This is a genomic window from uncultured Algibacter sp., assembly GCF_947490405.1.
Classification (GTDB): Bacteria; Bacteroidota; Bacteroidia; order Flavobacteriales; family Flavobacteriaceae; genus Algibacter_B.
Genome location: NZ_CANLGU010000004.1, coordinates 173,015 through 230,685, shown reverse-complemented (window position 1 = coordinate 230,685; position 57,671 = coordinate 173,015). Strand labels below are relative to the sequence as shown.

Here is a 57,671-nt window from a genome sequence, read left to right as displayed (position 1 = left end):
CCATACCAACAGCAATACCTGATGCACCATTAACCAAAAGCCCAGGTATACGCGTAGGTAAAACAGTAGGCTCCTTTAGCGTATCATCAAAATTCAATTTATGATCTACAGTTTCCTTTTCGATATCTGCCAACATGTCCTCAGAAATCTTTCGCATACGCGCTTCTGTATAACGCATTGCTGCAGGACTATCTCCATCAATAGAACCAAAATTTCCTTGTCCATCAACAAGCATATATCGCAAACTCCATTCTTGAGCCATACGAACCATTGCATCATAAACCGAAGTATCACCATGAGGGTGATATTTACCTAAAACTTCTCCAACTATTCTTGCGGATTTTTTATGTGCTGAATTTGCTCTAACACCCAGTTCATGCATACCATAAAGCACGCGCCTATGAACTGGTTTTAAACCATCTCTTACATCTGGTAAAGCACGTGACACAATGACTGACATTGAATAATCAATGTAGGCCGATTTCATCTCATCCTCAATATTAATAGGGATCAATTTTTCTCCTTCTGCCATAAATAATTTAATTTAGTTTTATGTGATTTTCAAAACATGCTAATATAAGAATTTAGACAGTCATAGTAAGACTACCAACTTTCCTTTTTCATGTTATTTATTAACAATTTTAACGACTTATTTAGTTAATAAGTATGATATCAAAAATTTTGATTTTATAAAGTTTTTTTTGTCAATTAGCATTTTACAGACAATTTAAGGTATAGTTTTTGTCTTACGTAAAATGTTTTAGTATTTTTAATGCAGAAAGGACAAAATAATATGGATGATAATTTTTCACCAAGAGTAAAAGATGTTATTGCTTACAGCAAAGAAGAAGCCTTGCGTTTGGGCCATGATTTTATTGGCACTGAACACCTAATGCTTGGACTCTTACGAGACGGAAATGGGAAAGCAATAAATATATTAAACGCTTTAGATATAGATTTAAACCACTTAAGACGAAAAGTTGAAATACTTAGTCCTGCGAACCCAAATATCTCTATAGCGTCTAATCAAAAAAAGAACTTACACCTAACTAGGCAAGCTGAACGTGCTTTAAAAACTACTTTTTTAGAAGCTAAACTTTTTCAAAGCACTTCCATTAACACAGCGCATTTATTATTGTGTATTTTGAGAAATGAAAACGACCCAACTACTAAGCTTTTAAATAAATTAAAAGTTGACTATGACAATGTTAAAGAACAATTTAAACTTATGATTACAAACGACAACGATTACATAGAGCCCAAATCTGAATTTCAAGATGACGAGAACATACCAGAAGAAGAATCTTCAAAAGGTGATATTTTTAACTCCCCAACCGGAAAGTCCAACAAGAAGTCCAAAACTCCTGTTTTAGATAATTTTGGACGTGATTTAACAGCTTTAGCCGAAGAAGGTAAGCTTGACCCTGTTGTAGGGCGAGAAAAGGAAATTCAGCGTGTTTCTCAGGTTTTAAGTAGAAGAAAGAAAAACAACCCTCTTTTAATTGGAGAACCTGGTGTTGGTAAATCTGCCATTGCTGAAGGTTTAGCACTTAGAATTGTTAAACGAAAAGTCTCTCGTATTTTATTCAATAAACGCGTAGTTACTCTAGACTTAGCCAGTTTAGTTGCTGGTACGAAATACCGCGGACAATTTGAAGAACGTATGAAAGCTGTTATGAACGAGCTTGAAAAGAACGACGATGTTATCTTATTCATTGATGAGATACATACCATTGTAGGTGCTGGCGGAGCTACAGGAAGTTTAGATGCTTCAAATATGTTCAAACCTGCCTTAGCCAGAGGGGAAATTCAATGCATAGGTGCTACAACTTTGGATGAGTACAGACAATATATAGAAAAAGATGGCGCCTTAGAACGTCGTTTTCAAAAAGTAATTGTTGAACCTACCACGGTTGAAGAAACTATAGAAATCCTTAATAACATAAAAGGTAAATACGAAGATCATCATAATGTTGACTATACTCCAGGAGCTATTGAAGCTTGTGTGAAGTTAACTAACAGATATATGACTGAACGATTTCTGCCCGATAAAGCTATTGATGCTTTAGATGAAGCTGGATCACGCGTTCACATAACTAACATTGACGTCCCTAAACAAGTTATTGAGCTTGAAAAGCAACTAGAGGCCATTAAAGAATCTAAAAATGCTGTTGTTAGAAAGCAAAAATATGAAGAGGCTGCTAAACTTAGAGATGATGAAAAGCGTCTTGAAAAAGAATTAGCTGTAGCCCAAGAAAAATGGGAAGAGGAAACAAAACAACACCGCGAAATTGTTACAGAAGATAATGTTGCTGATGTTGTTTCAATGATGACAGGTGTTCCTGTAAATAGAATTGCTCAGACTGAAATCAATAAATTGGCTGAATTACCAAACCTTATTAAAGGAAAAGTTATTGGTCAAGACGATGCTGTGGCAAAAGTAGTTAAAGCCATTCAGCGTAATCGTGCAGGACTTAAAGACCCCAACAAACCTATTGGTTCCTTCATATTTTTAGGTCAAACAGGAGTTGGTAAAACGCAGTTAGCCAAGGTTTTATCTAGAGAGTTATTTGATAGCGAAGATTCACTTGTTAGAATTGATATGAGTGAGTATATGGAAAAGTTTGCTATATCGCGTTTAATTGGTGCGCCTCCTGGGTATGTAGGTTACGAAGAAGGCGGACAATTAACTGAAAAGGTTAGAAGAAAACCTTATGCTGTTATTTTATTAGATGAAATTGAGAAAGCGCATCCTGATGTGTTTAATATGCTACTTCAAGTTTTGGATGATGGATATTTAACTGATAGTTTAGGTAGAAAGATTGATTTTAGAAACACTATCATTATCATGACATCTAATATTGGTGCACGCAAACTTAAAGATTTTGGTACAGGAATTGGTTTTGGAACCGCTTCTCAAAAAGCACAAGAAGATGCCAATGCTAGAAGTGTTATTGAAAATGCATTAAAAAAATCATTTGCTCCAGAATTTTTAAATAGAATAGACGATGTTATTGTATTTAATGCACTTGAAAAAGAAGACATCAATAAAATTATTGATATTGAACTTGAAAAGCTTTTAAAAAGAATAAAAGGACTAGGTTACAACCTAACACTAACTGATAGTGCTAAAGACTTTATTGCTGAAAAAGGTTTTGATAAGCAGTATGGTGCTAGACCACTAAAAAGAGCTATACAAAAATATGTTGAAGATGCTCTAGCTGAAGAGATTGTTGCTTCCAACCTTCAAGATGGTGACAATATAAAAATAGATTTAGACAAAAAAACAGAAGAGTTAAGTATTACCATTGATAAAGCTGAAAAGCCCACGGAGTCTTAATAATACTGAATTAAATAACTATTAAAATCCTGCTTTAAGAATAAAGTGGGATTTTTTTTTGAAAAACTGTAACAAATAGAACACCCACCTATCTATAATGTAAAGATATTTTTGTGACGCTAACCAAACTAAACACAGAACAGCTTGTAAATCTTTGTAAATCCCAAAACCAATCAGCGCAATTGGAAATTTACAATAGATATTATAAAACCATGTACAATGTTTCATTACGTATTGTAAAAAACAGCTATGAAGCTGAAGATATTATGCAAGATTCGTTTTTAACGGCATTTACAAAATTAAACAACTTAAAAAACGCATCTACTTTTGGTCCATGGCTAAAGCGTATAGTAGTAAACAATAGTATATATCAGTACAAAAAAAACATAAAGACCAAAGAAACATCAATTGATGACATCCTCTTTAAAGTTGAAGATAGTTCACAAGGAATCAACAGCAATTATGAATTTACAAACTTAAAAGCACAACAAGTTATAAGCACTATGGAAAAACTAAAAGACAACTATAGAATCGCATTAACTCTCAATTTAATTGAAGGCTATGATTATGAGGAAATTAGTGAGATTATGAAGATTACTAATGCCAATTGCAGAACAACCATATCCAGAGCCAAGGAAAGTTTAAGACAAAAACTACAATTAATTATCTCTTAAAAAATTGATTATGAGCAAAGACAATATAGATAGTTTATTCAAAAATCTTGAAAACGATTTTGATATTGAAAACCCAGATTTTGGGCATGAATCACGTTTTTTACAAAAACTTAATACTCAAAAATCAATTACTAATCATCGAAGCAAAAATATTTGGAAACCATTTTTAGGTATTGCTGCATCAATTGCTTTATTAGTGTCCCTTTTTGTTTTTTCACCTAAAGAAGATACCAAAATTAATCTAGCAGATATCTCGCCAGAAATGGCGAAAACCGAAACGCTATTTATGACTTCTCTTAAAAAGGAATTAGAAAATCTGAATAGTGAAGATATGCCAGAATATCAAGAAATAATTGTTGATGCCTTGTTTCAAATTAAAATTTTAGAAGAAGATTATAATCAATTAATATTAGGCTTAAAAGAACAACCAAATAACCAATTAGTTCTAGACGCTATGATTCTAAACTTTCAAAGCAGAATTAATGTAATACAAGATACCAAAGAAAAAATAGAAGTATTAAAAAAATCTAATAATCAAATAACAATCATTTAAATTTTAAACATCATGAAAAAAACAATTACTCTAACACTTATGTCATTAATGCTAGTAGGCACTACTTATGCACAATTATGGGGAAACAAAAAAGTAAAAGGAAACGGAAACGTTATTAAAGAAACCAGAACAACTGGTGATTATGATGGTATTAAATGTGCTGGCTCTATGGATTTTATTCTTGAAGCTGGCGAGGAAGGAAAACTAACTTTAGAGGGAGATTCCAATCTCTTAGAATACGTTATTACCGAAGTTAAGGGCGATCAGTTAATTGTTAAGACTAAAAAAGGTATTAGTATGAGTTATAAGAACAATACCATTAAAGTTTTTATCCCTTTTAAAGATATAAGTTTAGTATCCCTAGCTGGTTCTGGTGATTTATACAATAAAGATATTATTAAATCAGACGACTTAAGTGTTTCTCTAGCAGGCTCAGGAGATGTTAAACTTGAAGTTGAAACTGATTTTGTAAAAGGTGCTATTGCTGGATCGGGCGATTTAACATTAGAAGGGAAAACAAATACCTTAGAAGCAAGAGTTGCTGGATCAGGAGACTTTCATGGATTTGATTTACAATCCGATGATACAGATGTGGCTGTCGCAGGCTCTGGAGACGCGAAAGTGGTAAGCAATAAAACTTTAAAAGCGAGAGTTGCCGGGTCAGGAGATATTGTTTACAGAGGCAACCCTGAAGTTGATAAAAAGATAGCTGGTTCTGGTGACATTTCTAAGAACTAAAATAATCAATCAAATATTTACGACAATAAAAAAAAGCCATTTCTAAGGAAATGGCTTTTTTTTATTTACACTATATGATTTTATCTCTTGAATTGTTTTTATTTAATATACCATCATTAGAATCAAAAGTAAGTAACATCAAAACTACCCTCAGTAATCTCATAAGATTCATCTGGACTTAAAAAAGATTTTGCTGTGAACTCAAAAGTACCAACTATCCTTCTATTTGCTTTATCATGCAGCGTAATAACAACCTTTCCCGAATCAGAAGAAAAGCTTTCACTAAAAGACTTACTATATAATCCGCTAGGTATTCCAAATGTAGAAAGTTCATACTCTCCTGGAGTAACATTTGGATCCAAATTTAAACCAAGAACTCGCGAACTACCTATTGTAGCACTAATACCTAAATTTGAAATACCACCAGCACTTACCGATATAGCATTAATTTTTTCTTCTACAAATTCTACACCATCTACTTTTGCGAAAAATGAATTTTCACCTGACCCTGATGAAACTGCTGCGAAAGATACTTTTTCAAAAACTCCATTTGTGAATTCTTTAATTCCTAAATCTGGATTATGACCAGTAAAGAAAAAAGTTCCAGAAATTGTTTCACCTTCATTATCAATTTCTGTAATTGTAATCTGCCCTTGGCTATCTAAAAAGTTTGTAGCCCCTATCCAAGTGTCTCCAGATCCATCTTTTGAATTGGTATTGTATGCTGCTCCATTCACTTCAATACCATCAGAAATACCAATATTATAAGTTCCCACAGTACTTGCAAATACAGTTAACGTAATTAACTCTTGGTTATCTCCTTTTAAACCTGATATGTTAATTATACCATCAGATACTGAAGCTGTAACAACATCTGCAACATAAGTTTGAGAATCAAAATCTACTTGAAAAACCCCTGAAACATCATCATCACCTTCTGCAATTTCTCCTTCTGGAATTTCGCCCTCAAAAGGCTCAATATTACATGAGGTTATAAATAATAAAGCGAAAAAAATCGTAAAGAGGTAACGGAATTTAATAGTAGTTTTCATTTGTTTGTTGTAAAGTTGAACAAACATAAGAATTCAATTTATTAAACTGTCATTTCTTACTTCAAAATGAAGATTTTTTAGATAAACGAAACTTAAACGTCTTGCGAGTCATTTTTAGGCACTCTTATCAATAAAAGAATTCCAGCTAAAAAGAATACGAACAGAAATAAAATAGCGTATCGCATAGATTTATATTCAGAAACAACTGCGAAAATAAGCATACCAATTACAATACCTATCTTTTCTGCTACATCATAAAAGCTAAAATACGATGTAGTATCATCAGTCTCAGGCAAAAACTTTGAATATGTTGAACGACCTAAAGATTGAACACCTCCCATAACTAACCCTACTAATCCTGCAGCAATGTAAAACTCTTGTGGAGTTATCATAAAATAGGCATACACACAAAGACACATCCATATTGCATTAATAGTAATAAGAGTTTTTATATTGCCATATTTAGAAGCTGATCTAGACGTTAAAATCGCACCAACAATTGCAACTAATTGAATCACTAGAATACTAACAATAAGACCTATTGTTTTTTCATTATCAGATACCCATTCAATCTCTTTTTCTCCAAAATATACAGCCATTAACATAATGGTTTGCACAGCCATACTAAATACAAAAAAAGCATATAAATAGCGCTTTAACCTCAAGTTTTGCTTTAATTGTTTCCATACTAATTTTAATTCACGAAAACCATTAAGCACAATATCATTTGTAACTTTATGTCCAGAGGAAACACCTTTAGGCAATATATAAAATGTGTATTGACTAAATAAAGCCCACCAAATACCAACTGTAATGAAAGAGTAACGCATCATTTCAATTTTATCAGCATTATCTTCTTGACTCATTACCATAACTAGATTAAGTATCAATAAAAGAACACTACCTATATAACCCATGGAAAACCCTTTTGCACTAATACTATCTTGCTGCTCTTCAAATGCAATATCTGGCAAATAAGAGTTATAAAAAACTAAGCTTCCCCAATATCCAATTAACCCCATAAAATAAAACAAAAGACTTAAATGAACAAAACTTAAGTTAAACCAATATAATCCTATACAACCAGCAGAACCAACATAGCAAAAGAATTTCATAAAATTCTTTTTATTACCAATATAATCTGCTACTCCAGAGAGAATTGGTGATAAAATAGCAACAACTAAAAATGTGAATGCAGTTACAATGGTAATTAAAGTTTCTTGCTTCATTGTAAAACCAAAAGCAGAAACTAAATCTTCTTTAGAATCGAATAATGAAGAATAAAAGAGAGGAAATATAGAAGACGCAATAGTTAATGTATAAACCGAGTTAGCCCAATCGTAAAATGCCCAAGCGTTTAAAAGTTTTTTACTTCCTTTTTCCAATACTGCCATAATAAAAAAGCTGCCCGTTTATGAGCAGCTTCTAAAGTAATCAAATATTTTATATATGTAAACTATTGTCTAAATGTAGTTACCCCAAATTTTTGAGCTTCTGCCCTAGCTTTTGGCGCCCACTTTGTTAAGTTAGCAATTCTTGTATCGTTAGCTGGGTGTGTACTCATAAACTCTGGTGGGGCTTGTCCTCCACTATTTGCTTTCATACGCTTCCATAATTCTGCAGCTTCATTAGGATTATAACCAGCTATAGCCATTAAATAAATACCTATTTGATCAGACTCTGTTTCATGACTTCTGCTAAAAGGCAACATAACACCTAATTGAGAACCTATACCGTAATATTGATTAAAAGCATTTCTAGATTGCTCATCTTTTATCGCAATATTTCCTGCCACAGCTCCAAATTGTTGTAACATACCTGCACTCATTCTTTGTTGTCCGTGGTTTGCTAGAGCATGAGCTACCTCGTGCCCCATAATTGCTGCTACACCTGCCTCATTTTTAGCAATTGGTAATATACCTGTATAAAACACAATTTTTCCACCTGGCATACACCAAGCATTTACCGTTTTATCATCAACTAGATTATATTCCCATTTATAATCTTTTAAATATCCTTGATGCCCATTAGAATTCAGCCAACGTTCTGCAGCTACAGCAATTTTTTGACCAACACGAGTGATCATTTCTGCATCTTTAGTGCCAGTAACAACCTTGTTTTCATTTAAAAACTGACTATATTGAGCAAAGGCTGTTGGAAACAATTGAGAGTTAGGAACTAATGCCATTGTCTTTTTTCCTGTAAATGGATTGGTAGCACATGCCACAACAATTACAGCAATAGCTAACAAAATGAATGTCTTTTTAATTTTCATCGTTATTATATTTAACTAATTTAGTAGAAATACAAAAATTGTATTTTTAATTGTGACACCTAATTCACCCATTAGTCACATCTATCCAAAAATATAAAAATATCTAATACTTTAAATAACTTAATGACTATTAAATTTATCTTAGATGAATTATTGTTAAGTTTGGTAAACACAAACGACTTAAATACAATAAAAAACGACTTAGCTATGCATAAATTATTGATTGTTATCACTCTAGTATTTTTTGTTAATTGTAATTCTTTAGCTCAAAAAAAATCTGAAGAAAAAAAAGTAACTTACAAAGTTGAAAAGACAGAAGCTGAATGGAAAACCCAATTATCTCCTAAAGAATTTTATGTATTAAGACAAGCAGGTACCGAACGTGCTTTTACTAGCCCATTGAATAAAAATTATGAAGCTGGTTTGTATTTATGCAAGGGTTGTGATACTCCTCTTTTTAAAAGTAAACATAAATTTGATTCTGGTACTGGTTGGCCTAGTTTTGATAGAGAAATTAAAGGTAATGTAGCGTTTTCTACAGATTATGATTTAGGATATGCCAGAACCGAAGAGCATTGTGCTACTTGTGGCGGGCACCTTGGACATGTTTTTAATGATGGCCCAAGAGAAACAACAGGCAAACGTCATTGTATAAATGGTGTTTCTTTGAAGTTTATAAAAAATGAATAATACTAAATTTGTTTTATGGAGAGTTATTTAAATGGTGTGATTAAACAATTTGAATATTACAAAAGCCTAGGTGATAAAACTTTTAAACAGCTTACTTTAGATGAGATTCAGTGGCAGAGTAATGAAGATTCTAACAGCGTTTCTATTATAATAAAGCACATGGTGGGTAACATGCTAAGTAGATGGACGAATTTTCTAACTGAGGATGGTGAAAAAGAATGGCGCAATAGAGATGATGAGTTTATAGACAGTTTTAATTCTAAGGAGGAACTTGTTGCTGCCTGGGAAAACGGCTGGCACTGTTTATTTAAAGCTATTAAACCATTAAAAACAGAAGATTTAGAACGCATTATTTATATACGACATGGTGGGCATACAGTTACCGAAGCTATTAATAGACAATTAGCTCATTACGCCTACCATATTGGACAGATTGTGTTTTTAGGAAAGCTTTTAAAAGGAGAAAAATGGATGTCTTTATCTATTCCGAAAGGGGATTCTATCAATTATAATAAAGATAAGTTTAATAAAGAAAAAGGTAAACGCCATTTTACGGATGACTTATAAAATAAGTCGCAGTATTCAGTAGGTGTTTGCAGTTGTTACTTACTAAATTTTAGCATCCTTTATATTTTGTATGTTTACTGATTGAAACTGAACAAATGGTTGAGTTTACAATCTAGCAAGTATACCCGCGAGAAGGATTGAACGGCATGTTTGAAATCCCCGACGAAGGAGGGATTGAGTAGTGAAAGCCTGTTTGCCATTTTTCTTGGCAACTCGCCCAAATAATTTAATGTTTTAATTTGTTTTTAAACGGACGGATAATTAAGCGTGCTTCTCTATCAAAACGGATATAATTATACACCCAGTTAACGAATACCACCATGCGGTTTCTGAAACCGATTAGGAAAAATAAATGCACAAACATCCAGACGTACCAAGCAAAAATGCCTTGAAACTTCCATTTTTCCAAGTCTACTACAGCTTTATTTCTGCCTATGGTTGCCATGGCTCCTTTATCTTTATAAGCAAAAGGTTTCATAGGTTTACTTTCTAAAAGTTCCAGAATATTATCGCCTAATTGATCGCCCTGTTGTATGGCTGGTTGCGCCATCATAGGGTGGCCGTAAGGAAACGCTTCTGATGCCATACAAGCAATATCACCTATTGCAAAAATATGCTCGTAACCTTTTACTTGATTAAATTCGTTAACCAATAATCGATTGCCTCGAGTTACAAAATCTTCTGCATCTAACCCCTTTATGGTTGCTCCTTTTACGCCAGCTGCCCATACTACGGTGGCGGTTTCAAAGGTTAAATCAGTATTAGTAGTTACCGTTTTACCATCATAATTGGTTACCCTAACATTTTTCCAGATGTTAACTCCTAATTTTTCTAGAAAGTCTTCGGCCTTTGCAGAGGCTTTTTCACTCATTCCCTTAAGAATACAATCACTGGATTGAATAATATGAATTTGGGCTAAGCGCGTATCTAAATCTGGATAGTCCTTTGGAAGAATACCTTTTTTAATTTCTGCCAATGCACCTGCAAGCTCCACTCCTGTTGGACCTCCTCCAACAATCACAAAATTCATTAAGGCATTACGCTCGTTTAAATCTGAAGTTAATAAGGCCTCTTCAAAATTTTCAAGAATTAAACTTCTAAGGTTTAAAGATTGTGGTATGGTTTTCATAGCCATACTATATTTTTCTACTTCTGTGTTTCCAAAAAAGTTGGTTGTTGAGCCTGATGCCACAACCAAATAGTCAAACTTTAAATTACCTATATTAGTTTTTATCTTGTTTTTGTTTGCATCAATCTCCTCAACATCTGCTAACCTAAAATAAAAATTAGGGAAATCTTTTAAAATTTTCCTGATTGGGTAAGCAATAGAATCTGGTTCTAAACCACCTGTTGACACTTGATATAATAAGGGTTGAAAAGTATGGTAGTTATTCTTATCCAAAAGTACAACCTGTACTTCTTGTTTTGATAATTTTTTTGCTAAAGCAACGCCTGCAAAACCACCTCCAATTATTACAATTCGGGGAAAACTCGTCCTAGGTATGTTCATAAATAAATACTTGCGTTGCAAAGGTACTATAAAGATGTAAAATTATAAGATCTAAATTCTTTATTCAAATTCGATTTTGTAAATTCGCAGCTTAAACTTTAACAAATGAGTAAATACGATATTATTGTTCTTGGAAGTGGTCCTGGTGGTTATGTAACGGCTATTAGAGCATCACAATTAGGTTTTAAAACCGCTATTGTTGAAAAAGAAAATCTTGGTGGCGTATGCTTGAATTGGGGTTGTATTCCAACAAAAGCATTATTAAAATCTGCTCAAGTTTTTGAATATCTGAAACATGCAGAGGATTATGGTTTAAAAGTGAAAGATGCTGATCATGATTTTGATGCTGTAGTTAATCGTAGCCGTGGTGTTGCAGATGGTATGAGTAAAGGTGTTCAATTTTTGATGAAAAAGAATAAAATTGACGTTATTGAAGGTTATGGAAAGATTAAACCTGGAAAAAAAGTTGACGTTGATGGCACTGAATATAGCGCAGACAATATTATTATTGCTACAGGAGCACGTTCTCGTGAATTACCTAGCTTACCACAAGATGGTGAAAAAGTAATTGGCTACAGACAAGCCATGACTTTAAAGAAACAACCAAAGAAAATGATTGTAGTTGGTTCTGGTGCTATTGGTGTGGAGTTTGCGTATTTCTACAACTCTATGGGTACTGAAGTTACTATTGTTGAATATTTACCTGGTATTGTTCCCGTTGAAGATGAAGAAGTTTCTAAACAATTAGAACGTTCTTTTAAGAAGTCTGGGATTAATATTATGACTTCAGCAGAAGTGACTTCTGTTGACACCTCTGGAAAAGGCGTAAAAGCTACAGTAAAAACTAAAAAAGGCGAAGAAGTTCTTGAAGCTGATGTTATTTTAAGTGCAGTTGGCATCAAAACAAATATTGAAAATATTGGTTTAGAAGATGTTGGTATTGTTGTAGATCGAGATAAAATAATTGTAAATGATTTTTACCAAACTAATCTACCAGGATATTATGCTATTGGAGATGTTACTCCTGGTCAAGCTTTAGCGCATGTCGCTTCCGCAGAAGGTATTTTATGTGTAGAAAAATTAGCAGGTCATGATGTAGAGCCTATTGATTATGGAAACATTCCAGGGTGTACGTATTGTTCTCCTGAAATCGCATCTGTTGGTTTAACAGAAAAACAAGCAAAAGATAAAGGATTAGATATAAAAGTTGGAAAATTCCCTTTCTCTGCATCTGGTAAGGCTAGTGCTGGCGGAAATAAAGAAGGTTTTGTAAAAGTTATTTTTGATGCTAAATACGGTGAATGGTTGGGTTGCCACATGATTGGTGCTGGCGTAACTGATATGATTGCTGAAGCTGTTTTAGGTAGAAAACTTGAAACTACTGGTCATGAAGTATTAAAAGCAATACACCCACACCCAACTATGAGTGAAGCGGTTATGGAAGCAGTTGCTGATGCTTATGATGAGGTGATACATTTGTAGACGTTGGATGTTAGACGTTAAGAAATATAAAAAAAATGCGATTCAATTATGAATCGCATTTTTTTATAAATTATTTCTAGTTAGTACTTATATTACTTTCTTTTTGATACTATATATAGCTTATTCTATAAAAAACTTTGAATAGCAAGTTCATAACTTTGAAGTCCAAAACCTAGAATGACACCTTTAGCGTTTGGAGATATAAAAGACTGATGTCTAAACTCTTCCCTACCAAATGTATTTGAAATATGCACCTCAATAACTGGGGTTTCAATAGCTTTAATAGCATCGCCAATACCTACAGAAGTATGTGTGTAAGCGGCAGCATTTAATACAATACCATCATAACTAAAACCTACCTCTTGTAGTTTATCGATTAACTCACCTTCAATATTAGATTGAAAATAATCGATTGCAACTTTAGGGTATTTTCCTTTTACCTCTTCCAGAAACTCAGTAAAAGTTAAGCTCCCATATATATTAGGCTCTCGCTTACCTAACAAGTTTAGATTTGGTCCGTTTATTATGATTAGTTTTTTCATGCTATAAAAATACAAAAGTTGTTGTATAAAAAAAGCCGAAGTATATTATACTTCGGCTTTGTAATATATGCTTATTGTTTAAAATCTAAAACCTAACCCTATTTGTAAAAAGTTAAACTTTGTTTTAATATCACTAGCGTTAATCCCAGGATCTTCGCCACCATCAGTAAAAATCACTGCATCATCTTCTAGTCTATTATTCAATCCTAATGAATATCTTACGGATGCAAAAACTTTTTCAGTAATATCGTAACTCAATCCAGCAGATAAACCAACACCCATTTTTTTAACCCCATCAGATTCTTCTAAAATAAAATCTAATTGAGGTCCAAATAATAAACTAAACTGTTCTGAAGCCATATATTTCACCATAATAGGGACAACTAAAGAGTTACCTGACTCTCCATCTTGTCTTGAGTTAACATACTGAATCTCTGGTTGAACATGAAATTTCTCAGAAGTTTGAATATCCGCAAACAAACCAATATAAAACCCCGAGACATTATCTGAAGCTGATATCCCATCAAATTTTACTGATGCAATTAAAGAGTTATAACCAGCAGTAGCTCCAAACTTAGTGTCTTGCGCGTTTATCAATAAAGGCATAGAAATGGTCATAAAAAATAAAACTAAAATTGAAATGTTTTTCATAATTAATTGTTTTTTGATTGAATTTAGAGAGCAGCAAAAATAGCAAAGGTTAGGATAATGAGGTGATTTTTTTTACAAATATTTAAAAGACTATAACACTATTAATAAATTCACATAAAAAAAGAGAGACTAATAAAGCCTCCCTTTTTGTTTTTCTAAAAAATACTTATGCTATAGTGCAAATTCTACACCAGCAGTTATGGTATTAAAACCTACTGTTACAGGCCCAGCATCAATACTTACTCCTCTGTAAGCAAGAACTACATCTAGAGACTCACTAACCGCATACTGAACTCTTGGTGCATAATAAAAACCACCATCATTACCATCATTGATTCCAACAGCATAACCTAAATCTACTCCTAAAGTAAATTCATCAGAAACATTGAAACGACCTGCTGCAGCTAAGGGTAAAAATTGTGCATCTTCAGCATCACCAAAATCAGTATCCTTACCAAAAGACTGAGAAAAGCCTGTAGCAACACCTGCTTCAATTTGATCAGATACTTCCCATAAATAAGAAGCATCTACTGTAATGTTAAATGAGTAGAAATCACTAAAATCTCCAGTGATAAGTCCAACATTAACACCTCCATTGAACTGCCCTTGAGCATTTAAACCTGTAATTCCGAATACTGCAATAACAGCTAATAAAAATAATTTTTTCATAATTTAAAATGTTTTTAGTTTGATATTGACAAATTAAGGTCAAATTTTTGGAAAATCCTACAAAACCGACTGGGTTATTAACAATTTTATTAACATTATTTTTCAAATCACTGAATGTAAGGTTATTATGATTTATGTTATCAACAGTTTTTATAAAATATACGAATAAATACGTAGGTTTTAATTTAACTTTTCAATGAATATTTAGTTATTTTTACAGTCATGAAATGGCAAAATGCATTAAAAGATTATAAATTATACCTAAAAATTGAGCGTGGTTTATCAGATAACTCTATTGATAATTATGCGCTTGATGTAAAAAAGCTTATTGTATTTCTTGAACAAAATGATATTAGTAAATCGCCAATTCATATAGCATCAGAAACCATACAACAATTCATTTATGAAACAGCTAAAATTGTTAACGCTAGGTCTCAATCTAGACTAATATCTGGTTTAAGAAGCTTCTTTAATTACCTCATATTTGAAGACTATAGAAAGGACAATCCCCTAGAACTCATAGAATCACCTAAAATAGGGAGAAAGCTTCCAGACACGCTTTCCGAAGAAGAAATAGATACCTTAATTAAAGCTATAGATTTAAGTAAGCCAGAAGGCGAGCGTAATAGAGCAATGCTAGAAACACTATATGGTTGTGGACTCCGAGTGAGTGAATTGATAAACCTTAAAATATCAGATTTATTCTTTGATGAAGGTTATATAAAGGTTACTGGAAAAGGTAACAAACAACGTTTTGTTCCTATTATTGATGTTACTCAGAAATACATTAGCATTTACAGAAATGAAATAAGAGTGCATTTAAATATACAAGCTGGACACGAAGACACCCTATTTTTAAATAGACGCGGCAAGCAACTAACTCGCGCTATGATTTTTACAATTGTTAAACAACTCGCTGAAAAAATAGGATTAAAAAAAAATATATCCCCACACACCTTTAGACATTCATTCGCTACACACCTACTAGAAAACAATGCTGATTTGCGCTCAATTCAACTCATGCTCGGACATGAGAGTATTACAACAACTGAAATATATGTACATCTGGACAAGAGTCATTTAACTAAAGTAATGGAGCAGTATCACCCAAGGAAATAATAGTTAGTCGTTAGTGGTTAGTGGTTAGTGGTTAGTGGTTAGTGGTTAGTGGTTAGTGGTTAGTGGTTAGTGGTTAGTGGAATTAAAAAATCCAGCTAGAAAACTAACTGGATTTATATTTATTAATGAGATCCTTTTTTCAAAGGAATTTGTTGTTACTTAGCTATATTTACAGCTCTTGTTTCCCTAATTACAGTAACTTTTACTTGCCCTGGATAGGTCATATCTGTTTGTACTTTTTGAGATATATTAAACGATAACTCTGCAGCTTTTTCATCATTCACTTTCTCGCTCTCTACAATAACTCGCAATTCTCTACCTGCTTGAATCGCATAGGCCTTTTTAACACCATTAAACCCAAAAGCGATATCTTCTAAGTCTTTTAAACGTTGAATATAACTGTCTAAAACTTGACGTCTTGCTCCTGGACGTGCTCCAGAAATAGCATCACATACTTGAATGATTGGCGCTAATAACGATTTCATTTCTACTTCATCATGGTGAGCTCCAATAGCATTACAAACCTCTGGTTTCTCTCCAAATTTTTCTGCCCATTGCATACCTAAAATAGCGTGAGGCGTTTCCATATCGGCTTCTGCATCTGGCACTTTACCTATATCATGTAAAAGACCCGCACGTTTTGCCATTTTAGGATTAAGCCCTAACTCTGCTGCCATAACACCGCAAAGTTTGGCCACTTCACGTGAGTGTTGTAATAGATTTTGACCGTAAGACGATCTATATTTCATTCTACCTACCATTTTTATGAGTTCTGGATTCAAATTATGAATTCCTAAATCTATAACGGTACGCTTACCTACTTCTATTATTTCTTGTTCTATTTGTTTCTGGGTTTTTCTAACAATCTCTTCAATTCGCGCTGGATGGATCCTACCATCTGTAACAAGCTTGTGCAGAGACAAACGTGCTACTTCTCTACGAACAGAATCAAAACAAGATAAAATAATCGCTTCAGGCGTATCATCTACAATAATCTCTACACCCGTTGCAGCTTCAATAGCTCTAATATTACGTCCTTCACGACCAATAATACGCCCTTTAACGTCATCAGATTCTATATTAAAAACAGACACACAGTTATCAACTGCTTCTTCTGTACCAATACGCTGTATTGTGTTTATGATAATTTTCTTAGCATCTTGTTCAGCCGTAAGTTTAGCCTCTTCAAGAGAACTTTGTACATAAGCCATAGCATCGTTTTTAGCCTCTCCTTTTAAAGACTCCACCAATTGCTCTTTAGCTTCTTCAGCAGAAAGACTAGAAATCACCTCTAATTGTTGTACTTGACTTTTATGTAGTTTGTCGACTTCTTCTTGTTTTTTCTCAAGAACATCCAATCTATGGTCGTAATTTTTAATTTTACTTGTAAGACTCTCGTTTAACTTTTTACTCTTTGATAATTCATTAGAAATCTGAGACTCCTTATCACGAGTGCGTTTTTCAGCCTCTGCCATCTTTTTATCACGACCCAAGATAACTTTTTCGTGCTCCGCTTTAAGTTCAATAAACTTTTCCTTAGCCTGAAGTATTTTATCTTTTTTAAGTGATTCCCCTTCACTTTTAGCTTCTTTAAGAATTAAAGTCGCATCTTTTTTCGCTTCTTTAACAAGTTTTGAAGCATTACTTTTTTCGAGTGTTTTTGCTATTATAAAGCCTATTACAGCTCCTAATACAACACCGCCTACTGCAAATATAATTGAGTTATCCATCGTTTGTTTAGTTGATTTGTGTATTAAATTCAATTAAAATATTAACTATCATATTCAAATTGATATATATAAAAAAAGCCTACACCAGTATAAAGTTTTGTATAAACTCCTTAAAAACAAGTTTAGGGCTAACAAGCTGATCAAGGGTCTGCTCAAGATACTAAATGAATAGCACTAGCAGCATGCTTTTACAACTTAAACTCACCCTTTTTAAAGAATTAACGTTGAGTTTATCAAAAAAAATAACCAATGTAGGCAGTAACTTTTATGTATTTTAAAGAACGTTAAGAAACTAAATGCTCATGTAACAACTCATTCAAAGCGTTAAGCTTTTCCTCTACATGTTCGTTTACATTTGCTTTATCAATAGACTTCTGCTCTACTTGAGAAGCAAATTGTAAGGCACACATAGCCAAAACATCTTGCTTATCTCTAACAGAATAACTTTGCTCAAATTGCTTTATCATTGCCTCAATATTTTTAGCCGCTTTACGCAATCCTTCTTCTTGACTTGACTCAATTGTTAAAGGATATACTCGATTAGCTATAGATAGCTTTATTTTAAGCTTTTCAGACATTGAGTTTAGTTAGCTTTAATCAGCGAGTTGAGCAATACAATGGTCAATATCTCTAATTAAGGCGTTTATTTTAAGCTTAGTTTCTTTTTTATTATCGTCACTACCAAGTATTGTATTTGCCATTTTTAGGGCTTCATACTTTTCTTCCCAATCAGCTATATGCTTTTTTTGGGTTAAATTTTCTTGCTTTGAAACCTCTAATTCTTCATTTAATTTCAAATTAGCAAGTTTTAAAAGCTCTAGTTTGTGTAATACTTTACTAATCTTGTTTTCTAAAGAATCTACAATATCTTCAATATTACCCATTTACAAAATTCAATACTTATCTCACAAAGTTAACATACCTAACCATAAATTACAATTGTTTTTTCATAAAATTTCAATATCAAGTTATATGCACAATTATTTGGGCGTTACCCACAAGGGGTCGGGCTTTACGTTACAAGTCCTCGCTCGTACCTCGCTGTGGGCTTTCCTCTTCAATCCCTAACGCGGGCAAATCTGCTAACATAAAAACTTATCAAAGTTCACAGCCTTTTAGCAAGAGTTATTTTTACTAATTCACATCTAACTAAAGTTGTTTCTACCAAATATTCTTAAATAAATTCTAAGCGAGTTCAAATAACAATTTTAGGCGTGCCCTAAAGGCTTTCTAAAATAGAGTTTCACAAACATGGCTCGTTTTTTGTTTTACACTTTGCGATTTAACAGCAAATTGATATTTTAGCCATAATTCTTACTTATGCGATTTATACTCCCCCTATTTCTAATTTCAGCTTTATTTTTAAACGCTCAAAATAACTACCCGCAAGATTATTTTAGCAACCCACTAGATATTACCTTAGTACTATCTGGTACATTTGCAGAGTTACGCTCAAACCATTTTCATTCAGGTTTAGATATTAAAACCCAACAACGCACAGGGTTAAAAGTTAAAGCTTCAGCTAGCGGTTTTGTTAGTCGTATAAAAGTTTCGCACTACGGTTATGGTAAAGCACTTTATATAACACATCCCAATGGATATACAACCGTTTATGCACATTTAAGTAAGTTTTCTCCAGATATTGAAGCCTACGTAAAACAACATCAATACGAGAAAGAATCGTATGAAATTGAATTATTCCCCAAAGCAGAAGATTTATTAGTTTTAAAAGACAATCTTGTAGCATACAGTGGGAATTCTGGTGGTTCAGGCGGCCCACATTTACATTTTGAAATTAGAGACAAACAAGAACGTCCTATAAACCCCATGCTTTTTGGAATTGATATTAAAGACACAACTAACCCAATAATCAAATCGGTTTATGCATACCCTTTAGACGAAAACGCATTTATAAACTCAAAAAACACAAAACAAAAATTAAGACTCACACCCTTAAAAAACGGAGACTTCAATGCTGAAAATATTGAAGCTATTGGAAATATTGGATTTGCTATCGGAACATATGACAGACAGGATTTAGCCGCCAACTCCAATGGTGTGTACAACATTCAAACCTTTATTAATGGAAGCAGAAATTTTGAATTAGATTTTAAACGTTTTTCATTCAGTGAAACAAAGCATATTAATCAGCTAATTGATTATGAGCATTTTTCAACCAAAAAGCAACGTATTCAAAAATTATTCAGAAAAAACAATCCACTAAGCATCTTTAAATCAACACGTAATGAAGGTGTAATTAAAGTTGAGGATAGCACGTATTCGGTTTATAAAATTAGAGTTGCCGATTATAAAAACAATGAATCTTGGGTAACAATTCATATAAAAGGCACAAAAAAAACGGCTACAGAACCTGAAGCAAAAAAGGTTACACCATACTATATAAAGGCAAACCAGACTACTAACCTAAAAAAAGGTATCGTTTCAGTAGATTTGTATAAAGATACATTTTATGAAGATTTCTATATAGATTTTGAAGTAACAAACGACACATTAAAGCTTCACAAAGATGTTAAAGCTGCCAAAAAGAATTTCTCTATAACTTATGATGTAAGCAAGTTTTCAAATGAAGACAAAAACAAACTTTACATAGCCAGATTAATTGGTAATAAAAAATATCCATCGTACACCTACACAAAAAGAAAAGACCAATTTCTAACAGCTAAAACAAAAAAATTGGGTACTTACGCGCTAGCTATGGATACCGTAAAACCTAGTATATCCGCGCGAAATTTTAAAAGCAAACAATGGTTAAGCAAGTATAGATACCTAAAAGTAAAGATTTATGATGATGAATCTGGAATATCAAATTATAGGGCAACCATTAATGGAAAATGGATTTTAATGGAATACGATTACAAGACAAAAACACTAACTTACGATTTTAATGATAGCGTTATTAACGACACTAAAAACAATTTAAAAGTAATTGTTACCGATAATGTTGGAAATAATTCTACTTTTGAAACGTTATTTTATAGAAAATAAACTTTTTACACTTTTGAAGGCTAAACAACTACTAACTACTCTAATATTTTTTTCATTTTTAACTTTAAGTTTTGCTCAAAACGCTACCATTAAAGGCATTATTCTAGATGAAAATAATCAACCTATTGAAAAGGTAAATATAAAAACAGGTGATACTGGCACTGAGACTAACAGTAACGGTTTTTTTATTCTTTCAATTCCAGCAAATCAAGATATAATTATTGAGTTCACTCATCTTTCTCATAAAAAGATAGTAAGTACTTTCAACTTAAAAAATGGTGAAGAGTATGAGTTTAATCCAGTGATGAGTAACTCAGTGGAACAAATCTCTGCTGTTATAGTAACTGGCAATAGAAAAAAAGAAGTGGAAGGCATCATAACCATAAAACCTGCTGTTATAAGAAAAATACCTGGTGCTAATGCTGGAGTTGAAAACTTACTTTTAACCTTACCAGGAGTTAGTAATAACAATGAATTAAGTACTCAATATTCAGTAAGAGGAGGAAATTACGATGAAAACTTAGTATACATTAATGGCATAGAGGTTTACAGACCATTTTTAGTACGCTCTGGACAGCAAGAAGGTTTAAGTTTTGTAAATACAGATTTGGTACAAAATGTCGATTTTTCAGCGGGAGGTTTTCAAGCTAAATATGGTGATAAACTTTCTTCGGTTTTAGACATCACCTACAAAAACCCATATGAATTTCAAGTAAATACAGATTTGAGTTTACTAGGTGGAAGTCTTTCTATTGAAAACATAAGTAAAGACTCGAAATTCACAGGAATTATTGGACTTCGTTATAGAGATAACAGCCTACTTGTAAATGCAAAAGAAACTGAAACTAACTTTAGACCCACGTTTGCTGATGCACAAGGGTATTTCACATACAAATTCAATAATAAATTTCATTTAAGTTTTTTAGGTAGTGCATCCATCAATAAGTATGATTTTGAACCTCAAACGCGTCAAACTAATTTTGGAACTTTAAGTGATCCAGTAGCGCTACTTGTGGTTTATGATGGACAAGAAAAGGACCGTTACCAAACACTTTTCGGAGCTTTTAAAGGCTCTTATTTTGCAAATGATGATTTAACACTTCATTTAATAGCTTCAACATATCATACCACAGAAGAAGAATATTTTGATATTTTGGCGCAGTACAGGTTAGGTGAAGTAAATAGTAATATTGGTGATGAAAATTTAGGTGAAGTCGAGTTTAGTCAAGGAATTGGAAGCCAACTTAATCATGGTAGAAATGATTTGGATGCGCTAATAACAAACATTGAACACAAAGGTGATTTTAAAATTAATGATAACCGATTTGAATGGTCTGTCAAGTACACAAATGAAGATATAAGAGACCGATTGGTGGAGTGGGAAGTTATTGATTCTGCAGGGTTTTCAGTAAGGCCGCCAAGAACAGCTCCTAACGAGCAACCTTACGAGCCGTTTGTTGGCCCATTAGAGCCTTTTCAAAATGTTAGAGCAACAAATAATACACAAATTAATAGGCTTCAGGCTTATGCACAATGGAGTAAACGTGGTACTTTAGGTGAAAGTGATGTATGGTATAATGCTGGTGTACGTGCCCATAACTGGTCAGTTAGTGGAGATGACATTGCTTCATCAAATCAAACGGTTTTTAGCCCTCGTGCTCAATTTGCAATAAAGCCAAATTGGAAAAAAGACATGCTCTTTAGAGTTGCTGGAGGTTTATATTATCAACCCCCTTTTTACAGAGAACTTAGAGATAGAGATGGTATGGTTCAACCAGATGTAAAAGCTCAAAAATCATTTCACTTGGTTTTAGGAAATGATTACAGTTTCAAAATGTGGGACCGCCCTTTTAAATTAACTTCTGAGATTTACTATAAAAATCTAAGTGATGTTAATGCATACACACTTGAAAACGTACGTATTCGCTATAGAGCCAATAATGATGCAAAAGCTTATGCTTATGGCTTAGATATGCGTTTAAATGGAGAGTTTGTTCCAGGTACAGAATCTTGGTTTAGCTTTGGGTATTTAAAAACAGAAGAAAATATTAACAATAGAGGTTATATTTCACGGCCTACAGACCAACGCTTAAAATTTGCAGCATTATTTCAAGACTATGTTCCTAACATGCCTAATTTAAAAATGTATTTGAATTTAGTTTTTAACACAGGATTACCAGGAGGTTCCCCTAGTTATGCTGACCCATACGAATTTCAAAACAGGTTACCATCTTACAAACGTGCAGATTTTGGATTGCAATATGTTCTAGTAGATTCAAAAAAACAATTTAGTCGTGGTTGGAAAAAACCATTTAAAGAATTGTCTTTTGGGTTTGAAATATTTAATGTATTTGATGTTCAAAACTCCATTACCAATACTTGGGTGAGAGATGTGAGTACAAAAAGACAAATTGCTATTCCAAATTTTTTAACGCCACGTGTTTTTAATGTGAGGACTACAATGAAGTTTTAGTTTTACAATTAACTAAATGTTTTTAAGACACCAATAACATAATCTACTTCCTCTTTAGTATTAAATTTACTAAATGAAAACCGAATAGAAGGCTTCTGCAAACCTTCCTCATTTAAAATCTCAGTTAGAACATGTGATTTTTTAGAACTTCCGCTCTGGCATGCGCTACCTTCAGAACAAGCAATGCCTTTTAAATCTAATTGAAACAACAACATTGCCGCTTTTTTTGGTGGTATAGGCAAACAAATATTTACAAGTGTATAGGTACTTTTTTCTGTGTCTGATGACCAGCCATTAAAATTAACTTCTGGTATGGCTTTTAATAACTCATCAATAAAATATTGCTTTAATGCCTTTATATAATTTACTTCTTCATCCAAATTATCATAGGCCTTAATTATAGCAGTTTCCATACCAACAATGTTATGAATACTCTCTGTACCTGCTCGAAGTCCACGCTCCTGTTCTCCACCAATAATTAAAGGCTTTAACCTTGAATTTTTCCTAACAAAAGCAAACCCCACTCCTTTAGGTCCATGAAACTTATGTGCTGATGCAGCTAAAAAGTCAACACCTATATCTTGCAAATCAATATTGTAGTGCCCTATGGATTGTACCGCATCCGTATGAAAAAATGCACCATGCTCTTTACACAAATCAGCAACACGTTTAATATCAAGAATATTACCTATCTCATTATTAATGTGCATTAAGCTAACAAGTGTTTTTTTATGGCTTTTTAATAATTCTACAAAATGATTAAAATTAAGTTCTCCTTTTGCATTTAAATCCACAAAACTCAATGCCATATTACATGCGTTCTTCAATTTTTCAACAGTATGCAAAACAGCATGATGCTCTATTTTAGTCGTTATAACATGAGTTACACCTAAATCTTTAACGGCACTATTTAACACCAAATTATCGGCTTCAGTACCACCAGAAGTAAAAATAATTTCACCTGCCGAAACATTTAAATAACTTGCAATCGTTTTTCTTGATTTTTCAACTAAAGCTTTTGAAGACCTTCCAAAACTATGTGATGAGGAAGGATTACCAAAATTACTTTTCATAACCTCAGAAATAGTCTCGATAACCTCATCTCGCATTGGTGTTGTTGCAGCGTTATCAAAGTAAACAGATTTCATATAGGTATAATTTAAGATTTTAATTCTAAATTAGAAAAGCATTTTATAGTTCAAAAATACTTGAAATAAAATTATTATCAATAAGCTGCGTTATAATTATCAATTCCATTATTTTTGCCTAAAACCCAAATACAATGCGTAAGTTATTTTTTGTTTTCTTAGTTTTAGTCTTTGTACCTCTTAACTCATGTGATGATGGAGATATTATTGATTTTGAATTAGATTTTGAAAATACTTTTCAAGTTTGTTCTGGTGAAACTTCTACAGGACAAAGTACTTTAGTTTTTTACAAAACAAAAAATGACCCTTCAGAATCTATATCAGTTCAAGTTAACGGTTTAAACTTAGAAGATATTTTTGAAGTGGATGAGAATGGTGAATATGAAAACACTACTTCAATCTCTTCTTCAGCACCATTAAATTACAGAACATATAGTAATACAACTTTGCCAGATAATTTGTTTTGTAACGTTGTACCCAATTCTGATGTAAATATTAAAAATGATGATGAAAGTATTAGTGGAACAGTTACGATAAATACTGTTTTGGTTGAAGATGACAATGATGGCATACCAGCTGAACTTGAAGATAGAAATGGGAATGGTGATTTGAATGATGATGATACTGATGGTGATGGTTTACCTGACTATCTTGATGCCGATGATGATGGTGATAATGTTTTAACAAAAGATGAAGACCCAGACCCAAACGGAGATGGCGACCTTAGTGATGCTTTAAATACTAATAGCGATGAAGATACTTTGCCCAATTATCTAGACCCTGATGATGATGGCGATGGAATAATTACTAGAAATGAAGAAAATGATAGTGAAGACCTAAATCCAGCGAACGACATTACTAGTGATGGAATTGCTGATTATCTAAATAAAGACGTTGCTAATATAGGCGGACCTATAGCTACTGCCTACAGAGAACATACTATAACAGAAACTTACACGGTTACACTAACGGTCGCTAATTTTGATTTGAATTTGATTTCTTTAGATATTTATGATTTTGGAACTCTAAGTAGTAGCGCAACTTCAAGTTCCAGAACAGAAACTCCTGATTTTCCCTAGCTTCTAGAAGCATTTTGGTAAATATAAACTTCTGTGGCTCCTAAACCATATTTTTGGTAATTGGCATCATAGAACTTTACATTGTTATATCGACCAAATAGATATTCTAATTCCATTTTAAGCACCCCCTCGCCTACACCATGGATAAAGACTATTTTTTGTATGCGCTTAGAAATAGCAAATTCTAATTTCCGTTTTGCAGTATCTAGTTGAAGTGTAAGCATATCATGATTGCTCATGCCTTTGGCAGATTTAACTAATTGATTGATATGTAAATCAACTTCCATAGAAGGTTCGTACCGTTCCTTAAATCGTTTTTTTATTTGCTGTTTCCTTTTCGGAGCTTCTTTTTCTAAAACGACATCGTTAATGTTGGAATTTGAAAAAACCTCAGATTCAATTGATGCTCTTTTATCTTTCAACACCAACTCATTCATATTGAAATCAATCTCAAAACCATCATCAGTTTCTATTGAAATGATACTCCCCTCTATGTGTTTTATAATTCCAGATAAATCTTCATCTAGAACCAAAACGTGATCTCCTAATTTAAATCTCATAGCTAATCATTTTCTGAATCACTGTCCACTTCATTATCATTCCTGCTTGGTATAGTTTTTGAAACCCTATAAATACCAATCATTAACATAACAATACCTGCTATGAGTAAATACTGATTTTGGTCCGCAACTTTTTTAGCGTACATAGCCACAAAGGCTCCAATAATAATAAAAACATAGTTTAAATATTTCATATCAAAAAAGAAACAATATTCAGCAAGCAAATTACACTAAAATTTAATTATACCAATTCAATTACTAATTAATCTTAAATTGAAAAAATCGACAAAATACACTTAATAACGTTAAAATGCATTTGTATCTAAAAAAATAGTATATTTGCATGACTTAAAGCCCCAAACTTTATGCACAAAAAATTATTACTCTTACTAATACTTATATCCAACTTAAGTTTTTCACAACTTTCAGTTAGGAATAGCGCATACATATTTGTTAATGATGAAGTTGTTTTTGTTGAAGACGATATTAATCTTAATGAAACTAATAGCACTATTTATTTAAGAAACGAAGCACAAGTAATACAAGGTGCAGGAACTACAGGAAATTCTGGTGTTGGAGAATTAAGTGTTTATCAAGAAGCAAATGGTGGCGAACACGAATATAACTATTGGTGTTCACCTATTGGAAGTAAAACTAGTAACTCTTTAAATAATCCCTTTGGAATTTCATTTTTAAACGATGCTACAGGTTTAATTACTGCTACTCCAGCTACATTTGTTAGTACAGCTTCTTTTAATGGAACATCTAGTCCTTTAAATATTGAGCCCTATTGGGTTTGGAAATTTATAGCTTCGGATAATTATGCAGAATGGATTCATGTTGAAAGTAACACTTCAGTTAATCCAGGCGAAGGTTTTACTATGAAAGGCACTATTGGATCTGGAGATGCACAGCGTTATGATTTTAGAGGAAAACCCAACAATGGTACCATAGCTGTTAGTGTTTTAACTAACCAATATTCGTTAGTAGGAAATCCATACCCTTCCGCAATGGATGCCGTTGCTTATATTCACGATACCCAAAATGCGGCTACAATTACTGGAACCCTATATTATTGGGAACAAGATCCTACTACAAATTCGCACTATATTAATGAATATAACGGCGGTTATGCAACATATACCATTAATGCAGCTGGTACAGTAGAAACCTTTGTTTCTGCTGTTTTTAACACTTATAATGGGGATGGCTCCATTAATGTTGCAAATACTGGAACTGGCACTAAAACAGCAAGACGTTATATACCAATAGGACAAGGTTTTATGGTAGAAGGTGCCGCTGATGATGTGGTAAGAGCCAAAAATTCGCATCGTATCTTTACAAGAGAAACCGACGCAAATAGTGAGTTTTTTAAAGGAACTCGTACTAAAAAATCAAAAACAGAAAATCCGTTTTCTGAAATACCGGAAGACTACAAACGTTTTAGACTTAATATTGATTTTAATAATGCATATACCCGACAGCTTGTACAAACATTCCATGATAGTGCTACTGAAGGTTTTGATTATGGCCTAGAATCAAAAATTAGTGAAAGTGATATTATAAGTTCTGATGCCTATTGGGTTATTGATGGCAACTCACACATAGCGGAAGCCTTAGCCTATAATGAAAATTCAATTATTCCGCTTACAATAAAATTAGCCGATAGTCAACCACTTACTATAAGGATTGCAGATATTCAACATTTTGATGATTCTAACCCTATTTATTTACACGACAAACAAACTGATGTATATGTAAATTTAAGAAACCAAAATTTTGAAATTAACCTAGATAAAGGTGAATATACAGATCGCTTTGAAGTTACATTTACAAAAAATGTTCTCAGCATTTCCGAAAATACATTTGAAGGGCTAAGAATTTTTCAAAATAATAATACTTCTCAAATAAAATTAATAAATAAAAACAACTTTGAGATCACTTCTTTAAAAGTGTATGATGTAACAGGTAAAGAAGTATTAAACAAGCGTATTAAGTCTACAAAAAGAAGACACGCATTATCTACAAAGCCATTAAGCTCTGGTGTTTATGTTGTTAAAGTTGAGTTAGTAAATCAAGAGCTTTTCACAAAGAAAATTGTTGTTAGTAATAAAAAATAACAATCAACATTTTACCAACTTAACATGCTTTTAGTATTTTAGCTTTTCATCAAGATTCGCTATTATAGCTATGGAAGATTACATGCTACCCTGCTTAAACAAAAAACTACTAGGTATAGAATGCATGGGTTGTGGTATGCAACGTGCCATTGCCTTAATATTTCAAGGTGAGTTTATTGCAGCATTTCAGATGTATCCAGCCATTTATAGTTTAATAGCGCTTTTTATAACTATTGGTATCAATATTTTCTTTAAATTTAAGTATTCAAATAAAATTATTACAGCGCTTGCCATCTTAACGGTTGCTACAATTATTATAAGTTTTACAATTAAATTAATCAATTAAAATTCACACATGGAACAAAAACTCAACCCAACACTCGTATACGTATTAGCCATTTTAGGCCTTTTATGCTGTTGCTTCGGAGGACTAGGATTTATCTTAGCTGGAATAGCTTTTTTTATAGCCCAAAGCAAATTAAAAGAAGCCAAATTAAATCCTGAAAATTATGACCATTCTAGTATTAAAGCTATGGATACTGCTAAAATAGTAGCATTGGTTATTTTGATTATTAATATTCTATATTTAATTATGACTATTTACAGAATATCTACAGTTGGATGGGATGAGATAATGAGACAGTCTCAAGAAATGATGGAGCAAATGCAAAATCAATAAACATAATATTATAAAGCCAAAAAAAGGCGACCAATAATTGGTCGCCTTTTTTGCTTTACTTTTTATTTAACTAAAAAAACGAAGCACCTAATACCGCCCCAAATAGTATCAGAATATATAATCCTATTATGGCTATAGTAAAAATTCCAATGAATTTATAATGTGACTTTAAATTTAAAAAAGCACTTTTAAAATTATCATTATTTTCAGAACTCAAGGCCATTTTCATATTTTTTGCAAACTTGAACAAATATAGTAATGGAAAAAAATAGATTAGCGCTAATAAAACGTAAACAAGACCAACGCCAGTGGAATATCCCAATCCGTATGCCGTGTCGCCTCCAAATTGATTCATTCCAGTATAAAAGCTTAACCATAAACCTCCTAGAACCATCAACCCTATTCCAACAAAACCAAGTATTGATAAAAAATATGCCCATTTAGATGTTTCTTTTAAGAAGCCTTTAATCTCACTATTAACTTCTAATTCAAAGCTTTCAAAAGCTGATTTTTGTTCCATAATATCTATTTTTCAAATTGTTTAAGTGTGTTTACAATAATATCTACACAGTCCAATAATTGTACTTTAGTCATTACCAAAGGTGGCGCAAAACGTATAATATTTCCATGTGTAGGTTTTGCTAATAAACCATTGTCTCTCAAGGCTAAACAAACATTCCAAGCTGTATCGCTATCTTCATTATCATTAATAACTATGGCATTTAATAACCCTTTACCACGAACTAATTTAACAATATTACTAGTTTCGATGTATTTATTTAATTCACTTCTAAATAAATTACCTAGCACAAAAGCATTATCTGCTAGATTTTCATCTCTTATAACTTCTAATGCTGCCATAGCTACTGCACCAGCAATAGGGTTTCCTCCAAAAGTACTACCATGATTTCCTGGTTTAATAACCTCCATAATACTATTATTAGCTAAGACCGCAGACACTGGATATACACCGCCACTAATTGCTTTTCCTAGAATAAGTACATCGGGTTTAACATCAGGTGTGTTGGAGCAATTTTTATTCTCACAGTTACAATTGCCACAAGTTGCTAATAGTCTACCTGTTCTAGCAATTCCTGTTTGTACTTCATCAGCAATAAATAATACATTATATTCTTCACATAATGCTTTAGCTTTTACTAAATAATCATCACTTGGCACATAAACACCAGCTTCACCTTGAATAGGTTCTACAAGAAAACCTGCTATATTTGGATTATTTTTTAGTGCTTCTTCTAAAGCACTTAAATTATCATACTCTATTTTAATGAATCCTTTAGTATAGGGACCAAAGTTTTTTCGTGCCACAGGATCATTTGAAAATGATATGATGGTAGTTGTACGTCCGTGAAAATTATTTTCACATACAATAATTTCAGCTTCATTTTCTTTAATACCTTTTACTTCATAAGCCCATTTTCTACATAGCTTCAAAGCTGTTTCTACAGCTTCTGCACCTGTATTCATCGGTAAGAGTTTATCAAATCCAAAAAATTCGCAAGCAAATTTTTCGTAGCGTCCTAAAACATCGTTGTGAAACGCTCTAGACGTTAAGGTTAAGGTTTGTGCTTGCTGCACCATAGCATTCACTATTTTAGGGTGACAATGCCCTTGGTTCACCGCAGAATATGCCGATAAAAAATCGTAATACTTTTTACCTTCTACATCCCAAACATACACACCTTCTCCTTTAGTTAATACTACTGGTAATGGATGGTAATTGTGTGCGCCATACTTGTTTTCTAAATCAATCGCTTGTTGCCATGTTAATTGGTCTAAAACAGCCATTTTGTAAATAATTTTAGGTTTAATGCCTACATCGAGACACCGTTTAACACTTTTAAGTGCAAACTTTAATAATTAATCTCGCTTAACGAGTAAAATAACCATTCCTTATCTACCTTTATCCTTTCGAAAGTGTCGAAAATTCAGCGTGGGAAAGAAATCATCCCTAGGAGCAACAAAACTAAATAAAAAAAACAAATATTCTATATTTTCAAAACTTAATGTGTCTTTACTGTTTTTTTTGTGTCTTAAACACAACTACAACAATTAAAATTAAAAACTATGGACTATTTATCAAATCTTTTAGACACATTATCTCAATCAATTGGAGGAAATCTATCAAGCGCAATAGCAGCTTTACTTATCATTATTATTGGATGGTTTGTAGCTGGATTGTTAAAACGAATTGTTTCAAAACTTATTAAAAAAACAGGTATTGATGAAAAACTGAGTAATTCAAAAATAACATTATCAAAATTTATTAGTAAGTTAATCTACTTCCTAGTTATGATTTTTGTTTTCATATTAGCTCTAGAAAAACTAGGGATGAGTAATGTTCTAGATCCTGTGAAAAATATGCTTAATGGATTTACTAGCTTTTTGCCAAATATAATTGGTGCTGGTTTAGTTGGTTACGTTGGCTACATGTTAGCAACTATAGTATCAGAATTGGTTGAGCTATCTGGTAACTCCATTAAAAATTTGGCACCTAAACTTAAACTTCCAGAAAATCTTGACTTAGTAAAAATCATAAAAAAAATTGTATTCATTTTTGTTTTTATTCCTTTACTAATTTCTGCATTTAACATTCTAAATATGGATTCTATATCAGAACCTGCCACAACTATGTTAAAAGATTTTTTTAGTGCTATTCCGAAAGTACTAGTTGCAGTTTGTATTCTTATACTCTTTATTGTTGGTGGACGCTTTTTAAGCGAACTGATAAAAGACTTATTAAACAGTATGAATTTAAATAATTTTCTTAATAAATCTGGGTTAGATAATATTACAGGTAACTCTAATATGGTTAAGATTATTGGTAATTTAGTTTATTTCTTTATTGTTTTGTTTGGAATTACTACAGCAGTAGAAAAATTAGAATTTGCGAAACTATCTGAAGTTTTATATACCATAACAAACTACTCAGGAAAAATACTATTTGGTCTTGTTATTTTAGCCATTGGAAATTGGATTTCTACTGTTGCTGCTAACAATTTCTCAAAAAATGATAATAATAGTTTTGTTGCTTCTATTATCAGAATAGCAATTCTATCGATTTTCTTAGCAATTGGATTAAGAACTATGGGTATTGCAGATGAGATTATTAATCTTGCTTTTGGTATTACTTTAGGAACTGTAGCCTTAACCGTTGTCTTATCATTTGGTTTGGGAGGTCGAGAAGCAGCTGGTAAACAAATGGATAAAATACTCACTAAGTTTGATAAAAAATAACATACTTAACCTTTACTAATGTCAAGCTGCTTAGTTTTAGATACTAAGCAGCTTTTTTAATGACTCTCTTTTTTACTAGATAAGGAAGAAATTTGTATCTCCAATCGTTTCATTTCTCTTAACAAAGCATTCTTATCCATTTGCATCCAAGCGAAAATTTTTAACATACTTACACCGAGCAAAAAAACAATACTACCTGTTGCCCATTTAATCATTTCAAAAGTGATTTCAGCTTTAAAAAATTCAATTAAACAATAAATAAAGAGTCCAAAGAAAACCAAGGTCATAAAATTCATCATATACATAACCCATTTATTCTTTCCTCTAAATAAGCCCCACACCATTTGCAGTACATTTTGCTCATCTAGTTCATCATAAAACTTAGCCTCTTCTGCTGTTAAAGTGTCCTTTATCAATTTATCAATATCATCCATGTTAGTTTTCATAATTATCATGCTTTAAAAGTTGTTTTAATTTTTCTCTTCCATGGAACAATCTAGATTTAGCTGTCCCGACAGATATGTTTAGTATTAAACAGATTTCTTTTAGAGAGTAATTTTCTGTATAAAATAGTTTAATAATTACTTGCTGATGTTTAGGTAACTTTTTATAAGATTCAAGTAATTTTTGTTTTATGTTAGAAACATCTTCCTTCAAACTTTGAGAGCTAATCACTTCTTGCTCGTACTTTATTTGTTCCTTATGTTTTTGCTGTCTTTTATTTTTATTTAACCAATCAATGGCATTGTTACAAACAATACGTAACGCCCAACTCCCAAAGCGCTCTGGATTTTTTAACGCATCTATTTTCCTGATTATTACACTCCAAGAATCTTGGGCAATATCTTTGGCTACATCTGCATCTTTAACTAACCAATACGCTTTCTCACAAAAGGTTTTATGCCATTTTTTTACCAATTTATTTAATGCATTTTTGTCTCCAGACTGAAACGCTAAAACCAAATCTTTATCTGAGCCTTTTTCCTTCACCTAGTTAATATATATCTCCAAATACGTACCCAAACACTCCATCTTGTAATTTTTTGCGCTTCAGAAAAGTTATTTTCAATAGTATCAAAAGCATTTTCAATTAAAGCATCATGCAACCATCTTATTACAAAAATCCACTTTAATGTTGCTAACCCTTCTGTTTTCATAACAATACTATGTTTCACTTCTGTTGATTTAGCATCAATCGCTTTAATTTCAAATTTATGAACCCCATTAAACCCTATTGGCTTCGAAAATTTAAACACTATTAATTCGCCTAAAATATATTCTTCAACAGAATATCTAATTATTCCGTGCCCACCTTTAGCGCCTAATTTTAATCCATTTTTAAATCGCATTGCGGGCCAATTGTCTTTAGGCCAAACTTTGTCATGCTCAGTTGAAAGTGTTTTCAACAAAGCAGCAACCTTATTTTTAGGTTGTTTTATGGTTCGCTTATGTACGTTTGTCACATGCATTCTACTTTAAAGACGAGAAAAAACATAAAAGGTTCATTTTTATTTTAATTAGATTAAAAAATCTCTTAAAGTTAATAGAAATAAATATGACTTTATTTGTGGCTATTGTTATTTTTGCAGCATGTCTAGAAGAAGTAAACAAAGAAAACAAGTTTTTGAAAATGTAGCTGTTATTGATGCTGGTGCAAAAGGAAAAACCATTGCAAAAGCACCTGATGGAAAAGTAATTTTTTTACCAAATGCAGTACCAGGCGATGTTGTAGACGTGCAAACGTTTAAAAAACGAAAAGCGTATTACGAAGGTAAAGCTACGGTTTTCCATAAACTCTCTGACAAAAGAACAGAACCAGCTTGCGAGCATTTTGGAACCTGTGGTGGTTGTAAATGGCAAGATATGGCCTATAAGCATCAATTATTTTACAAGCAAAAAGAAGTTACCAATAACTTAACCCGAATTGGTCATATTGAACTTCCTGAAGTAACCCCTATTTTAGGTTCTGCTGAACAGTATTTTTACAGAAATAAAATGGAATTCTCTTTTAGTGATAGCCGCTGGTTAACACTTGAAGAAATTCAATCTGATAGAGATTTAGGTGATAAAAACGCACTAGGCTTCCATATTCCTGGAATGTGGGATAAAATCTTAGACATTAAAACGTGTCACTTACAAGCAGACCCATCCAATGCTATTAGAAATGCCGTTAAGAATTTTGCTATTAAAAACAATTTAGAATTCTTTAATACCAGAAATCAAACCGGATTATTAAGAACCATGATGATTCGTACATCTAGCACGGGCGATATTATGGTGATGATTCAGTTTTTTAAAGAGGATAAAGCTAAACGCAAACTGTTACTTGATTTTATTGCAGAAACCTTTCCGCAGATAACATCATTACAATACGTTATAAATGGAAAAGCAAATGATACCATTTATGACCAAGACGTCATTTGTTACAAAGGAGCCGATCATATTTTTGAAGAAATGGAAGGTTTAAAATTTAAGATTAACGCAAAGTCCTTTTACCAAACCAATTCCAATCAAGCTTTTGAGTTATATAAAATAACCAGAGATTTCGCAGGGTTAACGGGTAACGAATTGGTGTATGATTTATATACAGGTACCGGTACAATTGCTCAATTTGTTTCAAAACAAGCTAAAAAAGTTGTTGGTGTTGAATCTGTTCCTGATGCTATTTCGGCTGCTAAAGAAAATGCACAATTTAATAACATTAATAACGTTGAATTCTTTGTTGGCGATATGAAACAGGTTTTTAATACCGAATTTATAGAAAATCACGGGCATCCTGATGTTATTATTACCGATCCACCACGTGATGGTATGCATAAAGATGTGGTACAACAAATTTTAAATATTGCACCAAAGCGTGTGGTTTATGTGAGTTGTAATAGCGCAACACAAGCAAGAGATTTAGCATTAATGGATGCAACTTATAAAGTTATAAAAACCCAAGCAGTAGATATGTTTCCACAGACATTCCATGTGGAAAATGTAGTTTTACTTGAAAAACGTTAAAAGTTTATTCGTTTATTTGTGTAAAGTAAAAAATAGGCTTACCCTAAATTAAAAAATGAAGTATTTTAAAGTTTTAATAATTCCAACCTTATTGATAGCTGCACTCTCAATAAGTTGCGAGCGTGATGACATCTGTCCAGCTTCCACATCAACCACACCTCGATTACTAATAAATCTATTAGATGCTTCCAATCAAGATAACACAAAAAATGTATTCGACTTGGTAGTTGTTGGTATTGATGAAGATGGTACGCCTTTAACTACGCCATTACCTGATTATATTTTTGCAGATACCGATGAGCTTATTTTACCGCTTAAAACAACCGATAACACCACAGAATACATCCTTATACAAGGTGCGAGTAATAATGATAATGGTACTCCAGACGACACCAGTGATGATATAATTGATGGTAATTACGATAGGATTATAATTAATTATACTCGCGAGCAAGTTTTTGTATCTCGAGCATGTGGTTTTAAAACTATTTTTAGAAATGTAACCCTGACTATTGAAGATGTAAATAATGATGGGAGATGGATGCTTTCCAGAACACCTTTAACTGATAACCAATCTATAGAAAATGAGACAGCTGCACACTTTAGTATTGCGCATTAGTAGTTTTTTATGTCTGTTTCTTTTTTGTGTGTTTGTAAATGCACAAAATGATAGCATTGTTAGTACTGCTCAAGATTCAAATAAAATTCAAATAAAATACGGACTCCGCATTGGTGGAGATATAGGTAAGCTTATAAGAACATCTTTAGATGATGATTACTCTGGCTTTGAAGTTATGGCAGATTACCGCTTAAAAGAAAAACTATATATCGCCGGGGAAATTGGCTTTGAAGAAAAAAATACAATAACAGATTTTTTAGATATAACAACCAAAGGAAGCTATATAAAAGGAGGTATAGATTATAACATGTATCAAAACTGGCTAAACATGGATAACATGATTTACTCTGGCTTTCGAGTTGGAGCCAGCACCTTTAGTCACGATTTAAATAGCTTCACGGTGTATAGCACAGACCAATATTGGGCTCCCCAACTAACCTCAGAAGACAAACAAGAATTAACAGGACTTACGGCATTTTGGGCAGAAATTATATTAGGCATAAAAGCTGAATTATTTAACAACCTATACATGGGCTTAAACGTACAATTAAAAATATCTGCGTCTCAAACTATCCCTAATAATTTTGATAATGTGTACATTCCAGGTTTTGGGAAAACTTATGATAGTAGTGGTATAGGCGCAGGCTATAGTTATTTTTTATCTTACAGAATTCCACTTTATAAAAAGGCTAAGTAGTTATTGCGAAAAAGCATAACGTATCAATCTGCACATAATAAGTACAAATACAATATTAAATAATTTGGGCGTTACCCACAAGGGGTCGGGCTATCCGTTATATCTTTTTAAAAATCATTGCCAGGAGTTAGCGATGTGGCAATCTGTAAAACTCCAGTTCCAATACAAATTTATAGTTTCCCGCTTTTAAAAAGGATGCCACTACTATCCCTAACGCGGGTTAATCCGCTAAAGTCTGTTTTACAAACCAAAACTATTGCACCTCTAATGCGCGTCTATTACTATTTCAGCATCATGCACCACAAGAAAATTACAAGAATTAGCAATAAAACACAACCCATTGGCTTTTTCATGAAGCGTTTTAGCAAGCTCTTTTTTTGAGGCATCTTTTATAGTAACCACAGGGTTTAAAGTTACTTTTTTAAAGCGTCCACTACCCGACCCTTCTACCTCTAAAACAGCTTCAGCGTTATCCTCATAATTTAAAACCGCTATGTTATGTTGTGCGCAAACGTATAGATAAGACATCATGTGGCAAGACGCCAAAGCCGATAACAATAAATCTTCTGGATTATAAAGGGTCTCATCGCCTCTAAATGGTTTAGCTGCTGATACCTCTAGAGGTGTTTTTTTATTAGCAATGGTTACCACATGGTTTCTACTAAAACCTTTTGGACTTTGTGTGGTTTCATTATTACCTAATTGCCAGTTTACTTTAGCTTTAAAAATGTGATTAAATGCCATGAGTTTGTTTTATTTAAAGGTACGCAATGCGTTTAATTATTGGCATGTATTGTTTGTAAATACGTATAAGTACTTATTGACTTTTTAGTAAGAAATTTCTAACTTCGCTTATCGAACGATATAGTTCATTAAAACGAAACCATATCTAAACGTTGTGTTTAATACAAACAAAAGCAAATGAAAGAAAAGTTTTTTGGATTTTATCCTCCGAACGAAGACGAAATTAAAGATATATGGGAAAATGGACTCATTGCTTTTGATGCGAACACTTTGTTGAATTTATATAGGTATAGTAAAGAAACAAGAAAAGACTTTATAGATACCATAACTGAATATAAAGATAGGATTTGGCTTCCTTTTCAAGCTGGTTATGAATTTCATAGTAATCGGATTTCTGTAATTAAATCTCAAGAAGAAGCTTATTCCGAAATAGGGAAAAAACTTGATGAACACTTTAGTAAAATTGAAAAAGAACTAAAACAATATAGAAGACATCCATTAATCTCAATCGAAAAAATAAATAAAGAGATATCAACTAAATTCAATAAAATAAAAAGTGATTTAGTTAAACAATCTGAAAAACATCCAGAATATTTAAAGAACGATGCAATCCTTCCAGAAATAACAAAATTATTTAAAGATAAAGTAGGCGATAATTATTCTGAATCTGAATTAAACGAAATATATGATGAAGGAGAAATTCGTTATGACAAAAAAATACCACCTGGTTTTTCTGATATAGCTGAAAAAAAGAATAAAGGAAAAAGAAAGCTATATGGAGACTTAATAGTTTGGAAACAATTAATAAGAAAATCCAAATCTTCAAAAGAACACCATAATCTTTGTTACTGACGACAGAAAAGATGATTGGTGGTTGAAATTTAAAGGTCAAACAATACGACCACGAGAAGAACTAATTAAGGAATTTTACGACGAAACTGGTTTTAGAATTTTAATCTATCAAGCTGACTTTTTCTTAAAATTTGCAAAGGAAAAATTAAATTCGAGTGTAAAAGAAGACTCTATTAATGAAATCAAGGAAGTTAGACTCGAAGATGAACGAGAATATCAAAAAACTAAAAATAAGGCGGTTCAAAGAGTAATTGATAGATGGACGAGAACAAATGAATCCAAAAATTATGATTATTTGTCCGAATACTTAAACGAAATTAAAAAACCTAAAGAAGTGCCAAATTCAGTCCTTGAGTTTTTTAACAACTACCAAACTGAATCTAAAGAACCCTCAACTATTGATATTTTTAACAATATATACTATAAAAACCCAAATTCTGACCTAACAAAAGACAAGGAAAAAGATGGAGATGGAACTAATAAAGACAATTAAAAGTACTAAACACAACAATGGCTATAAGTAATTGCTTGTTCTCGCCTACTTCTGAAAATCCTAGCGGATTTTCAGCTTGGTGTGTACTCGCAAAGTTAAGTGCTAACCCACGCAACTACTCATAGCCGAGACCGATAAGCGGAATATTAAAATCAATTTACTAATCTTTTAAAATTCAAAGTTATGTTAACACCAATAGCCATGGGCAAAATTGCCGCAGATGGTAGCATCTTGAAAGCTACTCCAGGAATAACTATAACCACAAGCATAGTACCAGGTTCTATTAGTGGATCCGATATTGGGTATAAAGTAATTTTACCTGAAAGACTTGTTAATGACTCAAATTATATTGTACAATTAACAGCCGAAAACTATTTTGAAAGGATGGATTCTGAATATACTATGATAACATTAAGATACCAACAAAATACTGGGTTTGAGGTTTTAATTTGGGCAAATCAATCGAAACCGTCTACGGATCCCGGTTTCAAGATAGATACAATAAGAGTGCCTTGGCATTTTGTAATATACGACATATAGTGCAACCTTTAAATTACCAACAACACGATTAAATTTTATATCGAATAACGTTTTATAATAGAAATGTGCTACTTCATATACTTACCCTTCTTACTCCCTTCGTACATCACGTACTTTACTAAACGTGATTCTAATTTAGCGTTATAGAGTTGTATTTTTCTTGAAGGGCGCAAGCCTACATGTTTTAAAGCATCTAAATTTGAAGTAATAAACCAAGCATCTGTTCCTGGGTAGTTTTGTTTTAAAGTATCGCCAATGTTGGCGTAAAATTCTTCCATATCGATATTTAAACGCTCGCCGTATGGTGGATTAAATACCATGTGGAGTTTTTCATCGCCGCCTTTTTGGGTTTTGAAAAAATCTTCGTGCTTAACCTCAATAAAATCATCTAATTGAGCGTTTTTTACGTTATCTCTGGCTTTAGCAACGGCACTTGGGGCTTTATCGTAACCTATAATTTTATGATGAAAGTCGCGAGTTTTTCCCAGTAGCGATTCTTCTATTTTTTCAAATAAATCGACATCCCAATCCTGCCATCGCTCGAATGCGAATTCTTTTCGCATTAGGTTTGGTGGTATGTTACAGGCTATCATTGCTGCTTCGATAAGCATGGTACCAGAACCACACATAGGATCCATAAAATTAGACTGCCCATCCCAACCAGAGAGCATAATGAGTCCTGCTGCCAATACTTCGTTTATGGGTGCAATATTAGTAGCGGTTTTATAGCCGCGTTTATGCAGAGAATCTCCTGATGAATCCAAAGATATGGTACATTTACGCCTATCAATATGTACGTTTATTTTAAGGTCTGGAAACTTTAAATCTACGTTTGGCCGTTGGCCATCAGTATCTCTAAATTTATCGACTATAGCGTCTTTGGTTTTTTGGGCAATGTAAAGGGAATGTGAAAACAAATCAGAATGGATGGTTGCATCTATAGCCAAAGATCCTGTTGGTTTTAAATATGCACTCCAATCCATAGCATAGATTTTTTTGTATAAATCTTGCTCACTATTAACGTTAAATGTGTGAATAGGTTTCAATATTTTAATGGCTGTACGCAAACCCAAATTGGCTTTGTACATAAACCCTTTATCACCTGAAAAAGACACATTACGAATGCCTTTTTTTACATGTTGTGCACCGAGTTGGGTGAGTTCTTTCTCTAAGAGTTCTTCAAAGCCAAACAACGTTTTGGCTACCATATTGAAATTTTCTTCCATTTTTTTCGTCTGATAGGTTGCAAAAATAATGTAATTTTGCGCCAAATAAAGATTTTTAGAAACCATCTGCGATCAATAATCAAGAATAAAGGTGTTTTTTTGATTTCATTTTTGATTTTTTGAGTCGGAAACAAAAATCGTTATTTTAGATTCTCGCTTTCGCGAGAATGACATTTTTAAAGGAAAACTTGAGGCAAAAAGCCCCAAGCAATATTTTTGAATAACTAGCATTAGCGGATAATGGGTTAAGGATTGCAGTGGAAAGCCCACAGCGAGGTACGAGCGAGGACTTGTAACGGAAAGCCTGACCACGCTTTTGGGCGTGGTAACCCCCTAAAAAATATATGACGAACGATACTTCTAAATGGTTTACTTCTTGGTTTGACACACCATTTTACCACATTTTATATAAGGATAGAGATGATACAGAGGCGCATGCTTTTATGGACACGCTTACAGCCTATTTAAATATCCCAGAGCATGGGACGATTTTAGATTTGGCCTGCGGAAAAGGCAGACATGCACGCTATTTGAATAAAATTGGTTACGATGTTACTGGGGTAGATTTAAGTGAAAATAGTATTGACTTTGCAAAACAGTTTGAGAATCACCGTTTGAAATTTGATGTACACAACATGTGCAAGCCTTACCACACAAAGTTTGATGCGGTTTTTAATTTGTTTACTAGTTTTGGGTATTTTGATAAAAATGAAGATAACTTAAACACGATAAAAGCTATTAAATCTAATTTAAATGAATTTGGTTTTGGGGTTATTGATTTTATGAATAGTGAGTTTGTTATTGATAATTTAGTGCCTGAAGAAGTAAAAACGGTTGATAATATTGAATTCCATTTAAAACGTTATGTGGATGCTGGTTATATTATAAAAGATATTACTTTTACGGCAGACGAAACATTATACAATTTTCAGGAGCGAGTGCGTGGATTTACTCTAGCTGATTTTGAGGTGCTTTTTGAGGAGGCTGGTGTGCATTTATTTGATGTTTTTGGCGATTATAAATTAGGTAAGTTTAATCCGAAAGCATCAGAACGTTTAGTGATGATATTTAAATAAGGAATGCTATTCCCGCTTTTTATAACCTAACTCTCATGAATATTTATAATCGTTATTTAATAATTGAATCGTTTTTATTTTTAAATGAATAAATTTATTTTACCCTTTCTTGCTGTTGCCTTTGGGTTTGCTTTAACTTTTTTTACAAAAAAGCAAAAGTCTTGGAATACTAAGCTTCTACTCTCTTTTAGTGGTGCTTTTTTATTGGCGCTCACGCTTTTTGAGTTGCTTCCTGAAGTTTATAATCATTTAGAGACTAAAAAAACAGGGTTGTTTATTATGTGCGGTATTATGCTGCAAATTGTTTTGGAATTGTTCTCTAAAGGTGCTGAACATGGGCATGTGCATATACATAAAGACGAAACAGATTTCCCTTGGTTACTTTTTATTAGTTTATGTATTCATAGCTTTTTAGAAGGGTTTTCTATTCATGACCATAATGATATGGTTTATGGAGTTTTGATTCATAAAATCCCCATTGCTACATTGATTACTATGTTTTTATTACAATCTAACTACTCCAAACTTCAAATCGCAAGCTTTTTAATTGTATTTGCTTTAATGACGCCTTTGGGAACTTGGATTTCGCATACCTCTAGCATGATTGCAGATTATGCCCACGCTATTAATGCAGTGGTTATTGGTGTGTTTTTCCATATTTCGACTACCATTTTATTTGAAAGTGGTGAGGGACACAAGTTTAACATGTCTAAATTTGTAGCTATTATTTTAGGAGTTGGTATTGCTTATTTGATTTAGGTTGTCATTCCTGCGAAAGCAGGAATCTCATCAATTGAAACTAAAATATATTAAAATGGATTCCTGCCTTCGCAGGAATGACAAAATTGAAGATTTTAAATGTTCAGTAAAGAAGAATCTAGACGCTTAAGACAAGAGTTTTGGACAAGCTTTGGAAAATCCTTTCCAAGAAAGTGGATTTTGTATGATACCAAATTGAAAGGTTTAAGTTTTAAATTTTATTTTGATAATAAAAAGGCTCTAGTGGCTTTAGACCTTGAAGATGATTTAGAATACCGTATAAAATACTGGGAAAAGCTCCTTGCTTTAAAATCGATTCTGTTAGATGAATACTTACCTGATGCAATTTATGATGAGGAATATATTCTAGAGAACCACAAAGAGATTTCTAGAATTTACTTGCCTTTAGAGCAAAAAGTATCTATACATAATAAGAATTCGTGGCGCGATGTTATGGAATTCTTTAATGAAAACATGCTGCGTTTTGAGGCTTTTTTTGAGGAATATAAAGATGTTATAGAGGGATGATTTAGTGAATATGATTATTACACTTTTAACTTTTTACTAATTTTACCATCTCATAATCATCCATTATAAATCCATTTCCAATATCTGTTACTAAAGGCCCCACATTTTTAAAACCTAATTTCTCGTAGGCTTTAATAGAGTTTGTATTGTTTATATTTACTGTTAACCGGATATTTTTTAGTTGGTACCCTTTAGCTTTGGCTTCTATAAATTGCATTGCAGATTTACCTATTTTCTTTCCCCTGTGGTTACTTAAAACATATATTTTACTCAAAAACAACGCATTAATTTCTGGCTTAATTGAAATGTAACCCACTGGTTTGCCATCAAAATAAATTAGGTAATATTCAAAACCTACTTCTATTTGTTCTTTAATAGCTTCAGCAGACTGAAACTTTTTAAGCATATAGTCTATTTGCGGTTTACCAACAATTGGAATGTAATGTTCTCGCCAAATAATGTCTGCCAATTTCTCAATTTCAATAAAATTTTGAATTGAATTTGCTTCTTCAATTTTTAACATATATACTTTTATAATGTTCAAATTAAACAATAAAACTCTATTTATGATGTTAATATAAAGTGAATTTACCATTCATCGAAAAAATAAGTTAGTTGACTGGTTTTTAACTATATTTGAATCGTTATCTGTTTAAAAAACCTACAATTTAATAGTTAACAATAAAAAAAAATGCATGAAACACCACCTACTCTACCTGTTTTTATGTTTACCGATTTGTTTCTTTTCGCAACAATACAGTGACTATTTAGGTGCTGGCCATAGTAATGGTATAACAGTGACTTCCAGCAGTCAAGAAGATCGTATAGGATGGAATGAAATAGCTAGTGATAACAACACAATAAACGGCACAGGGCTAGATGGACGTTTACTTGAAACCTCTCGATTTTTAGCGCAAGCCACTTTTGGTACTGATTTAGATTATATTAAAACAGTAGCTGAAGGCACATATGAAGATTGGATTGACCAGCAGTTCGATTTGAATTCGCAATCTATGGGTACTTTAACTCAAACTGTTTATGATAAAGCTTTAAATAGATTTGTTGCTAATGGCGGTAGTGAGGATGACTATTTTGGACCTTTTTGGGTTCATTTTCAATATGCATGGTGGGAAAGCAACATTGGAAATGAAGATTTACTCAGACAACGAATTGCTCTGGCGTTAAGTGAAATTTTAGTTATCTCTAGAGAGTCTAACCTTGGTGATTATGGTATTGGCTTAGGTGATTATTATGATGTATTAAAAGACAATGCTTTTGGGAATTTCAAGAATTTGCTGCGAGAGGTAACACTTCATCCCATGATGGGGATTTATCTAAGTCATTATAATAACCCCAGAAGTAATCCAGAAGAAAACATTCATCCTGATGAAAACTTTGCTAGAGAAATCATGCAACTTTTTACTATAGGTCTTTATGAAATGAACCAAGATGGTAGTTATGTTTTAGATGGTAACGGCGACCGGGTTCCTACTTATAACAACAATGATATAAAAGAGTTCGCAAAAATATTCACAGGACTTGGTCCTGCTGATGTTATGGAAAATCCTTGGGGCGTAACACCTCGCTTTGGTGTAAATCACTATCTAGCCATAAAAGATATACCTATGGCCATGTATGATGAGTTTCATGAACCTGGTGAAAAACGCTTACTAAACGGTCAAGTGGTTCCTAGTGGGCAATCTGGAATGCAAGATATTGATGCTGCTATAGATAATCTATTCAACCATCAAAATGTGGGGCCATTTATTGCTATACGCTTAATCCAACAACTTGTAAAATCCAATCCATCACCAGCTTATATCTCTAGAGTAAGTGCTGCTTTTAATAATACTAAAGGTGTTAGAGGTGATATGAAAGCGGTAATTAAAGCTATTTTATTAGATGAAGAAGCTAGAAGTTGTAGTTGGATTGACGATCCTAAAAACGGAAAATTAGTAGAACCTATGATTCGCTATTTCAATGTGGCAAGACAACTTGACCTAGATAATGAAACTAGTGAAAACTGGAATGTTGCCTATAACTTTTATCAAGCTACAGGGCAATCTCCACTTGCTGCACCACATGTATTTAACTTTTATTTACCTGCCTATGTACCGAATTCAGAATTTGATAGTGCAAAACTGGTAGGTCCAGAGTTTGAAATTCATAATTCTGCAACGAGTATTGATTTTATAAATGAGGTAGACTTGTGGACCTTTCCACAATACTACTCCATCTTACGAACTTGGGATATAGATATGGAAGAGCGCTCTTTAGACTTTGAAGCCTTAAAATACTATGCTAGAGACAGCGAAGTCTTAGTTAATCAATTAGACAAACTGTTTACTCATGGCCAATTATCAAGAGAAACCAAAAACCTTATTAAAGATGCTATTGACCCCATTGTAAACGATTGGAACGACGATTTTCAATATACAGACTTACGTGTAAAAATGGCACTTTATCTTTTACTTATCAGCCCCGACTATGCCATTCTTAAATAGCCTTAAAAAATGACAAAACACAAACACATATCAAGAAGAAAGTTTATTGGAGATTCCTGTGCTGCTTTAGGCTACACTACTCTATTTTCTTCTTTAATCAACCTTAAGGCTATGGCAGCTTCAGCGATGGATAATTCATCACTAATTACACTTGGTGGTGATTACAAAGCACTTGTCTGTGTATTGCTAGGTGGCGGTAACGATTCATTTAACATGCTTATACCTAAAGGTGATAATGAATACAACGAATACGCAACGACGCGATCTAACCTAGCTATTCCCCAGAATGATATTTTACAAATAAACCCTAATACTTCAGACGGACGTGTTTTTGGTTTGCATCCCACAATGCCAGATATGCAACAACTCTTTGAAAGTGGTAATTTAGCCTTTCTTTCTAACGTTGGAACACTTGTAGAGCCTTCTAGTAAAACTGATATTTTAAACGGTATTGTTAAAACACCTTTAGGCCTATTTTCGCATGCAGATCAGCAACAACAGTGGCAAACAGGACGCCCACATGAAAGAACTAATACGGGTTGGGGAGGACGAATTGCAGACTTAGTTCAATCCATGAACTCCAATCAAAACATCTCGATGAATATCTCTTTACGAGGGAGTAACATCTTCCAACGTGGCGATCAAATTATTCCTTATGCTATTAGTAACGACGGTAGTATTGGTATAAATGGTTATGGTGGATCTGGTCAGTTTAATCAATTAAAAACAGCTGCTTTAAATACCATGCTGGAAAGAGATTATCAAGATATTTTTAAAAACGCCTATAAAAACACCATAAAAACTTCAAATGATGCCAATTTAGAGTTTCAAACAGCTGTTGATGGGATTTCAGATTTTAGCACACTATTACCAGAATACAATGACCTTGCAGCGCAATTAAACATGGTTGCTAAAACCATAGCATCCCGAGATACTCTAGGCTTTTCAAGACAGATATTTTTTGTTCAAATTGGTGGTTGGGATCACCATGATGAACTTTTAGTAAACCACAGCAATAAATTAACTGAAGTAAACGACGCCTTAAAATATTTTAACGATGTAATGACCGAACTTAATGTGAATGATTGTGTGACTACATTTAGTGTCTCAGACTTTGCAAGAACTCTTACTTCTAATGGCAATGGAACAGACCATGCTTGGGGCGGAAATGCCTTTATGATGGGTGGCGCTGTAAATGGGAAAGACATTTATGGAGACTATCCAACTTTAGCCTTAAATAGCGATTTAAATATAAATGATAGTGTTATTATACCAACAACGGCAGCTGATAGCTATATGGCAGAATTAGCCTTATGGTTTGGTGTTCCAGCATCAGAGTTGCCCACTATTTTTCCTAATATTTCAAATTTTTACGATACTGCTTCTGGTACACACCCCATAGGTTTTATGAATATGCAATAATGAAAATAAAGAGTTTATACATAACGTTAATCGCCATATTAAGTTTTCAACTTACAAAAGCACAATGTTATCCTGATAGGCATAGCACAACTTGGTACGATGGTTGGATATCTTGTAATCCTTCGCCAAATCCAATTGCTTCTTATGGCGAAACCCATTGGATTATGTATGATTTAGGTTATGACTATGTTTTAAATGAAACTAAATTTTGGAATGCTAACGAACCTAAACATTTGGATTACGGCATCAATGAATTCAATATAGATTACTCGCTAGATGGTGTTACATGGACCCATTTAGGAGCATTTAATATGGAACAAGCCTCGGGTTTATCTACATATGAAGGTGATGAAGGTCCAGATTTCAATTCAATTCAAGCGAGATATGTTTTAATTACACCCAACTCCAATTATGGTGGCAATTGCTATGGCTTTAGTGAATTGAAAATTTCTATTACCGATCCGTTTTTGGTTATCGAAGAAGAAGATGGGTTTAATGCTTCTGTATTTCCAAATCCATTTGTTGACAATGTATCGTTAAGAATCGTTTCTTTAGATGAAAATGCACCTATTGAGTATAGGTTATATGATATTTTAGGACGCTCTGTTATAGAAAATAGCCTATCAATGACAGAAAGTAACGATACATATTCATTGCCTCTAAATGGAAACACATTATCCTTTGGTGTTTATATTCTAAAAATTAAACAAGGTGATAAAGAGCGTACTTTTAAGTTGATTAAAAGAGAGTAACACTTTTTAAATCACATACAGGTAAATCATAAAAAAGTGAAAGATAGCTCCAGCTAATACAAACAGATGCCAAATTACATGATTATATGGGATTTTTTGGATGGCATAAAATACAATACCAACGGTATAGGCTAAACCACCTGAGAATAAAAACAGAACACCATGATCTGTAATAGCATCTGATAAGTTTGAAAAATCAAACACAATGAGCCAACCCATAACTAAATAGAGCAAGGTTGAAAACAGCTCAAATTTACCAGTAAAAAACAGTTTTAAAATCACGCCAAAAGCAGCAATTCCCCAAACGGAATAAAAAAGCGTCCAGCCTAAACTTTGTTCTAAAACTATTAAGCAAACAGGAGTGTATGTTCCTGCAATTAAAAAGTAAATACTAATATGATCCAGAATCCTGAAGTAATGCTTACGTTTCTCCCCTTTTACAGCATGATAACATGTTGATGCTGTGAATAAAACAATGATTGAAATTCCATAAATAATAGCACTAAAAAGGCTCCAATCTGTCTTGTTCGTATTTTTTACAATTAGTAAAATTAGTGCAACAACACCAAACAAAGCACCAATACCATGAGATATCGCATTCCATTTTTCTTCAAAAGGTGTTTGAATACGCATTTATTCTGTGGACTTATTATAAATCCACTTGTTGGTTAAATCGTAGAAATCAAAATCTAAAGCTGATTTTTGACGTTCCAAACGTCCGCTTTGGAAGTTGCGTTGCAACACATCTTCAATTAGATAATCTTCTTTTTCGTTTAAAGGGTTGTACTCTCGCTTTAAGGAAATATCAAACATACTCGCTGTGGTGTTGTACCAAAACGCGCGCCAACCACTACGCAATTCTTTAATGAGATTAAAAGCTGTTTTTCCAGTTTGCCTGTGTATTAATTTCACCAAAATTTGCCCCTCGGTACGGGTTAGTTTTTTTAACTCCTCTGAAAACTCGCCTTCAATATATTTTTGCACGCGTTTGGTGTAACGCTTTTTCTCTCTGGTTTTAGTTAAGGTTGCCATACGTGCATTCATAGAATCTAAACGTTCTGCAGCCATTTTTGCATACGGGTATACTTTTATAGTTTTTCTTCTGAGAATTAAATAACGTATACGGTCTTTCCTGCTATCAAATTTCAATTTATGAAGGAGCATCACTTCATCTAAATCGATAGATACTCTTGGAACTGAATCGCCTTCAATAATAATATACTCTGTGGGTATGGTATCCTGCTTAATCTCATTTACCTGAGCAAACAGTAGTAGAGGAAAAATTACAAGTATGTATTTTAAGTAGTTCATTGTAATAAAAAGGGGCATTTATTATGCCAAAAATACTGAATTTCTAATAATCTGATGAAGTGATTTTTGATTTTTATAACACTTGACTTAGTCAGAAAAAAAGTATAATTTCGTTTAACGTCGGATATAAGTCACCTGTGCTGAACTTGTTTCAGTATTAAACGACGGATATCCGTAAAAACATTGGCAATAATTAAAAAAACAAAATCCATGAAATTTATTTACTTATCAATATTAGTTTTTATTTTTAGCGCTTGTTCTAGCGAAAACAATAACGATAGCGTTGATAATGAACAAATCGATACCGTTACAATTATTTTTTCTGATATAGAATTATCTATAAATGAAAATCCTGTAGAAAATCTTATACTTCATACACTAAATGCAACAGTTGAAAATTCAAATCAAACTCCCAATTATACAATTACAAGTCAATCAATTACTGGAGCGATTGTTTTAGATGGTAATGATATTATTGTTTCAAACCCTAAAGATTTTGATTTTGAAACCAACATGGAAATTACTGGACAAATTATTGCCACGATTGATGATATTTCTGAAACTGCTGATTTTAGAATTACAATCACTGATGTTGAAGAATTTGAGACTGATGAATCAAAATTTATAACAACATGGAAAACTACAACAGAGAATGAAGATATTACTATCTATATAAACCCTTTTATTACTTCTAATTACAATTATACCGTTGAATGGGGAGATGGAACTATTTCTTCATCAGTTACAAATGATATAACACATAATTATTCGGATACTGGAATTCATACCGTAAAAATTAGTGGAGATTTCCCTGCAATATTTAACAGAACAGGAAGTAACGCTGTTAAAATTGAAACTATAGAAAACTGGGGAAACATATCTTGGAGAAGTATGTCTGAAGCCTTTAGCTGGTGTACAAATTTAAAATTAAACGCAACAGATATTCCTGATTTAAGCCAAGTAACAAGTATGGGTGAAATGTTCAGGAACGCTACATCTTTTAATGGTGATTTAAACTCATGGGATGTTAGTAATATTGATTACATGTGGGCTACTTTCGAAGGGGCTACTTCTTTTAATCAAGATTTAAATAACTGGAACGTAAGTAAAGTAATCAATATGAAAGATATGTTTCTCGGAGCTAGTTCCTTCAATGGAAATATAAGTAATTGGGACGTAAGTAGTCTTTTAGCAACGGACAACATGTTTAATAAAGCTAGCTCTTTTAATCAAGATTTAAGTAACTGGGATGTAAGTAATGTAATAAGTATGACTAATATGTTTGCAAGTGCAAGTTCTTTTAACTCAGACATAAGCAAATGGAATGTAACTAAAGTAACAAATATGGAAGGTATGTTCTATGAAGCTAAATCTTTTAATCAAGATTTGAACAATTGGAATTTAGGCAATGTAAAAAATACAATTTTCATGTTTCGTGGAGCTACGTCATTTAATGGCAATTTAAGTGATTGGAATGTTAGTAACGTAACCAACATGCATTCAATGTTTCGTGATGCAATATCATTTAATAGTAATATAAGTAATTGGAATGTTAGCAATGTAACACATATGCATTTAATGTTTAATGGCTCAGTTATTTTTAATCAAAATTTAAGTAATTGGAATACTAACAAGGTTATTGGATGTACGGACTTTAGTTTAAACTCAAATTTATCAGATGAAAACAAACCAATATTAGGAGGATGTGATTTTTAATAAAATGAAAATAACTATTGCCAACACCGTGTATAATTAATGGCTAGTCCTCGCCTACTTACGAAAATCCGCGAGGATTTTCTATTCGGTTTTTATTTACTAATAATCATACACAATCACTTTATGTGCAAAATTGAACAACTTATGAAAATAAACCTTCTAATATTAATTCTTACACTAAATTCTTGTTTTGCTTTCAGTCAGATTAGCACTGATGAGGAACAGAAAATACGAATGAATAATAAAATAAGTGAAAGACTTGAATATGAGTTTGATTTAAATAGTAATGATAGTATTTTAAAAGAAATTGACATTTATGACAAACAAGGAAAGCATATCAAAGACAATAGATATAATGAAAATGGGGAAATACACTATCAATATATAATCGAATATAACTCTGATGGATTAATGAATAAACAAACTGGTCATAAATCAGGTGAAATATCCACTATTCTAACTTATAATTATGACAAAAACGGAAATAGAACAGAGAATTTTCAACATAGTCCAGATGGTAAATTATTAATACATCAAAAGAGAATTTATGAGAATAACTTAAATACTGAACTGTATAATAAAAATGTGAAATTTGACAACTTCTGGTTGAGTTATAAATATTACTATGATAATGAAGGATTGTTAAAGAAAACCGAAAGGTTTAAGGCAAACGGAAAAAAAGCTTCAACTTCTATTTACATTCATAACAAGAAAGAGAATACGCTCTTTATTTATGAGAACAAAAAGAGAAAAGGTAATTTATATTTAATAAAAAAGTACAACGAAATTGGACAACTCATTAAAATGACATATTCTCAAGTCAAGAAAAGAATTGAATACAAATATGACTCTGAAAATAATTTGGTTGAAGAAGTGGTTATTGTAAATGACCAAATTGATTCGAAAACAAAATATTATTATAAAAAATTCAGCACATAACAATGGCTATAAGTAATTGCTTGTTCTCCCCTACTTTGGAAATTCCTGCGGAATTTCCAACTTAGTGTGTACTTGCAAAGTTAAGTGCAAAACCACGCCACTAATCATACACAATCACGTTAAACGAACCCTCCAAGAAAACTAAGCGTTTCGTCTTAAATTACCCCAAGCAAACACACCCGCGTTAGGGATTGCAGTGGCATCCTTTTTAAAACTTAATGAACTATAAGATTGATTTGTGCTTAGATTTGAAAGATTGCTACGTCGCTCACTCCTCGCAATGACGTTTTAAAAAGATATAACGTAAAGCCCGACCCTTGTGGTAACGCTCTAAACATTTTAAAATATAAGAGGGTTTTCAATTGATTTTTTACATTTTATATTATTATTTTAGTGCAAAACTTTTATAAATGGCAAAGAAGAGCATACTTAACAAGAAGTCGATGGACTTTTTAGAAAAATATTTAAATAATGCGGCTCCTACAGGTTATGAGTGGGACGGACAAAAAATCTGGATGGATTATTTAAAACCTTATGTGGATGAGTTTATTACGGATACCTACGGTACTGCTGTTGGAGTTATAAACCCAAAAGCTAAATACAAGGTGGTTATTGAGGGGCATGCGGATGAGATTTCGTGGTACGTGAATTATATCTCTGATAATGGCCTAATTTACGTGATTAGAAATGGTGGTAGTGATCATCAGATAGCACCTAGTAAGGTGGTAAACATACATACTAAAAAAGGTATTGTTAAGGGTGTTTTTGGTTGGCCAGCCATACATACCAGAAACCGCGCTAAGGAAGAGCCTCCTAAACCTGATAATATTTTTATTGATTGTGGGTGTGCTACTAAAGATGAGGTTGAAAAATTAGGCGTGCATGTAGGATGCGTAATTACATATCCGGATGAATTCCATATTTTAAATGGCGATAAGTTTGTGTGTAGAGCCATTGATAACCGCATGGGTGGTTTTATGATTGCTGAAGTGGCGCGATTGCTAAAAGAAAACAAAAAAACATTACCTTTTGGACTTTACGTTACTAACGCTGTGCAGGAAGAAATTGGACTACGTGGTGCGGAAATGATTACCCAAACTATTAAACCAAACGTGGCGATTGTTACTGATGTAACGCATGACACCACTACCCCAATGATTGAAAAGAAAAAGGCAGGACATTTAGAAATTGGCAAAGGCCCTGTAGTGGCTTATGCGCCTGCAGTTCAACAGAAACTTCGTGATTTAATTACAGATACGGCTGAGGCTAAAAAGATTCCGTTTCAGCGTTCTGCACTATCAAGAGCAACAGGAACAGATACAGATGCTTTTGCTTACAGTAATGGCGGTGTTGCTTCTGCTTTAATTTCGTTACCGCTACGTTATATGCACACAACTGTAGAAATGGTGCATAAAGAAGATGTTGAAAATGTTATTAAATTGATTTACGAATCGTTATTAAACATTAAAGACGGCGAAACATTCAGTTATTTTAAGTAAATTACTGTTGTTTTAATACCATAGAATTAAGCCGGTATTTTATAATCATCGGCTTAATTTTTTTAAATAATTGCTACCTCTTTTGGGTAAATATATTTTACATACAAATACATTCCCATTAACCAAACAGACTTTATTTTTTCTATTTATTGCCTTGTTTGGTTGTTCTCCTTACGCTTTTGCCCAAATACAACAAGAATTTTTACCCAGATTTAACGAGATGGTTCGTGGTGATTTTACTATAATAGCCAACACTATTTTATCTAGAACAGCTACCGATGCTTATAACGGAGAGGGCGATAACCATGATTTTATTGATAATGTTTATGTAGATATTGATAATGATGCTAGTACCTTTAACTCTAGCAACGCCAATTTTACGAATCCAGAACCCCAATTGGCATGTATAAGCATAAAAAAAGCTTATTTATATTGGGCTGCTGCTGATAAAGAAAATGATGATGGTTCAGACAACCAACCCGATTGGAGTTTTAACGATGTGAAACTTATGCTTCCCGGAAAAACCAATTATAATACATTAACTGCTGATGAAGTTTTGTACAGAGGGCGAGATACACACTTTAGTAACGACCCCTATGTTTGTTTTAAAGATATTACTGATTTAGTTTTAGATTTAGATAGCCCCTATGGTACTTATCAATTAGCAAATATTGAAGCTCAAACTGGGTTTTTATTTCAGCATACTGGAGGCAATACGGGTACTTCTGGAGGTTGGCAAGTTGTTTTTATTTATGAAAGTCCAAAACTTGTTTCTAAAAACATCAGCATATTTGATGGTTATGCACATATTACCAAAGATTTTAATAATTATGATGTGGGGTTTTCTGGTTTTAGAACCATCCCAAACGGGCCTGTAAATGTAAACACCTTAATTGGTGCTTTGGAAGGCGACAGAAGCTTAATTGGTGATCGGTTTCAAATACAAAATACTTTGGGTAATTATGTTGATATTTCTGCACCTTTAAGGGATTCTGGAAATTTTTTTAATAGCAGAATTACCATAAACGACACAGATTTTACGGATAGAAATCCTGCAAGTTTAAATACGTTAGGCTTTGATGCTGCTGTTTTTCAGTTAGATAATACGAATAATGGTATTATTGGCAACAACCAATCGTCTGCCTCTATTCGGCTAGCTTCAAATCAAGAAACCTATGGCTTGTTTTTAATAGGATTATCTGTTGAAGTTTGGGTGCCTGATTTGTACCCAATACTTGTGAGTTCGTCTGTTGTTGATAATACAACCAATGCCGCAGATACGGTAACCTATAGTTTTAATGTACTTAATACAGGAAATGATAATGCTTTGAATGTGTTGTTTTCTGAAACGCTTCCTGAAAATATTGAATTTGTTTCTGCTAATAATTTACCCATTGGTGTTGCTTTTAATTATGATGTGGACACCAGAATTTTAGAGTTTTTTGTTGAAGATGGCTTAGTAAATGTTGGTGATGCACCAATAAATATTACGTTTGATGTTATGGTAAAAGACGCTTGTTATTTTTTGGAAGACCAATGTGATTTGGATTTTGATATGCAATTTGAAGCCAGTTATAGCGGAGAACAAAACCCGAACAATTTTACTACATCTAGTTCTAGCGTTTTGGATGATTGTGAACTAGGAAACCCCTTGACTATAGAAATAAATCAACCAATTCCGCAATGGGAAACACCCGTTGGTAGTTTGGATAGAACACTAGCTATGGGTAATACAAATGCTTTATTGGAGGCGCAAACGCTTTTTCCTATTACTAATATTTGTAATTTTAATATCATTAAAACTTCTGGAGAGTTTATTCAAAATAGCGATTGTGATTACAATGGTACTTATACCAATACTTGGAATTTTACCGATGCTTGTGGTAGAACTATTGAAGACTTTGTACAAGTAATATCTGTGAGTTCTAATAGACTTTTTAATGGTGAGGACATCACCATATCCAAAGTAGTAACGCCCAATCAAGACCCTTGGAACGAGTACTTTACTATTAATCAAATAAATGGTTGTGGATTTACTGTAGATTTAAAAATTTTTAACCGCTGGGGTGCTATTATTTATCAATCTGAGGATTACCAAAACAACTGGAACGGAACCGCATCTAGAAGTGCTATTGGAGCTGCAAATCAAGTGCCATCGGGCACCTATTTTTATGTTATTAATATGAGAGATAGCGGATTAGCTCCTATTGCAGGAACCCTTTATCTAGGTACAAAATAAGACAAAATTAAAATGGAATATATAGACATTGTAACTAAAGAAGGTAAACCAACTGGAAAAACTGAACTCAAATCAGTTATACACCAAAAAGGGTATTATCATCATACGGCACACCTATGGTTATATACTGATAAAGGTGATATTTTATTATCACAGCGTTCTGCAAAAAAAACAATTTGTCCGTTGATGTGGGACGTCTCAGTTGCGGGTCATATTGATGCTGGCGAAACGCCTGTACAAGGCATTATAAGAGAAACTCAAGAGGAAATTGGTCTAACTATATCTGAAACCGAATTAAATAAAATAGGTGTTTTTGAGTGTTTTCAATCTTATGAAAATGGTATTATTGACAATGAATTTCATAACACATTTATTGCAAAACTAAATGTACCACGATCACAATTAATACCACAAAAATCTGAAGTTGAAGCTTTAAAACTCGTTACTCTTGAAGAATTTGAATCTTTAATAAATACGATTGAAAATAATGGTAACCACTTCGTGCCTTCTAATAAATCATACTACTTATTCATTTTAAATGAAGTAAAATCAGTGCTTTAAAATTCTTATATTTACTACAGTTAATTTTTCTTATTATGAATACGTATTTTAAAGCTAAAGTCAATGACAATATTGATTTTGATATTTCTGAAGCCGATGTTTTAGAACTTGATGCGTTTCAAGTTTCTAAAGGAAAGTATCATGTTTTAAATAACAATAGTTCTTTCAAAGCTGAAATCGTTGAAGCTAATTTCAATCAAAAACAATATACAGTAAAAATTAACAACAACACATACACTGTTTCTATTTCCAACCCCTTAGATTTACTTATTAAAGATATGGGACTCTCCGTAGGAACTAGCAAACAAATCAATGCTATTCAAGCTCCAATGCCTGGGTTAATTTTAGAAATTAATGCTAGGGTTGGTCAAGAAGTCCATGAAAATGACAACCTTTTGATTTTAGAAGCTATGAAAATGGAAAATATGATTACGTCTCCAAGAGATGGTATTATAAAATCTATTTCTGTAAAAAAGGGAAGTGCTGTCGAGAAAAATCAACTTTTAATTGAATTTGAATAATATGCAAAAAATACTTGTTGCTAATCGAGGGGAAATAGCTATTAGAGTGATGAAAACGGCTCAAAAAATGGGTATAAAAACTGTTGCTGTTTTTTCATCTGTAGACCGAAATGCACCCCATGTTAAATTTGCCGATGAAGCCGTTTGTATTGGAGGGGCTCCTTCAAGCGAATCTTATTTACGAGGAGACAAAATTATTAAAGTTGCAAAAGATTTGAATGTTGATGCTATTCATCCTGGTTATGGCTTCTTAAGTGAAAATGCTACGTTTGCAGAACTGTGCGAAAAAAATAATATCATATTTATAGGGCCTCGTTCAAAAGCCATAAAAATCATGGGAAGTAAGCTTGCTGCTAAAGAGGCTGTTAAAGCTTACAACATCCCTATGGTCCCTGGTATTGATGAAGCCATTACCGACGTAAAAAAAGCAAAAGCTATTGCTAATGATATTGGATACCCTATACTTATTAAAGCCTCAGCAGGCGGTGGCGGTAAAGGCATGCGTGTGGTTAATAAAGAAACGGATTTAGAATCTCAAATGCATCGTGCTATCAGTGAAGCGACTTCTGCTTTTGGTGATGGTTCTGTGTTTATTGAAAAATACGTAACCTCTCCAAGACATATTGAAATCCAAGTGATGGCCGATAGTCATGGTAATATTTTACATTTTTTTGAACGTGAATGTAGTATTCAACGTCGGCATCAAAAAGTAGTTGAAGAAGCACCATCATCGCTTCTTACTCCTGAATTAAGAGAAAAAATGGGAGATGCTGCTATAAAAGTGGCGCGCTCGTGTGATTATCTTGGAGCAGGCACCGTAGAATTTTTATTGGATGCAGACCACAATTTTTATTTCCTTGAAATGAACACAAGGCTTCAAGTTGAACACCCTGTAACAGAATTAATTTCTGGCGTAGATTTAGTAGAACTTCAAATTAAAGTAGCTCGTGGTGAAGCACTTCAAATAGAACAAGACGATTTAAAAATTAATGGACACGCATTAGAATTACGTGTTTATGCTGAAGATCCTCTAAATGATTTTTTGCCAAGTGTGGGAAACTTAGAAACCTATCAGCTACCTAAAGGAAAGGGTATTCGTGTTGATAATGGTTTTGAGGAAGGTATGGATATACCAATATATTACGACCCAATGCTCTCTAAACTGATCACCTATGGCAAAACACGAGAAGAAGCCATACAACTTATGATACAGGCTATAGATGATTACATTGTTAAAGGTGTTGAAACCACATTAGCATTCGGAAAGTTTGTATGTGAACACCACACTTTCCGTTCTGGAAATTTTGACACGCATTTTGTGAAAAACTATTATTCGCCTGAACATTTAAAAGAAAAAACAGAAAATGAAGCTAAAATTGCCACTTTAATTGCTCTTAGACAATACATAGAAGACCAAAAATTATTACGTTTACCTAACAACTAAATATGGATTCCAAACAAGAAAAAATCAATACGCTGAATGAAGCTTTAAAGCTTTCTAAACTTGGAGGTGGACAAAAACGTATAGATAAACAACATGCTAATAAAAAACTTACTGCCAGAGAACGTATAGAATATTTGTTTGATGAAGGTACTTTTGAAGAGATTGGTGCTTTAGTAACCCATAGAACAACCGATTTTGGGATGGAAAACCAAGTCTTTTATGGCGATGGTGTTATTACAGGATATGGTACTATAGACAACCGACTGGTTTATGCCTACGCTCAAGACTTTACAGTTTTTGGAGGTTCTTTA

At 33.0% G+C, this 57,671-nt stretch carries 59 protein-coding genes and 1 other RNA gene (2 of these 60 running past the window's edge); 35 read left to right on the top strand and 25 right to left on the bottom strand.

Going from position 1 to position 57,671, the window contains the following annotated elements; genetic code table 11:
• Window positions 1-532, bottom strand: the 5' portion of a protein-coding gene (gene gyrA, locus Q0772_RS10755; RefSeq protein ID WP_298344208.1) for a DNA gyrase subunit A. Its footprint begins 2,006 nt before the window's first position; the window shows 532 of its 2,538 coding nt (coding positions 1-532); it begins with the start codon at window positions 530-532; its stop codon lies off the left edge, out of view.
• 261 nt (window positions 533-793) lie between these two features.
• Between gyrA and Q0772_RS10750 the strand changes: the two genes are divergently transcribed.
• The 4 genes from Q0772_RS10750 to Q0772_RS10735 all read left to right on the top strand — a co-directional run bounded on the left by Q0772_RS10750 (window position 794) and on the right by Q0772_RS10735 (window position 5,305).
• Window positions 794-3,340: an ATP-dependent Clp protease ATP-binding subunit gene (locus Q0772_RS10750; RefSeq protein ID WP_298344646.1), complete on the top strand. Its 2,547-nt coding sequence runs from the start codon at window positions 794-796 to the stop codon at window positions 3,338-3,340.
• A 113-nt stretch (window positions 3,341-3,453) separates the two neighbouring features.
• The gene (locus Q0772_RS10745; RefSeq protein WP_298344205.1) at window positions 3,454-4,014 is read left to right on the top strand and encodes an RNA polymerase sigma factor; all 561 of its coding nucleotides are present in this window, start codon (window positions 3,454-3,456) and stop codon (window positions 4,012-4,014) included.
• Window positions 4,015-4,024: 10 nt separating this feature from the next.
• The gene (locus Q0772_RS10740; RefSeq protein ID WP_298344203.1) at window positions 4,025-4,567 is read left to right on the top strand and encodes a hypothetical protein; all 543 of its coding nucleotides are present in this window, start codon (window positions 4,025-4,027) and stop codon (window positions 4,565-4,567) included.
• Window positions 4,568-4,579: 12 nt separating this feature from the next.
• On the top strand, window positions 4,580-5,305 hold the full coding sequence (locus Q0772_RS10735) for a head GIN domain-containing protein (protein ID WP_298344200.1): 726 nt from the start codon (window positions 4,580-4,582) through the stop codon (window positions 5,303-5,305).
• A gap of 122 nt (window positions 5,306-5,427) precedes the next feature.
• Here Q0772_RS10735 and Q0772_RS10730 read toward each other — a convergent pair whose 3' ends face one another.
• From Q0772_RS10730 to Q0772_RS10720, 3 genes are all read right to left on the bottom strand, one after another.
• On the bottom strand, window positions 5,428-6,357 hold the full coding sequence (locus Q0772_RS10730; RefSeq protein ID WP_298344198.1) for a DUF6252 family protein: 930 nt from the start codon (window positions 6,355-6,357) through the stop codon (window positions 5,428-5,430).
• A 92-nt stretch (window positions 6,358-6,449) separates the two neighbouring features.
• Complete coding sequence (locus Q0772_RS10725; RefSeq protein WP_298344196.1) at window positions 6,450-7,751, bottom strand: MFS transporter; 1,302 nt, start codon at window positions 7,749-7,751, stop codon at window positions 6,450-6,452.
• Window positions 7,752-7,813: 62 nt separating this feature from the next.
• Window positions 7,814-8,632, bottom strand: a complete 819-nt coding sequence (locus Q0772_RS10720) for a M48 family metallopeptidase (RefSeq protein WP_298344193.1) — start codon at window positions 8,630-8,632, stop codon at window positions 7,814-7,816.
• A 207-nt stretch (window positions 8,633-8,839) separates the two neighbouring features.
• Here Q0772_RS10720 and msrB point away from each other — a divergent pair, with 207 nt between their 5' ends.
• Together msrB and Q0772_RS10710 are read left to right on the top strand one after the other, a co-directional pair.
• Complete coding sequence (msrB, locus tag Q0772_RS10715) at window positions 8,840-9,322, top strand: peptide-methionine (R)-S-oxide reductase MsrB (RefSeq protein WP_298344643.1); 483 nt, start codon at window positions 8,840-8,842, stop codon at window positions 9,320-9,322.
• A gap of 15 nt (window positions 9,323-9,337) precedes the next feature.
• Window positions 9,338-9,889, top strand: coding sequence for a DUF1572 family protein (locus tag Q0772_RS10710; protein WP_298344190.1), 552 nt, complete (start codon window positions 9,338-9,340; stop codon window positions 9,887-9,889).
• A 226-nt stretch (window positions 9,890-10,115) separates the two neighbouring features.
• Here Q0772_RS10710 and Q0772_RS10705 read toward each other — a convergent pair whose 3' ends face one another.
• Window positions 10,116-11,399, bottom strand: coding sequence for an NAD(P)/FAD-dependent oxidoreductase (locus tag Q0772_RS10705; RefSeq protein ID WP_298344187.1), 1,284 nt, complete (start codon window positions 11,397-11,399; stop codon window positions 10,116-10,118).
• 105 nt (window positions 11,400-11,504) lie between these two features.
• Here Q0772_RS10705 and lpdA point away from each other — a divergent pair, with 105 nt between their 5' ends.
• Window positions 11,505-12,881: a dihydrolipoyl dehydrogenase gene (gene lpdA, locus Q0772_RS10700; RefSeq protein WP_298344184.1), complete on the top strand. Its 1,377-nt coding sequence runs from the start codon at window positions 11,505-11,507 to the stop codon at window positions 12,879-12,881.
• A gap of 125 nt (window positions 12,882-13,006) precedes the next feature.
• Here lpdA and aroQ read toward each other — a convergent pair whose 3' ends face one another.
• The 3 genes from aroQ to Q0772_RS10685 all read right to left on the bottom strand — a co-directional run bounded on the left by aroQ (window position 13,007) and on the right by Q0772_RS10685 (window position 14,743).
• Window positions 13,007-13,423 (bottom strand): type II 3-dehydroquinate dehydratase, encoded by a 417-nt coding sequence (aroQ, locus tag Q0772_RS10695; RefSeq protein ID WP_298344181.1) that lies wholly within the window; start codon window positions 13,421-13,423, stop codon window positions 13,007-13,009.
• Between the two features lie 78 nt (window positions 13,424-13,501).
• Entirely contained in the window at window positions 13,502-14,074 is a 573-nt protein-coding gene (locus tag Q0772_RS10690) for a porin family protein (RefSeq protein WP_298344178.1), read from the bottom strand.
• A 171-nt stretch (window positions 14,075-14,245) separates the two neighbouring features.
• Window positions 14,246-14,743: an outer membrane beta-barrel protein gene (locus Q0772_RS10685; protein WP_298344175.1), complete on the bottom strand. Its 498-nt coding sequence runs from the start codon at window positions 14,741-14,743 to the stop codon at window positions 14,246-14,248.
• A gap of 222 nt (window positions 14,744-14,965) precedes the next feature.
• On the opposite strand from Q0772_RS10685, the gene xerD reads away from it, so the two are divergent.
• Window positions 14,966-15,862 (top strand): site-specific tyrosine recombinase XerD, encoded by an 897-nt coding sequence (xerD, locus tag Q0772_RS10680; protein ID WP_298344172.1) that lies wholly within the window; start codon window positions 14,966-14,968, stop codon window positions 15,860-15,862.
• A gap of 155 nt (window positions 15,863-16,017) precedes the next feature.
• Here the strand turns inward: xerD and rny are convergent, their stop codons facing one another.
• The 4 genes from rny to Q0772_RS10660 all read right to left on the bottom strand — a co-directional run bounded on the left by rny (window position 16,018) and on the right by Q0772_RS10660 (window position 18,476).
• Complete coding sequence (rny, locus tag Q0772_RS10675) at window positions 16,018-17,592, bottom strand: ribonuclease Y (RefSeq protein ID WP_298344169.1); 1,575 nt, start codon at window positions 17,590-17,592, stop codon at window positions 16,018-16,020.
• 103 nt (window positions 17,593-17,695) lie between these two features.
• A non-coding RNA gene (gene ssrS, locus Q0772_RS10670) (6S RNA) lies at window positions 17,696-17,822 on the bottom strand.
• Window positions 17,823-17,876: 54 nt separating this feature from the next.
• Window positions 17,877-18,170: a cell division protein ZapA gene (locus Q0772_RS10665; protein WP_298344166.1), complete on the bottom strand. Its 294-nt coding sequence runs from the start codon at window positions 18,168-18,170 to the stop codon at window positions 17,877-17,879.
• Window positions 18,171-18,185: 15 nt separating this feature from the next.
• Window positions 18,186-18,476: a hypothetical protein gene (locus Q0772_RS10660; RefSeq protein WP_298344164.1), complete on the bottom strand. Its 291-nt coding sequence runs from the start codon at window positions 18,474-18,476 to the stop codon at window positions 18,186-18,188.
• Window positions 18,477-18,912: 436 nt separating this feature from the next.
• Here Q0772_RS10660 and Q0772_RS10655 point away from each other — a divergent pair, with 436 nt between their 5' ends.
• Together Q0772_RS10655 and Q0772_RS10650 are read left to right on the top strand one after the other, a co-directional pair.
• Window positions 18,913-20,598: a M23 family metallopeptidase gene (locus Q0772_RS10655; protein ID WP_298344162.1), complete on the top strand. Its 1,686-nt coding sequence runs from the start codon at window positions 18,913-18,915 to the stop codon at window positions 20,596-20,598.
• Entirely contained in the window at window positions 20,552-23,071 is a 2,520-nt protein-coding gene (locus Q0772_RS10650; protein ID WP_298344160.1) for a TonB-dependent receptor plug domain-containing protein, read from the top strand. The genes Q0772_RS10655 and Q0772_RS10650 overlap by 47 nt, the downstream gene beginning before the upstream one ends.
• 8 nt (window positions 23,072-23,079) lie before the next feature.
• Here the strand turns inward: Q0772_RS10650 and Q0772_RS10645 are convergent, their stop codons facing one another.
• Entirely contained in the window at window positions 23,080-24,219 is a 1,140-nt protein-coding gene (locus Q0772_RS10645; protein ID WP_298344157.1) for a cysteine desulfurase family protein, read from the bottom strand.
• A gap of 134 nt (window positions 24,220-24,353) precedes the next feature.
• Between Q0772_RS10645 and Q0772_RS10640 the strand changes: the two genes are divergently transcribed.
• Window positions 24,354-25,298 carry a hypothetical protein gene (locus Q0772_RS10640; protein WP_298344154.1) on the top strand — a complete coding sequence of 315 codons (945 nt, stop codon included), beginning with the start codon at window positions 24,354-24,356 and terminating at the stop codon, window positions 25,296-25,298.
• Here Q0772_RS10640 and Q0772_RS10635 read toward each other — a convergent pair.
• Window positions 25,295-25,858, bottom strand: a complete 564-nt coding sequence (locus tag Q0772_RS10635; protein WP_298344151.1) for a Smr/MutS family protein — start codon at window positions 25,856-25,858, stop codon at window positions 25,295-25,297. The two genes, Q0772_RS10640 and Q0772_RS10635, sit on opposite strands and share 4 nt — an antisense overlap.
• A 2-nt stretch (window positions 25,859-25,860) precedes the next feature.
• Entirely contained in the window at window positions 25,861-26,052 is a 192-nt protein-coding gene (locus Q0772_RS10630; RefSeq protein ID WP_298344149.1) for a hypothetical protein, read from the bottom strand.
• A 171-nt stretch (window positions 26,053-26,223) separates the two neighbouring features.
• On the opposite strand from Q0772_RS10630, the gene Q0772_RS10625 reads away from it, so the two are divergent.
• The 3 genes from Q0772_RS10625 to Q0772_RS10615 all read left to right on the top strand — a co-directional run bounded on the left by Q0772_RS10625 (window position 26,224) and on the right by Q0772_RS10615 (window position 28,657).
• The gene (locus Q0772_RS10625; RefSeq protein WP_298344147.1) at window positions 26,224-27,978 is read left to right on the top strand and encodes a T9SS type A sorting domain-containing protein; all 1,755 of its coding nucleotides are present in this window, start codon (window positions 26,224-26,226) and stop codon (window positions 27,976-27,978) included.
• A 70-nt stretch (window positions 27,979-28,048) separates the two neighbouring features.
• Window positions 28,049-28,324, top strand: coding sequence for a DUF2752 domain-containing protein (locus Q0772_RS10620; protein WP_298344145.1), 276 nt, complete (start codon window positions 28,049-28,051; stop codon window positions 28,322-28,324).
• A gap of 9 nt (window positions 28,325-28,333) precedes the next feature.
• Window positions 28,334-28,657 carry a CCC motif membrane protein gene (locus tag Q0772_RS10615; RefSeq protein WP_298344142.1) on the top strand — a complete coding sequence of 108 codons (324 nt, stop codon included), beginning with the start codon at window positions 28,334-28,336 and terminating at the stop codon, window positions 28,655-28,657.
• Window positions 28,658-28,727: 70 nt separating this feature from the next.
• Here Q0772_RS10615 and Q0772_RS10610 read toward each other — a convergent pair whose 3' ends face one another.
• Together Q0772_RS10610 and rocD are read right to left on the bottom strand one after the other, a co-directional pair.
• Window positions 28,728-29,177, bottom strand: coding sequence for a DUF5362 family protein (locus Q0772_RS10610; RefSeq protein ID WP_298344139.1), 450 nt, complete (start codon window positions 29,175-29,177; stop codon window positions 28,728-28,730).
• A 5-nt stretch (window positions 29,178-29,182) separates the two neighbouring features.
• Window positions 29,183-30,463 carry an ornithine--oxo-acid transaminase gene (rocD, locus tag Q0772_RS10605; protein WP_298344136.1) on the bottom strand — a complete coding sequence of 427 codons (1,281 nt, stop codon included), beginning with the start codon at window positions 30,461-30,463 and terminating at the stop codon, window positions 29,183-29,185.
• Between the two features lie 279 nt (window positions 30,464-30,742).
• Between rocD and Q0772_RS10600 the strand changes: the two genes are divergently transcribed.
• Window positions 30,743-31,912: a mechanosensitive ion channel gene (locus tag Q0772_RS10600; RefSeq protein ID WP_298344133.1), complete on the top strand. Its 1,170-nt coding sequence runs from the start codon at window positions 30,743-30,745 to the stop codon at window positions 31,910-31,912.
• Between the two features lie 56 nt (window positions 31,913-31,968).
• Here Q0772_RS10600 and Q0772_RS10595 read toward each other — a convergent pair whose 3' ends face one another.
• From Q0772_RS10595 to Q0772_RS10585, 3 genes are read right to left on the bottom strand one after another with little or no spacing between them, the layout of a single operon-like run.
• Window positions 31,969-32,358 carry a DUF6768 family protein gene (locus Q0772_RS10595; protein ID WP_298344130.1) on the bottom strand — a complete coding sequence of 130 codons (390 nt, stop codon included), beginning with the start codon at window positions 32,356-32,358 and terminating at the stop codon, window positions 31,969-31,971.
• Window positions 32,348-32,902 carry an RNA polymerase sigma factor gene (locus tag Q0772_RS10590; RefSeq protein ID WP_298344127.1) on the bottom strand — a complete coding sequence of 185 codons (555 nt, stop codon included), beginning with the start codon at window positions 32,900-32,902 and terminating at the stop codon, window positions 32,348-32,350. Before Q0772_RS10590 ends, Q0772_RS10595 begins: the two co-directional genes overlap by 11 nt.
• Window positions 32,899-33,381: a hypothetical protein gene (locus Q0772_RS10585; RefSeq protein WP_298344124.1), complete on the bottom strand. Its 483-nt coding sequence runs from the start codon at window positions 33,379-33,381 to the stop codon at window positions 32,899-32,901. The genes Q0772_RS10590 and Q0772_RS10585 overlap by 4 nt, the downstream gene beginning before the upstream one ends.
• A gap of 121 nt (window positions 33,382-33,502) precedes the next feature.
• Here Q0772_RS10585 and rlmD point away from each other — a divergent pair, with 121 nt between their 5' ends.
• From rlmD to Q0772_RS10570, 3 genes are read left to right on the top strand one after another with little or no spacing between them, the layout of a single operon-like run.
• Window positions 33,503-34,918, top strand: coding sequence for a 23S rRNA (uracil(1939)-C(5))-methyltransferase RlmD (gene rlmD / locus Q0772_RS10580; protein WP_298344123.1), 1,416 nt, complete (start codon window positions 33,503-33,505; stop codon window positions 34,916-34,918).
• 55 nt (window positions 34,919-34,973) lie between these two features.
• Complete coding sequence (locus tag Q0772_RS10575; protein ID WP_298344120.1) at window positions 34,974-35,537, top strand: DUF6452 family protein; 564 nt, start codon at window positions 34,974-34,976, stop codon at window positions 35,535-35,537.
• On the top strand, window positions 35,503-36,234 hold the full coding sequence (locus tag Q0772_RS10570) for a DUF6048 family protein (protein ID WP_298344117.1): 732 nt from the start codon (window positions 35,503-35,505) through the stop codon (window positions 36,232-36,234). Before Q0772_RS10575 ends, Q0772_RS10570 begins: the two co-directional genes overlap by 35 nt.
• Window positions 36,235-36,498: 264 nt before the next feature.
• Here the strand turns inward: Q0772_RS10570 and Q0772_RS10565 are convergent, their stop codons facing one another.
• Window positions 36,499-36,978 (bottom strand): OsmC family protein, encoded by a 480-nt coding sequence (locus Q0772_RS10565; RefSeq protein WP_298344114.1) that lies wholly within the window; start codon window positions 36,976-36,978, stop codon window positions 36,499-36,501.
• A 177-nt stretch (window positions 36,979-37,155) separates the two neighbouring features.
• Here Q0772_RS10565 and Q0772_RS10560 point away from each other — a divergent pair, with 177 nt between their 5' ends.
• From Q0772_RS10560 to Q0772_RS10550, 3 genes are all read left to right on the top strand, one after another.
• Window positions 37,156-37,830 carry a PIN-like domain-containing protein gene (locus Q0772_RS10560; protein ID WP_298344111.1) on the top strand — a complete coding sequence of 225 codons (675 nt, stop codon included), beginning with the start codon at window positions 37,156-37,158 and terminating at the stop codon, window positions 37,828-37,830.
• Window positions 37,814-38,323 (top strand): PIN-like domain-containing protein, encoded by a 510-nt coding sequence (locus tag Q0772_RS10555; protein WP_366105632.1) that lies wholly within the window; start codon window positions 37,814-37,816, stop codon window positions 38,321-38,323. The genes Q0772_RS10560 and Q0772_RS10555 overlap by 17 nt, the downstream gene beginning before the upstream one ends.
• 183 nt (window positions 38,324-38,506) lie before the next feature.
• Complete coding sequence (locus Q0772_RS10550) at window positions 38,507-38,863, top strand: hypothetical protein (protein ID WP_298344105.1); 357 nt, start codon at window positions 38,507-38,509, stop codon at window positions 38,861-38,863.
• 68 nt (window positions 38,864-38,931) lie between these two features.
• On the opposite strand, the gene Q0772_RS10545 is transcribed toward Q0772_RS10550, so the two are convergent.
• Window positions 38,932-40,089: a THUMP domain-containing protein gene (locus Q0772_RS10545; protein WP_298344102.1), complete on the bottom strand. Its 1,158-nt coding sequence runs from the start codon at window positions 40,087-40,089 to the stop codon at window positions 38,932-38,934.
• 344 nt (window positions 40,090-40,433) lie between these two features.
• Between Q0772_RS10545 and Q0772_RS10540 the strand changes: the two genes are divergently transcribed.
• The 3 genes from Q0772_RS10540 (at window position 40,434) to Q0772_RS10530 (ending at window position 42,452) form a co-directional block, all read left to right on the top strand.
• Window positions 40,434-41,165, top strand: a complete 732-nt coding sequence (locus Q0772_RS10540; RefSeq protein WP_298344099.1) for a class I SAM-dependent methyltransferase — start codon at window positions 40,434-40,436, stop codon at window positions 41,163-41,165.
• An 84-nt stretch (window positions 41,166-41,249) separates the two neighbouring features.
• Window positions 41,250-41,924, top strand: a complete 675-nt coding sequence (locus tag Q0772_RS10535; protein ID WP_298344096.1) for a ZIP family metal transporter — start codon at window positions 41,250-41,252, stop codon at window positions 41,922-41,924.
• A gap of 99 nt (window positions 41,925-42,023) precedes the next feature.
• Complete coding sequence (locus Q0772_RS10530; RefSeq protein ID WP_298344093.1) at window positions 42,024-42,452, top strand: DUF4268 domain-containing protein; 429 nt, start codon at window positions 42,024-42,026, stop codon at window positions 42,450-42,452.
• 25 nt (window positions 42,453-42,477) lie between these two features.
• On the opposite strand, the gene Q0772_RS10525 is transcribed toward Q0772_RS10530, so the two are convergent.
• The gene (locus Q0772_RS10525; RefSeq protein WP_298344090.1) at window positions 42,478-42,975 is read right to left on the bottom strand and encodes a GNAT family N-acetyltransferase; all 498 of its coding nucleotides are present in this window, start codon (window positions 42,973-42,975) and stop codon (window positions 42,478-42,480) included.
• Window positions 42,976-43,147: 172 nt separating this feature from the next.
• Between Q0772_RS10525 and Q0772_RS10520 the strand changes: the two genes are divergently transcribed.
• Genes Q0772_RS10520 through Q0772_RS10510 form a run of 3 tightly spaced genes read left to right on the top strand, consistent with a single transcriptional unit; the run spans window position 43,148 to window position 47,130 of the window.
• The gene (locus Q0772_RS10520) at window positions 43,148-44,956 is read left to right on the top strand and encodes a DUF1800 family protein (RefSeq protein WP_298344087.1); all 1,809 of its coding nucleotides are present in this window, start codon (window positions 43,148-43,150) and stop codon (window positions 44,954-44,956) included.
• A gap of 9 nt (window positions 44,957-44,965) precedes the next feature.
• A complete protein-coding gene (locus Q0772_RS10515) occupies window positions 44,966-46,378 on the top strand; it encodes a DUF1501 domain-containing protein (protein ID WP_298344084.1) in 1,413 nt (470 codons plus the stop codon).
• Complete coding sequence (locus Q0772_RS10510; RefSeq protein WP_298344081.1) at window positions 46,378-47,130, top strand: T9SS type A sorting domain-containing protein; 753 nt, start codon at window positions 46,378-46,380, stop codon at window positions 47,128-47,130. Before Q0772_RS10515 ends, Q0772_RS10510 begins: the two co-directional genes overlap by 1 nt.
• Window positions 47,131-47,136: 6 nt before the next feature.
• On the opposite strand, the gene Q0772_RS10505 is transcribed toward Q0772_RS10510, so the two are convergent.
• Together Q0772_RS10505 and Q0772_RS10500 are read right to left on the bottom strand one after the other, a co-directional pair.
• Window positions 47,137-47,763, bottom strand: coding sequence for a hemolysin III family protein (locus Q0772_RS10505; RefSeq protein ID WP_298344078.1), 627 nt, complete (start codon window positions 47,761-47,763; stop codon window positions 47,137-47,139).
• Complete coding sequence (locus Q0772_RS10500) at window positions 47,764-48,441, bottom strand: DUF4294 domain-containing protein (RefSeq protein ID WP_298344076.1); 678 nt, start codon at window positions 48,439-48,441, stop codon at window positions 47,764-47,766. It lies immediately after the preceding gene.
• A gap of 210 nt (window positions 48,442-48,651) precedes the next feature.
• Here Q0772_RS10500 and Q0772_RS10495 point away from each other — a divergent pair, with 210 nt between their 5' ends.
• From Q0772_RS10495 to Q0772_RS10460, 8 genes are all read left to right on the top strand, one after another.
• On the top strand, window positions 48,652-50,157 hold the full coding sequence (locus tag Q0772_RS10495; RefSeq protein WP_298344073.1) for a BspA family leucine-rich repeat surface protein: 1,506 nt from the start codon (window positions 48,652-48,654) through the stop codon (window positions 50,155-50,157).
• A 144-nt stretch (window positions 50,158-50,301) separates the two neighbouring features.
• Entirely contained in the window at window positions 50,302-51,096 is a 795-nt protein-coding gene (locus Q0772_RS10490; protein ID WP_298344069.1) for a hypothetical protein, read from the top strand.
• A 410-nt stretch (window positions 51,097-51,506) separates the two neighbouring features.
• The gene (locus tag Q0772_RS10485; protein ID WP_298344066.1) at window positions 51,507-52,595 is read left to right on the top strand and encodes a M42 family metallopeptidase; all 1,089 of its coding nucleotides are present in this window, start codon (window positions 51,507-51,509) and stop codon (window positions 52,593-52,595) included.
• 82 nt (window positions 52,596-52,677) lie between these two features.
• A complete protein-coding gene (locus Q0772_RS10480) occupies window positions 52,678-54,834 on the top strand; it encodes a gliding motility-associated C-terminal domain-containing protein (RefSeq protein ID WP_298344064.1) in 2,157 nt (718 codons plus the stop codon).
• 12 nt (window positions 54,835-54,846) lie between these two features.
• Window positions 54,847-55,395: an NUDIX domain-containing protein gene (locus Q0772_RS10475; RefSeq protein ID WP_298344062.1), complete on the top strand. Its 549-nt coding sequence runs from the start codon at window positions 54,847-54,849 to the stop codon at window positions 55,393-55,395.
• A 35-nt stretch (window positions 55,396-55,430) separates the two neighbouring features.
• The gene (locus Q0772_RS10470) at window positions 55,431-55,916 is read left to right on the top strand and encodes an acetyl-CoA carboxylase biotin carboxyl carrier protein subunit (RefSeq protein ID WP_298344059.1); all 486 of its coding nucleotides are present in this window, start codon (window positions 55,431-55,433) and stop codon (window positions 55,914-55,916) included.
• A gap of 1 nt (window position 55,917) precedes the next feature.
• On the top strand, window positions 55,918-57,360 hold the full coding sequence (gene accC, locus Q0772_RS10465) for an acetyl-CoA carboxylase biotin carboxylase subunit (RefSeq protein ID WP_298344057.1): 1,443 nt from the start codon (window positions 55,918-55,920) through the stop codon (window positions 57,358-57,360).
• Window positions 57,361-57,362: 2 nt separating this feature from the next.
• Window positions 57,363-57,671, top strand: the 5' portion of a protein-coding gene (locus Q0772_RS10460) for an acyl-CoA carboxylase subunit beta (RefSeq protein ID WP_298344054.1). The gene runs 1,242 nt beyond the window's last position; 309 of the gene's 1,551 nt are visible here — the first part of the coding sequence; it begins with the start codon at window positions 57,363-57,365; its stop codon lies beyond the right edge, outside the window.

Bases quoted from the DNA above. Each gene is read 5' to 3' on its own strand.
- Q0772_RS10750 (WP_298344646.1), top strand. From the start codon at position 794: ATGGATGATAATTTTTCACCAAGAGTAAAAGATGTTATTGCTTACAGC.
- Q0772_RS10740 (WP_298344203.1), top strand. From the start codon at position 4,025: ATGAGCAAAGACAATATAGATAGTTTATTCAAAAATCTTGAAAACGAT.
- Q0772_RS10735 (WP_298344200.1), top strand. From the start codon at position 4,580: ATGAAAAAAACAATTACTCTAACACTTATGTCATTAATGCTAGTAGGC.
- Q0772_RS10730 (WP_298344198.1), bottom strand. From the start codon at position 6,357: ATGAAAACTACTATTAAATTCCGTTACCTCTTTACGATTTTTTTCGCT.
- Q0772_RS10725 (WP_298344196.1), bottom strand. From the start codon at position 7,751: ATGGCAGTATTGGAAAAAGGAAGTAAAAAACTTTTAAACGCTTGGGCA.
- Q0772_RS10720 (WP_298344193.1), bottom strand. From the start codon at position 8,632: ATGAAAATTAAAAAGACATTCATTTTGTTAGCTATTGCTGTAATTGTT.
- msrB (WP_298344643.1), top strand. From the start codon at position 8,840: ATGCATAAATTATTGATTGTTATCACTCTAGTATTTTTTGTTAATTGT.
- Q0772_RS10710 (WP_298344190.1), top strand. From the start codon at position 9,338: ATGGAGAGTTATTTAAATGGTGTGATTAAACAATTTGAATATTACAAA.
- Q0772_RS10705 (WP_298344187.1), bottom strand. From the start codon at position 11,399: ATGAACATACCTAGGACGAGTTTTCCCCGAATTGTAATAATTGGAGGT.
- lpdA (WP_298344184.1), top strand. From the start codon at position 11,505: ATGAGTAAATACGATATTATTGTTCTTGGAAGTGGTCCTGGTGGTTAT.
- aroQ (WP_298344181.1), bottom strand. From the start codon at position 13,423: ATGAAAAAACTAATCATAATAAACGGACCAAATCTAAACTTGTTAGGT.
- Q0772_RS10690 (WP_298344178.1), bottom strand. From the start codon at position 14,074: ATGAAAAACATTTCAATTTTAGTTTTATTTTTTATGACCATTTCTATG.
- Q0772_RS10685 (WP_298344175.1), bottom strand. From the start codon at position 14,743: ATGAAAAAATTATTTTTATTAGCTGTTATTGCAGTATTCGGAATTACA.
- xerD (WP_298344172.1), top strand. From the start codon at position 14,966: ATGAAATGGCAAAATGCATTAAAAGATTATAAATTATACCTAAAAATT.
- rny (WP_298344169.1), bottom strand. From the start codon at position 17,592: ATGGATAACTCAATTATATTTGCAGTAGGCGGTGTTGTATTAGGAGCT.
- Q0772_RS10665 (WP_298344166.1), bottom strand. From the start codon at position 18,170: ATGTCTGAAAAGCTTAAAATAAAGCTATCTATAGCTAATCGAGTATAT.
- Q0772_RS10660 (WP_298344164.1), bottom strand. From the start codon at position 18,476: ATGGGTAATATTGAAGATATTGTAGATTCTTTAGAAAACAAGATTAGT.
- Q0772_RS10655 (WP_298344162.1), top strand. From the start codon at position 18,913: ATGCGATTTATACTCCCCCTATTTCTAATTTCAGCTTTATTTTTAAAC.
- Q0772_RS10650 (WP_298344160.1), top strand. From the start codon at position 20,552: ATGTTGGAAATAATTCTACTTTTGAAACGTTATTTTATAGAAAATAAA.
- Q0772_RS10645 (WP_298344157.1), bottom strand. From the start codon at position 24,219: ATGAAATCTGTTTACTTTGATAACGCTGCAACAACACCAATGCGAGAT.
- Q0772_RS10640 (WP_298344154.1), top strand. From the start codon at position 24,354: ATGCGTAAGTTATTTTTTGTTTTCTTAGTTTTAGTCTTTGTACCTCTT.
- Q0772_RS10635 (WP_298344151.1), bottom strand. From the start codon at position 25,858: ATGAGATTTAAATTAGGAGATCACGTTTTGGTTCTAGATGAAGATTTA.
- Q0772_RS10630 (WP_298344149.1), bottom strand. From the start codon at position 26,052: ATGAAATATTTAAACTATGTTTTTATTATTATTGGAGCCTTTGTGGCT.
- Q0772_RS10625 (WP_298344147.1), top strand. From the start codon at position 26,224: ATGCACAAAAAATTATTACTCTTACTAATACTTATATCCAACTTAAGT.
- Q0772_RS10620 (WP_298344145.1), top strand. From the start codon at position 28,049: ATGGAAGATTACATGCTACCCTGCTTAAACAAAAAACTACTAGGTATA.
- Q0772_RS10615 (WP_298344142.1), top strand. From the start codon at position 28,334: ATGGAACAAAAACTCAACCCAACACTCGTATACGTATTAGCCATTTTA.
- Q0772_RS10610 (WP_298344139.1), bottom strand. From the start codon at position 29,177: ATGGAACAAAAATCAGCTTTTGAAAGCTTTGAATTAGAAGTTAATAGT.
- rocD (WP_298344136.1), bottom strand. From the start codon at position 30,463: ATGGCTGTTTTAGACCAATTAACATGGCAACAAGCGATTGATTTAGAA.
- Q0772_RS10600 (WP_298344133.1), top strand. From the start codon at position 30,743: ATGGACTATTTATCAAATCTTTTAGACACATTATCTCAATCAATTGGA.
- Q0772_RS10595 (WP_298344130.1), bottom strand. From the start codon at position 32,358: ATGAAAACTAACATGGATGATATTGATAAATTGATAAAGGACACTTTA.
- Q0772_RS10585 (WP_298344124.1), bottom strand. From the start codon at position 33,381: ATGCATGTGACAAACGTACATAAGCGAACCATAAAACAACCTAAAAAT.
- rlmD (WP_298344123.1), top strand. From the start codon at position 33,503: ATGTCTAGAAGAAGTAAACAAAGAAAACAAGTTTTTGAAAATGTAGCT.
- Q0772_RS10575 (WP_298344120.1), top strand. From the start codon at position 34,974: ATGAAGTATTTTAAAGTTTTAATAATTCCAACCTTATTGATAGCTGCA.
- Q0772_RS10570 (WP_298344117.1), top strand. From the start codon at position 35,503: ATGAGACAGCTGCACACTTTAGTATTGCGCATTAGTAGTTTTTTATGT.
- Q0772_RS10565 (WP_298344114.1), bottom strand. From the start codon at position 36,978: ATGGCATTTAATCACATTTTTAAAGCTAAAGTAAACTGGCAATTAGGT.
- Q0772_RS10560 (WP_298344111.1), top strand. From the start codon at position 37,156: ATGAAAGAAAAGTTTTTTGGATTTTATCCTCCGAACGAAGACGAAATT.
- Q0772_RS10550 (WP_298344105.1), top strand. From the start codon at position 38,507: ATGTTAACACCAATAGCCATGGGCAAAATTGCCGCAGATGGTAGCATC.
- Q0772_RS10545 (WP_298344102.1), bottom strand. From the start codon at position 40,089: ATGGAAGAAAATTTCAATATGGTAGCCAAAACGTTGTTTGGCTTTGAA.
- Q0772_RS10540 (WP_298344099.1), top strand. From the start codon at position 40,434: ATGACGAACGATACTTCTAAATGGTTTACTTCTTGGTTTGACACACCA.
- Q0772_RS10535 (WP_298344096.1), top strand. From the start codon at position 41,250: ATGAATAAATTTATTTTACCCTTTCTTGCTGTTGCCTTTGGGTTTGCT.
- Q0772_RS10530 (WP_298344093.1), top strand. From the start codon at position 42,024: ATGTTCAGTAAAGAAGAATCTAGACGCTTAAGACAAGAGTTTTGGACA.
- Q0772_RS10525 (WP_298344090.1), bottom strand. From the start codon at position 42,975: ATGTTAAAAATTGAAGAAGCAAATTCAATTCAAAATTTTATTGAAATT.
- Q0772_RS10520 (WP_298344087.1), top strand. From the start codon at position 43,148: ATGAAACACCACCTACTCTACCTGTTTTTATGTTTACCGATTTGTTTC.
- Q0772_RS10515 (WP_298344084.1), top strand. From the start codon at position 44,966: ATGACAAAACACAAACACATATCAAGAAGAAAGTTTATTGGAGATTCC.
- Q0772_RS10510 (WP_298344081.1), top strand. From the start codon at position 46,378: ATGAAAATAAAGAGTTTATACATAACGTTAATCGCCATATTAAGTTTT.
- Q0772_RS10505 (WP_298344078.1), bottom strand. From the start codon at position 47,763: ATGCGTATTCAAACACCTTTTGAAGAAAAATGGAATGCGATATCTCAT.
- Q0772_RS10500 (WP_298344076.1), bottom strand. From the start codon at position 48,441: ATGAACTACTTAAAATACATACTTGTAATTTTTCCTCTACTACTGTTT.
- Q0772_RS10495 (WP_298344073.1), top strand. From the start codon at position 48,652: ATGAAATTTATTTACTTATCAATATTAGTTTTTATTTTTAGCGCTTGT.
- Q0772_RS10490 (WP_298344069.1), top strand. From the start codon at position 50,302: ATGAAAATAAACCTTCTAATATTAATTCTTACACTAAATTCTTGTTTT.
- Q0772_RS10485 (WP_298344066.1), top strand. From the start codon at position 51,507: ATGGCAAAGAAGAGCATACTTAACAAGAAGTCGATGGACTTTTTAGAA.
- Q0772_RS10475 (WP_298344062.1), top strand. From the start codon at position 54,847: ATGGAATATATAGACATTGTAACTAAAGAAGGTAAACCAACTGGAAAA.
- Q0772_RS10470 (WP_298344059.1), top strand. From the start codon at position 55,431: ATGAATACGTATTTTAAAGCTAAAGTCAATGACAATATTGATTTTGAT.
- accC (WP_298344057.1), top strand. From the start codon at position 55,918: ATGCAAAAAATACTTGTTGCTAATCGAGGGGAAATAGCTATTAGAGTG.